Source organism: Pseudomonas sp. IT-P258, assembly GCF_949767825.1.
In the GTDB taxonomy this organism is placed as follows: Bacteria; Pseudomonadota; Gammaproteobacteria; order Pseudomonadales; family Pseudomonadaceae; genus Aquipseudomonas; species Aquipseudomonas monachiensis.
In genome coordinates this window covers 515522-573192 of record NZ_CATKPU010000043.1, presented here as the reverse complement: position 1 = coordinate 573192, position 57671 = coordinate 515522, and the positions used below count along the sequence as shown (strand labels likewise).

At 60.8% G+C, this 57671-nt stretch carries 51 protein-coding genes (1 of these 51 cut by a window edge); 33 read left to right on the top strand and 18 right to left on the bottom strand.

The window, feature by feature from the left end; genetic code table 11:
* Positions 1–493: 493 nt before the first annotated feature.
* Positions 494–1267, bottom strand: a complete 774-nt coding sequence (locus ACM6G4_RS18440; RefSeq protein WP_223541698.1) for a response regulator transcription factor — start codon at positions 1265–1267, stop codon at positions 494–496.
* 114 nt (positions 1268–1381) lie between these two features.
* Positions 1382–1852 (bottom strand): prepilin peptidase, encoded by a 471-nt coding sequence (locus ACM6G4_RS18435; RefSeq protein ID WP_056725252.1) that lies wholly within the window; start codon positions 1850–1852, stop codon positions 1382–1384.
* Positions 1853–1927: 75 nt separating this feature from the next.
* Between ACM6G4_RS18435 and ACM6G4_RS18430 the strand changes: the two genes are divergently transcribed.
* Together ACM6G4_RS18430 and ACM6G4_RS18425 are read left to right on the top strand one after the other, a co-directional pair.
* On the top strand, positions 1928–2368 hold the full coding sequence (locus ACM6G4_RS18430) for a TadE/TadG family type IV pilus assembly protein (RefSeq protein ID WP_056725254.1): 441 nt from the start codon (positions 1928–1930) through the stop codon (positions 2366–2368).
* Positions 2365–5106 (top strand): ATP-binding protein, encoded by a 2742-nt coding sequence (locus tag ACM6G4_RS18425; RefSeq protein WP_414914274.1) that lies wholly within the window; start codon positions 2365–2367, stop codon positions 5104–5106. The genes ACM6G4_RS18430 and ACM6G4_RS18425 overlap by 4 nt, the downstream gene beginning before the upstream one ends.
* On the opposite strand, the gene ACM6G4_RS18420 is transcribed toward ACM6G4_RS18425, so the two are convergent.
* The 5 genes from ACM6G4_RS18420 to ACM6G4_RS18400 all read right to left on the bottom strand — a co-directional run bounded on the left by ACM6G4_RS18420 (position 5103) and on the right by ACM6G4_RS18400 (position 9525).
* Entirely contained in the window at positions 5103–7085 is a 1983-nt protein-coding gene (locus tag ACM6G4_RS18420; RefSeq protein WP_414914273.1) for a pilus assembly protein TadG-related protein, read from the bottom strand. The genes ACM6G4_RS18425 and ACM6G4_RS18420 overlap by 4 nt on opposite strands.
* 147 nt (positions 7086–7232) lie before the next feature.
* Positions 7233–7796, bottom strand: a complete 564-nt coding sequence (locus tag ACM6G4_RS18415; protein ID WP_056725261.1) for a DUF4136 domain-containing protein — start codon at positions 7794–7796, stop codon at positions 7233–7235.
* 56 nt (positions 7797–7852) lie between these two features.
* Positions 7853–8461, bottom strand: coding sequence for a DUF4136 domain-containing protein (locus ACM6G4_RS18410; RefSeq protein ID WP_056725263.1), 609 nt, complete (start codon positions 8459–8461; stop codon positions 7853–7855).
* A 12-nt stretch (positions 8462–8473) separates the two neighbouring features.
* Positions 8474–9223, bottom strand: a complete 750-nt coding sequence (locus tag ACM6G4_RS18405; protein ID WP_056725266.1) for a methyltransferase domain-containing protein — start codon at positions 9221–9223, stop codon at positions 8474–8476.
* Complete coding sequence (locus ACM6G4_RS18400; protein WP_007971343.1) at positions 9223–9525, bottom strand: MazG-like family protein; 303 nt, start codon at positions 9523–9525, stop codon at positions 9223–9225. Before ACM6G4_RS18400 ends, ACM6G4_RS18405 begins: the two co-directional genes overlap by 1 nt.
* A 156-nt stretch (positions 9526–9681) precedes the next feature.
* Between ACM6G4_RS18400 and ACM6G4_RS18395 the strand changes: the two genes are divergently transcribed.
* On the top strand, positions 9682–9975 hold the full coding sequence (locus tag ACM6G4_RS18395) for a hypothetical protein (protein WP_056725270.1): 294 nt from the start codon (positions 9682–9684) through the stop codon (positions 9973–9975).
* Between the two features lie 97 nt (positions 9976–10072).
* Complete coding sequence (locus ACM6G4_RS18390) at positions 10073–11422, top strand: MATE family efflux transporter (RefSeq protein ID WP_414914272.1); 1350 nt, start codon at positions 10073–10075, stop codon at positions 11420–11422.
* Between the two features lie 32 nt (positions 11423–11454).
* On the opposite strand, the gene ACM6G4_RS18385 is transcribed toward ACM6G4_RS18390, so the two are convergent.
* The 6 genes from ACM6G4_RS18385 to ACM6G4_RS18360 form a co-directional block, all read right to left on the bottom strand.
* Positions 11455–12255, bottom strand: coding sequence for a DUF4123 domain-containing protein (locus ACM6G4_RS18385; RefSeq protein WP_414914271.1), 801 nt, complete (start codon positions 12253–12255; stop codon positions 11455–11457).
* Positions 12252–13571 carry a type VI secretion system Vgr family protein gene (locus ACM6G4_RS18380; protein WP_414914270.1) on the bottom strand — a complete coding sequence of 440 codons (1320 nt, stop codon included), beginning with the start codon at positions 13569–13571 and terminating at the stop codon, positions 12252–12254. Before ACM6G4_RS18380 ends, ACM6G4_RS18385 begins: the two co-directional genes overlap by 4 nt.
* Positions 13572–13803: 232 nt before the next feature.
* Positions 13804–15717: an arginine decarboxylase gene (gene speA / locus ACM6G4_RS18375; protein ID WP_056725278.1), complete on the bottom strand. Its 1914-nt coding sequence runs from the start codon at positions 15715–15717 to the stop codon at positions 13804–13806.
* A gap of 219 nt (positions 15718–15936) precedes the next feature.
* Positions 15937–16308, bottom strand: a complete 372-nt coding sequence (locus ACM6G4_RS18370; RefSeq protein ID WP_008053936.1) for a translation initiation factor Sui1 — start codon at positions 16306–16308, stop codon at positions 15937–15939.
* 280 nt (positions 16309–16588) lie between these two features.
* On the bottom strand, positions 16589–17146 hold the full coding sequence (locus ACM6G4_RS18365) for an NUDIX hydrolase (protein WP_056725280.1): 558 nt from the start codon (positions 17144–17146) through the stop codon (positions 16589–16591).
* Positions 17147–17149: 3 nt separating this feature from the next.
* Positions 17150–18217, bottom strand: coding sequence for a DUF2333 family protein (locus ACM6G4_RS18360; protein WP_046039967.1), 1068 nt, complete (start codon positions 18215–18217; stop codon positions 17150–17152).
* Between the two features lie 487 nt (positions 18218–18704).
* Between ACM6G4_RS18360 and gcbA the strand changes: the two genes are divergently transcribed.
* The 14 genes from gcbA (at position 18705) to ACM6G4_RS18290 (ending at position 37362) form a co-directional block, all read left to right on the top strand.
* Positions 18705–20375 (top strand): diguanylate cyclase GcbA, encoded by a 1671-nt coding sequence (gene gcbA, locus ACM6G4_RS18355; protein WP_414914269.1) that lies wholly within the window; start codon positions 18705–18707, stop codon positions 20373–20375.
* A 52-nt stretch (positions 20376–20427) separates the two neighbouring features.
* Positions 20428–22374 (top strand): methyl-accepting chemotaxis protein, encoded by a 1947-nt coding sequence (locus tag ACM6G4_RS18350; protein ID WP_414914268.1) that lies wholly within the window; start codon positions 20428–20430, stop codon positions 22372–22374.
* A 175-nt stretch (positions 22375–22549) separates the two neighbouring features.
* Positions 22550–24295 (top strand): protein-disulfide reductase DsbD, encoded by a 1746-nt coding sequence (locus tag ACM6G4_RS18345; RefSeq protein ID WP_414914267.1) that lies wholly within the window; start codon positions 22550–22552, stop codon positions 24293–24295.
* A gap of 132 nt (positions 24296–24427) precedes the next feature.
* Complete coding sequence (gene aroQ / locus ACM6G4_RS18340) at positions 24428–24880, top strand: type II 3-dehydroquinate dehydratase (protein ID WP_056725289.1); 453 nt, start codon at positions 24428–24430, stop codon at positions 24878–24880.
* A gap of 48 nt (positions 24881–24928) precedes the next feature.
* Complete coding sequence (gene accB / locus ACM6G4_RS18335) at positions 24929–25393, top strand: acetyl-CoA carboxylase biotin carboxyl carrier protein (RefSeq protein ID WP_150727805.1); 465 nt, start codon at positions 24929–24931, stop codon at positions 25391–25393.
* Between the two features lie 17 nt (positions 25394–25410).
* Positions 25411–26769, top strand: coding sequence for an acetyl-CoA carboxylase biotin carboxylase subunit (gene accC, locus ACM6G4_RS18330; protein ID WP_056725293.1), 1359 nt, complete (start codon positions 25411–25413; stop codon positions 26767–26769).
* Between the two features lie 230 nt (positions 26770–26999).
* Positions 27000–27878 (top strand): 50S ribosomal protein L11 methyltransferase, encoded by an 879-nt coding sequence (gene prmA / locus ACM6G4_RS18325; RefSeq protein WP_056725294.1) that lies wholly within the window; start codon positions 27000–27002, stop codon positions 27876–27878.
* 30 nt (positions 27879–27908) lie between these two features.
* Positions 27909–29153, top strand: a complete 1245-nt coding sequence (locus ACM6G4_RS18320) for a DUF3426 domain-containing protein (RefSeq protein WP_414914266.1) — start codon at positions 27909–27911, stop codon at positions 29151–29153.
* Positions 29154–29337: 184 nt separating this feature from the next.
* Positions 29338–30348, top strand: coding sequence for a tRNA dihydrouridine synthase DusB (gene dusB / locus ACM6G4_RS18315; protein ID WP_414914265.1), 1011 nt, complete (start codon positions 29338–29340; stop codon positions 30346–30348).
* On the top strand, positions 30345–30665 hold the full coding sequence (fis, locus tag ACM6G4_RS18310; RefSeq protein WP_015093301.1) for a DNA-binding transcriptional regulator Fis: 321 nt from the start codon (positions 30345–30347) through the stop codon (positions 30663–30665). The genes dusB and fis overlap by 4 nt, the downstream gene beginning before the upstream one ends.
* 82 nt (positions 30666–30747) lie before the next feature.
* Entirely contained in the window at positions 30748–32355 is a 1608-nt protein-coding gene (gene purH / locus ACM6G4_RS18305; protein ID WP_414914264.1) for a bifunctional phosphoribosylaminoimidazolecarboxamide formyltransferase/IMP cyclohydrolase, read from the top strand.
* A 171-nt stretch (positions 32356–32526) separates the two neighbouring features.
* Entirely contained in the window at positions 32527–33822 is a 1296-nt protein-coding gene (gene purD, locus ACM6G4_RS18300; protein ID WP_409078596.1) for a phosphoribosylamine--glycine ligase, read from the top strand.
* Between the two features lie 100 nt (positions 33823–33922).
* A complete protein-coding gene (locus tag ACM6G4_RS18295) occupies positions 33923–36700 on the top strand; it encodes a hybrid sensor histidine kinase/response regulator (protein ID WP_056725303.1) in 2778 nt (925 codons plus the stop codon).
* Positions 36701–36765: 65 nt separating this feature from the next.
* Entirely contained in the window at positions 36766–37362 is a 597-nt protein-coding gene (locus ACM6G4_RS18290; protein WP_111284385.1) for a MarC family protein, read from the top strand.
* A gap of 14 nt (positions 37363–37376) precedes the next feature.
* Here ACM6G4_RS18290 and ACM6G4_RS18285 read toward each other — a convergent pair whose 3' ends face one another.
* The 5 genes from ACM6G4_RS18285 to cobG all read right to left on the bottom strand — a co-directional run bounded on the left by ACM6G4_RS18285 (position 37377) and on the right by cobG (position 42782).
* Positions 37377–38192, bottom strand: coding sequence for a hypothetical protein (locus ACM6G4_RS18285; RefSeq protein WP_414914263.1), 816 nt, complete (start codon positions 38190–38192; stop codon positions 37377–37379).
* A 205-nt stretch (positions 38193–38397) separates the two neighbouring features.
* On the bottom strand, positions 38398–40110 hold the full coding sequence (cobJ, locus tag ACM6G4_RS18280; protein WP_414914262.1) for a precorrin-3B C(17)-methyltransferase: 1713 nt from the start codon (positions 40108–40110) through the stop codon (positions 38398–38400).
* Complete coding sequence (locus tag ACM6G4_RS18275) at positions 40110–40841, bottom strand: precorrin-2 C(20)-methyltransferase (RefSeq protein WP_409078592.1); 732 nt, start codon at positions 40839–40841, stop codon at positions 40110–40112. The genes cobJ and ACM6G4_RS18275 overlap by 1 nt, the downstream gene beginning before the upstream one ends.
* On the bottom strand, positions 40841–41467 hold the full coding sequence (locus ACM6G4_RS18270; protein ID WP_414914261.1) for a precorrin-8X methylmutase: 627 nt from the start codon (positions 41465–41467) through the stop codon (positions 40841–40843). Before ACM6G4_RS18270 ends, ACM6G4_RS18275 begins: the two co-directional genes overlap by 1 nt.
* A complete protein-coding gene (gene cobG, locus ACM6G4_RS18265) occupies positions 41460–42782 on the bottom strand; it encodes a precorrin-3B synthase (protein WP_414914260.1) in 1323 nt (440 codons plus the stop codon). Before cobG ends, ACM6G4_RS18270 begins: the two co-directional genes overlap by 8 nt.
* Before the next feature lie 275 nt (positions 42783–43057).
* Here cobG and ACM6G4_RS18260 point away from each other — a divergent pair, with 275 nt between their 5' ends.
* From ACM6G4_RS18260 to urtA, 15 genes are all read left to right on the top strand, one after another.
* The gene (locus ACM6G4_RS18260) at positions 43058–43711 is read left to right on the top strand and encodes a hypothetical protein (RefSeq protein ID WP_414914259.1); all 654 of its coding nucleotides are present in this window, start codon (positions 43058–43060) and stop codon (positions 43709–43711) included.
* 151 nt (positions 43712–43862) lie between these two features.
* Positions 43863–45074 carry a precorrin-6y C5,15-methyltransferase (decarboxylating) subunit CbiE gene (cbiE, locus tag ACM6G4_RS18255; RefSeq protein ID WP_414914258.1) on the top strand — a complete coding sequence of 404 codons (1212 nt, stop codon included), beginning with the start codon at positions 43863–43865 and terminating at the stop codon, positions 45072–45074.
* Entirely contained in the window at positions 45067–46164 is a 1098-nt protein-coding gene (locus tag ACM6G4_RS18250) for a cobalt-precorrin-5B (C(1))-methyltransferase (protein ID WP_414914257.1), read from the top strand. The genes cbiE and ACM6G4_RS18250 overlap by 8 nt, the downstream gene beginning before the upstream one ends.
* A complete protein-coding gene (locus ACM6G4_RS18245; protein WP_409078588.1) occupies positions 46161–46889 on the top strand; it encodes a cobalt-precorrin-6A reductase in 729 nt (242 codons plus the stop codon). The genes ACM6G4_RS18250 and ACM6G4_RS18245 overlap by 4 nt, the downstream gene beginning before the upstream one ends.
* Before the next feature lie 252 nt (positions 46890–47141).
* Complete coding sequence (locus tag ACM6G4_RS18240) at positions 47142–47540, top strand: DUF2946 domain-containing protein (protein WP_414914256.1); 399 nt, start codon at positions 47142–47144, stop codon at positions 47538–47540.
* Between the two features lie 47 nt (positions 47541–47587).
* Entirely contained in the window at positions 47588–48067 is a 480-nt protein-coding gene (locus ACM6G4_RS18235) for a copper chaperone PCu(A)C (RefSeq protein ID WP_056725322.1), read from the top strand.
* 21 nt (positions 48068–48088) lie between these two features.
* Positions 48089–48544, top strand: a complete 456-nt coding sequence (locus tag ACM6G4_RS18230; RefSeq protein WP_056725324.1) for a DUF2946 domain-containing protein — start codon at positions 48089–48091, stop codon at positions 48542–48544.
* 206 nt (positions 48545–48750) lie between these two features.
* Positions 48751–50868 carry a TonB-dependent copper receptor gene (locus tag ACM6G4_RS18225; RefSeq protein WP_414914255.1) on the top strand — a complete coding sequence of 706 codons (2118 nt, stop codon included), beginning with the start codon at positions 48751–48753 and terminating at the stop codon, positions 50866–50868.
* A 112-nt stretch (positions 50869–50980) separates the two neighbouring features.
* Positions 50981–52360 (top strand): PepSY-associated TM helix domain-containing protein, encoded by a 1380-nt coding sequence (locus ACM6G4_RS18220; RefSeq protein WP_056725328.1) that lies wholly within the window; start codon positions 50981–50983, stop codon positions 52358–52360.
* Positions 52361–52516: 156 nt separating this feature from the next.
* A complete protein-coding gene (locus tag ACM6G4_RS18215; protein ID WP_056725330.1) occupies positions 52517–53305 on the top strand; it encodes an ABC transporter ATP-binding protein in 789 nt (262 codons plus the stop codon).
* Positions 53302–54261, top strand: a complete 960-nt coding sequence (locus ACM6G4_RS18210) for an ABC transporter substrate-binding protein (RefSeq protein ID WP_414914254.1) — start codon at positions 53302–53304, stop codon at positions 54259–54261. Before ACM6G4_RS18215 ends, ACM6G4_RS18210 begins: the two co-directional genes overlap by 4 nt.
* On the top strand, positions 54258–55268 hold the full coding sequence (locus tag ACM6G4_RS18205; RefSeq protein ID WP_414914253.1) for a FecCD family ABC transporter permease: 1011 nt from the start codon (positions 54258–54260) through the stop codon (positions 55266–55268). Before ACM6G4_RS18210 ends, ACM6G4_RS18205 begins: the two co-directional genes overlap by 4 nt.
* Positions 55269–55465: 197 nt before the next feature.
* Positions 55466–55888 (top strand): hypothetical protein, encoded by a 423-nt coding sequence (locus tag ACM6G4_RS18200; protein ID WP_056725333.1) that lies wholly within the window; start codon positions 55466–55468, stop codon positions 55886–55888.
* Between the two features lie 145 nt (positions 55889–56033).
* Positions 56034–56333, top strand: coding sequence for a hypothetical protein (locus tag ACM6G4_RS18195; RefSeq protein WP_414914252.1), 300 nt, complete (start codon positions 56034–56036; stop codon positions 56331–56333).
* Between the two features lie 225 nt (positions 56334–56558).
* Positions 56559–57671: the 5' portion of an urea ABC transporter substrate-binding protein gene (gene urtA, locus ACM6G4_RS18190; RefSeq protein WP_007996683.1), read on the top strand. It continues 153 nt past the right edge of the window; the window shows 1113 of its 1266 coding nt (coding positions 1–1113); the start codon lies at positions 56559–56561; its stop codon lies off the right edge, out of view.

Here is a 57671-nt window from a genome sequence, read left to right as displayed (position 1 = left end):
AGATTTCCCAGGGGTTTGAGGAGAACTACACAGGAATGTGTTGGCTGAAAGGACGTCATCGCGGGCAAGCCCGCTCCCACAGAAAGGCAAAGACAGGTCGGCGTACACCGCGTCGCTCTTCACCACTCATCAGGCCGAGCGTTAGCTCGCCTGCAGCTCTTGATCTTGATCCACCCGCCCCCTCGGAAGGCTGAGTGGAGGTGTTTATCCGGGGATTGGCGCGCAGCGCCGTTCGACGCAGTCGAACTCATTGCATGTAGGTCGAAGCGAAGCCGACCGGAGGGCAATGCCCCCGGATGAATACCGCAGCGAAGGAACCCCGAGCCTTAGCGAGGGGCCGTACGTAAGGGGCGAGCGTTTTTTGCTTACTTTTTTAGGCGTTTGTAAAAAAGTGAGTCGCCGTAAGGGCGAAACCGCCAGCCGCCGTTACCAAAGAAACGGATATGTACACAACCCAAACCACCAGCATGGTCGGCCCAGAGGCCGCCAAGCCTCAGTGCGCCGTAACCCGCTGCCGCCCCACGGTCCCACTGGGCGACAAGGCCAACGCCAACTGCGTCCGATTATGCATATGCGTCAACCGCAACACCTGCGACACATACAACTTCACCGTGTTCTCGGTAATCCCCAACTCACAGGCAATCTGATAATTGGTCTGCCCCTTGCCCACCAACCGCGCCACGTCCAGTTGCCGCGGTGACAGCTGATTGAAAATCGCCGGAACCTCCACCGCATCACCATCAGCGACACCCGCGTCAGCCGCATGCGGCCCACGCCGAACCTTGTCCAGATCCTGGTACAGATCATCGATCGACTCGGACAGATACTGCAGCTTCTGATTCAAATGCCCCAACTGCAGGTTCTTGTGCCTCTCCTGCAAGGCCACTTCCTGCCGCTGCAAACCCTCGAACAACTCATCCAGATCGATCGGCTTCTGATAATAGTCGGCAACGCCAGCGCGCAGGGCCTTGATCACATCCTGCTTGTCGGCACACCCGGTGAGCATGATCGCCTCGAACGCCCGGTGCTTGCCCGATAGCCGCTGCAACTCCTGCATCAGTTCAATACCGTCCATGCCGGGCATGTGAAGGTCCAGTAGCACCAGGCCGATATCGAGGTCTTCGTTGAAACGCTCGATCGCCTGATAGCCCGATTCGCAGGGAACACAACGGTAACCTTTGCCCTCCAGAAATTCGCAAAGCTCTTCAACGATCAATGGCGCATCGTCGACCACAAGGACTTTTACTGCCGAAGTAAACTTGCTCACGAGTAACTCCCTGTCAGGTCAAAGGTTGACCCGTCCCTCAGCGACAGCCAGCGGCTGTACAACTTCTGTCTGAAAAGTAGACGTAGTTTGCGGCTATGTACACAAAAGGGTCGGCTAGCGGAACCAGGCAAATGTCAGAATCAGCCCCACCAGCACGAAGGGTGCAAATGGCTGCTTCCTTGACAGTTCAGGTGCCATGTAAAAAAGATGGGTTCTAAGCCCTTGACCCATATGAAGCCAGACTCTTGGCGCCAGCAGCAGCCAGAAAACGCTGGCCAATCCGGCGCCAATAAACGTGCCGAGCACGTGCATACCGTCCGTCGCAAGAGCCAGGGCGGCCATGAGTTTCACGTCGGCGCCACCCATTCGCTTCATGGCATAGCCCGGTAGCGTGAAGCCCAGGGCCAACAAAAAGGCCCAGCCACCCTGTTGTGCCTCGGCACCCAGCCAGGTCGTGCCGCTCCACAGCAACCATGCCAGGGCCAGGGCACCGCCGCCCAGGGTGAGGCCGTTGGCGATGTGCCGTTGCCGGGCATCCTGTGCGGCGCACAGCGCCAGCCAGATCAGTAGGACAAAGCTCTGCATTCGGTAAAAAACGTCCGTTTTGGCTGAATGATTCTATGCTGACATTACTCAGTGTTGGTCAGGGTAGACGCACTCATGAAAGCCAGCCTCCCCCACAAACAAAAAGGTGCCGCCGCAATTGAATTCGCCTTGGTGTTCATCATTTTTTTTGGCGTGTTCTACGGCATCATCAGCTACAGCCTGCCGCTGCTGTTGATGCAGTCATTCAACCAGTCGACCGCCGAAGCCGTACGCCGCAGCGTGGCGCTGGACCCGGCCACCCCGGGTTACAGTGCCGCGCTGATCGCCCGCGCCAAGACGGAGCTGACCACGCAAACGGCCTGGATTGCGCCGGCCCTGAACTTCAATGTCGCCACTGATGCCACCGTCACTTATGTGGGCGGCTTGCTGACAGTGCGCATCAGTTACCCCACCAATAAAATCAGCGCCGTCATCCCGTTCCTGAACCTGCCCGGTATCGGTCAGGTACCCAATCTGCCGGCGACCCTCACGGCCAGTGCGAGCCTGCAATTTTGAGTGCCGGGGACAAATTGTTCGGGCGCCTGCTCCACCGACACCCGCCGCCGCCACCGGAGCCGCCGGAGGCAATGCAGGTGCACAGCTTCGGATTGCAGATGCAGCTCAATGCCGAGGGGCGTGTCGTTCAATTGAGCGGTCCGCTGCGGCACTTGCTGGCCCAGCATCCCCCCAGCGCACAGGCACCGCACCTGCTCGACTTCCTGTTGCCCCACAGCAGCCTCGTCATCGAAGGCTCGCCAGCGGACTGGCAGGGACAAACCCTGGACCTGGACTTCTGCAGCCTCAACGGTCCGCCGCTACATTTGCGCGGCTGGGTGCAACCCTTGGCCGATGCCTGGCTGTTGCAGATGCTGGACATCGGTGACTTGCTGCTCGAACGCCGGCAATCGCGCAACCGCGAACAATGCCAGGTGCTGGCGCTGCAAATCGCCGGACAGTTGCGCCTGTGTAGCCTGACTCGCCTGCCCGAGATGCTGGCCGAACAACTGCAAAGCCTGGCCCAGCGCTTTCAGATCCCGTGCATTGCCCTGGCCTTGCTCGATGAGCAGGAACAGGGTTGGCAAATTTACCAGCACTACGCGGCCCTCGATGCAGCGCAACTTTGGCAAAACGGTCAACGCCTGGGCACGGGGCTGGACAGTCTGAGCGGCTCCGCACCGCAGCACCTGACCCCGCGCGAACACCCGCGCCTGCAGGGCACGTTCGGCAATACCGATGGCTTCGCCGTGCCTTATCACGATGCGCAAGGGGTGGTTGCCTGGTTGCTGTGCGGTTTCTTCACGGCGCAACAACGCGCCCCCGATGTCACGGAACGCGACTGGCTGCAAATCACCGCCGCGCTCGCCAGCCCCTTGCTCGGGCGCCTGCGCGAGCATCGGCATCATCTGCAACTGGAACGCCTGGAGTCGCTGCAAGCCTTGCTGGGAACAGGCTGGTGGGAAGTCTTCAGCGACAGCGACGAGGTTCAGTTGGCGCCTTCGCTGGTCACCACCCTGAACCTTGGAACATCGCGTTTATCCGTGCAGGACTGGCTCGAACAGGTGTATCCCGTCGACCGTGAAGAGCTGCGCATGCGCCTGAAAGACTTGCAGACGCAGGGCATTCCCCTGCTGCTGTGTGTGCGCCTGTATCGCCCCTACAATGCGCCCGAACCCATCTGGTATCGCCTGCAAGGCCAGGCCTTGGGCGCGGGGAAAAACCGTCGGCTGGTGGGTTTCATGCTCGACATCAGCGACATAAAGAACCAGGAGCAGATCGCCGCCGCCGCCCGCGCACGCCTGGACAATCTGATCGCCAGCTCTCCGGCGGTGATTTACGTACAGCGCTATGTCGAAGGTGTGTTGCAACCGGTGTTCTTCAGCGACAGCCTGTTGCCACTGCTCGGCTGGACCCTCGCCGACTGTGCGCCCGGGGCGTTGGTTGAACGGGTACATCCCGACGACCGCCAGCAGTATTTCGAGCGCACGCGGCTGTTGCTGCGTGAAGGCTCGGTGCGCGCCCGCTATCGGTTGCGCGACAGTCGCGGCGACTATCACTGGCTGCTGGACGAAGCGAAGTTGTTGCGCAACGACCTCGGCTTGCCGGTGGAAGCCGTGGGCCTGTGGCTGGACATCACCGAAGCGACCCTGGCCACTGAACAGGTCAGGCAGAGTGAAGAACGCTACCGGATTCTGGTGGAAGACTCGCCGGCGATGATCTGCCGCTACCAGCCGGATCTGACGCTGACCTTCGGCAACCGCCCGTTGGCCACCTACCTGGAATTGGCGCCCGAGCAATTGCCGGGGATGAATCTGGGCAACTGGATGTCCAGGGAACAGCGCGAGGCATTCACTCGACGGCTGGACCAGTTGAGCCCCGAGTTTCCGGTCAGTACCGCCGAGATCAACCTGCAACTGCCCGGCCGCGAACACGCCTGGTGGGTCTGGTCCGATCGCGGGGTGTTCGATGAACAGGGCCGGTTGCTCGAGGTCCAGGCCGTGGGGCGCGACAACACCGAGGTGCGGCGCTCGCAGCAGCAGCTCACACAAAGCGCGAAAATGGCCACCCTCGGTGAAATGGCCACTGGCCTGGCCCATGAGATCAACCAGCCGCTGAACGTCATGCGCATGGCCATCGTCAACGTACTCAAGCGCCTCAATAACGGTGATGTACAGGTCGATTACCTGATCGACAAGCTCACTCGCATCGACACCCAGGTGCAGCGCGCCGCGCGGGTGGTGGACCACATGCGGGTGTTCGGCCGCCGTTCGGAAATCGAGCAGCAGCCATTCAACCCGGCCAAGGCCATCGAAGGCACGCTGGCGCTGTTGTCCGAAGGAATGCGCGGCAAAGGCGTCGACCTGCGCATTAGCGAGACCGGTTTTGAAGTGCTGGTGCGCGGCTACGTCGATCAGCTTGAGCAGGTGCTGATCAACCTGATGGTCAACGCCCGTGATGCATTGCTCGGCAAGCGCGAGGCCAACCCCGATTTCAAACCGTGGATTTCGCTGTATACCGAACGGGATACGCACTCGGTACGCCTGTGGGTCGAGGACAACGGCGGCGGTATCGACCCGCGTTTGCTGGAGCGGATTTTCGAGCCGTTCTTCACCACCAAACCGGTGGGTGTCGGCACCGGTCTGGGGCTCTCGGTAAGCTACGGCATCGTCGAGCACATGGGCGGAAAACTGAGCGTGCAAAACACCAGCGAAGGTGCGCGTTTCTGCATCGAACTGCCGATTGTGACGCCGGACTAGATCACCAGCGCCGCTCGACCCGAATGACAACTGAGGTTGGCACCCACTTCGACTTTGTTCAGGTCGATCCCCAGGCTCGCCAGCAACGTATTGATCAGCGTATCCAGTAACGGGCTGAGTACCGTATTGATCGCATTGACCAACGCAGTCGTGACCTCACTCAAAATACTGCCCAAGCCTCCCACGATGCTGCCCGACGGCCCATACATGTTCACACCAAGGTTACTCACAGTGGTGTTCAGGCTGTTGACGATGTTGGTCGTGGTAAAGGCGTAGTAAAACGGTGGCTGATTGATCTCCGGCAGGTTGGCAGCCGCCGGTGCGGAATAGACGTGGGGGATGTTGGCATTTTGGGCAACCGCGGTGTTGACCATGAGATCGATGCTGCCGCCAACACCGGGCTGATGGTTGTAGCAGGTCAGGGACAGGATCAGCAGCCGCTTGCAGGTCTGCACGCCGATGTCGATGACCTTCAGGGGATTGACGTGGTTGCTGGGTGGAACAGTGGGTGAGCCAAACACATCGGCGGGATTGATCTGCCCGATCTTCAAACCGATCAGCGTGGTGGTGGTGCTGGTCGTCAGGCTTTTGTTCGTCGTACTCACACAACTGTAAGCCGTGACATAACTCCAGGCACCGGCCGCCTCCAGGGCCACGTCGATGCGTATCGGAGGTGGCAACAGCTTGATTTCCGGCGTGTCGCACGGCACGAGCACCGCGCAGGTCAATTCGTTGACAACGCCCACCAGGTCCCAATCAAACAATGAGTTCAGGATATTGGCCAGGGGTGAAGCGAGATCGATGACAGCGTTGACCAGAGGCGTGATGGCGTCCAGCACGGGCAGGTTGATCGACAACAACGTCTTGACCTGAGCCGTGCGTACATAGATGCGGTTGGGGCCCAAAGGGGCCAATGCCGCGTTTTTCGGATTGCCGATGGCCGACAGTTGCGGGGGCTCCATCACCTGCACCCGTGCCGTGATCTGCGCCAGGCCAGCGATGTTGATCGGCAAGGTCGCGACCGCGGCATTCTTCTTGTTGGCCAGTTGTACAAACCCTTCAATCAGATCGAAGGCTTTGAGGTTCACGGCGAGGGTCGAAATGTCGGTGCCGCTTTCAACATGCAACATGTTACCCAGCACAACGGACGTCGTACCCGCTGCCACCTTCAACGCTTGCAGGCTGACAATGGTTGCAGATGCTCCAAGTGTGCCGTTGGGGTCCAGTACGTTGATGGCGGTCTGGATCAACTGGCTGACATTGATCGTATTACCCAGTACCTGATCGTAGCCACCCGCAGTCAGGCCGAGATCGATTTTCAACCGGTTGAGGTAGCCGAGCAGGCTGATGTCGGTATTGACCAACCCGTTCCAGCCCGCCGCACTGATACTGACGTTGCCTCCCAGCAACCCTCCGAAAAGCAGACTGGTAATGGCGGCCTTGCTGGTATCAAAGGTCAGGACCGCACTGCGGATCGTCAATGAAGCCAGGGGAGGCGGCAACGCAGCGACCGCCGTAGCGCTCAGCGTCAGCGTTGAGCCCGCCGGTGCGCCGCCGGCCAACGCGCCGATGCCGCCGGCAATACTCTGTTGCACGACATGGCTGGCAATAACCCGGATAGCTTCGCTTTTGCTTGGGTCGGCAGCGAATACCCGAAGGTTGTTGGCATCCAGGGTCAGCGCACCACACGCCACAGCCAGTACGCGTCCAGTGGAGGGAATGGCGAAACCATTTCGTTGCGCGCTGGCCGTGGCATAGGTGTTAGCGGTTGAGCCGCCGGAACAGTCTCCCCCCCTGGTGGCAGCCTCAAGGGCGGCCATGTCTGCCACGCGCTGCAAACTGCGTTTTTCCAGATACAGCCTGCCGGTATCGACCACCAACAACATGAATGCCAACGCCAGAGTCAGGGTCAATGCAGCCATCAAGCCGATCGCCCCCCGTTGCCGGGCCGGGCCGCAAAACTGCAGGCGGGGAGACATGGCGCACTCCTTTGCCGGCGCACGGCCGGGCGCAACCTCCGTTGGTGAAAAGCAGTGTAGACAAGGGCGGCCGAGACTGCTGGCAACTTGCCATTTCAGGCAATAAAAAACCCCTGTGAGGCACAGGGGTTCAGGGGCTGACTGATTCTAGGATGCGTGCGGTGGGTAGTTGGCCAATATCCGCGTGACCGTTTCCCAGATGGCATCGCGACGATCGGTCGGGTTCGGCGTGCGGCTGAGTATCTGTTCGTCACTGCCACGCCACACCAGCTTGCCGTCCTTGCCATCGAGCAGGTCGATCTGGATGGTCGCCACTTTGTAGCTGACGTTGCGGGTTTCGTTATACATGGGGGCGCCGTAGTAGCCATACCACGGGTTACCCCAGCCGCCGCCGTAATTGGTGGTCACCTGTTGTTGCCGCTCTTCGACAATCAGGTAGGTCTGTACATTCAAATCGCCCTTGGCGCCTGCGGCGGCCGGGCGCAGACCGCGCTGATCCAGTTGATCGGCAACCGCCTGACGGACGCGCTGTTCGGTCAGGTCGCTCTTGATCCGTGGATCATCGGGACGGTATTGCAGGGCGGGTTCTTTCCAGGTCCAGCTGCGATAGGCAGCAAAGTCGCGGCTGGCGTCGAAGTCATGATTGACCTGGTTGGCGGCGCAGGCACTGAGTAGCGCGGCCACTGCCAGTAAAACAAAACGGCGGAACATGATGAGTCTCCGGTTGAAGGCATGATCCTGCGAAATGCTTCTTATTCGATAAGAAGCTAACTGGGAGGATACGCCGACATTGCCTTTTCCACAGCCTGCCGTATGGCATCGGCCCGCTCACTTTCGCTGCCCCGGTTGCCGGTTTCAGCGCTGGCGCTCCACACCGGCTGGCCGCTCCTGGCGTCATACATATCCACCTGAACCACTACGACTTGCTCCTGATAGGTACGAACGACCGGTACAGTGGCGTACCCGCCATATCCAGGGCCATAGCCGTTGTAGCCACCATAACCGCCGCCGTAATAGTCGTCCTGAACCTGGCGCAAGCGGGTTTCCATCCGCAGGTCGGCGCTGACAAACAGGTCGGCCGGTCGATTATCGTGCAGCGGGCGCAAGCCGCGTTGATCCAGCGCATTGCTGACCGCTTCGGCGATCTGCGCCGAATCGGCCCAGGCGGTGCCCGGTGGCAAATGCCCGTCGAGCCACGCCCAACTGCGGTAGCGCCCATAGTCACGGGGGGCTGCCGGGTAAGCGCTGCGGTCAAAGGTCTTGGCGGCCTGGGGCGGCGCCGGTGGCAATGGGTTGGACGTGGCGACATAGGGGTTGCTGCCCTGACAGGCCGCCAGCCCCAGGCAGAACACCAGCACACCTGAATGACTTTTCATTGCGTGCTCCGATCAGACAGGCCGACAGATCCAGTGCAAATATCGCCCAAGCCCGGCAAAGCCCGGATGACGACGGTGGGCCAGTTCCATTTCCAGCAGGTCCGCCAGCTCGGCGCGGGCCTGGAACTCCACTGGCATGTAATCGTGGAAAACCCGCACGCCACTCATGGTTTCGACCTTCCACAGACCTTCAAGTTGCGCCGCCAGCTCGCGCGGATCAAGGGGCTGTTGCGGGGTCAGGCTCTGCTTTTCGCCGGCCATGTCGTTCTTGCGCATCTTGCGGAAATGGCCCTTGAGCAAGTTGCGATAAATCAGCGCGTCGCGGTTGTAGAACGCCAGGGACAGCCAGCCGTCGGCCTTGGTCAGTTGATGCAGCACCGGCAGGATGGCGTGGGGTTCGGCCAGCCATTCCAGCACGGCGTGGCACAGCACCAGGTCGTAGGGTTCGGTGAGCTGCCCGAGCAGCTCCTGCCACGGCGCCTGAATGAACGTGGCGCTCTGCCCGGCTTCGGCAAAGCGCTGGCGGGCGCCTTCAAGCATCGGTTCGGCAGGCTCGGCGAGGGTCACCTGATGGCCGCGCTGGGCCAGCCACAACGACATGTGGCCAAGGCCGGCGCCGATGTCCAGCACGCGCAGCGGCCGGTCGGGCAGGATTTCGGTCAGGTCGGCCTGCAACACCGCGAGACGGATCGCGCCTTTGGCACCACCGTAGATTTTTTCGGCGAAACGGGTCGCCAGTTGATCGAAATGACGGTCGCTCATCAGCTGAACCTCCGTTCGCTGTCCGCCAGTTTGCTGCGCACTACGGCTTCCATGTCCAGGCCCAGCTCGCTGCACAACAGCAACAGATAAAGCACGATATCACCGACTTCCTGCCCGGCGTGGGCGAGTTTGTCCGCCGGTAACTGGCGTGACTGGTCTTCGGTCAGCCACTGGAAAATTTCCACCAGCTCGGACATTTCCACGCTCGCGGCCATGGCCAGGTTTTTCGGGCTGTGAAATTGCCGCCAGTCATTGCGGTCACGGATGGCGTGCAGGCGTTCGGTCAGTTCAACAAGGTTCATCGGGCTCTCCTGAAGGCGTATAGCTTCGGGGGGATCACAGGTGAAGGCAAGGGGCAGAAGGTGCACGCTCTGCGTGCAACCCTCTATGCTTGTGGGAACTCGGCAGCATGATCGACAGCCCAAGACTCAATTCTCTTTAATCAGGACGTTCACTCCATGCAGGTAGAAGGTTTTTCCGAATGGCTCGGCCAGGTACTCGGCTCGATCATCCGCTTCATCGTTGATGCCCTCAGCGGGCTGTTCAATCTGTTGAGCAACGCCAGCAGCAATTTTGTCGAAGGCCTGTCCCAGGCGCTGGGCATGGATACCTCGGTCATCAGCATCGTGACCTTGATCCTCGGGCTGATACTGCTGTGGTCGGCGATCCGCGCCTTTCTCAATGCATCGTTCATCATGGGGATCATCTGGTTGGTGCTGGGGCTTTGGTTGCTCAGCTGGATCATCCACTGACACCACTGGACACCTGTGGGAGCAAACCCGCTCCCACATTTGATCGCGGTTTGCTCTCGATGTGCCGCTACAATGCCCGCTCCTCCAAGGAGCCTGCATGTCCAACCTGACCGCCGACTGGCGCGACCGCCCTACCCATCGCCGGGTCTGGGCGCTCGCTGCGCCGATGATTCTTTCAAACATTTCCGTACCGCTGGTGGCATTGGTCGACAGCACCGTCATCGGTCACCTGCCTCATGCCCACCAACTCGGCGCCGTCGCGGTCGGGGCCAGTCTGTACACATTCCTCGCCTGGGCCATGGGCTTTCTGCGCATGGGCTCCACCGGGTTCGCCGCGCAGGCGGCCGGGCGCGGGGATGGCGCGGCCTTGCGGCAGATTCTCTTGCAGGGCCTGCTGCTCGCCATTGGCCTGGCCGTGGTCCTGGGGGCGGTGGGCGTGCCTTTGAGCGGGGTCGCGTTGCACTTCATGCAACCGTCGGCGGAGCTCGATCAACTGACCCGCGAGTTCTTCCACACCCGCCTGTTCGGCCTGCCGGCAGCGCTCGCCAGTTATGCACTGGTCGGCTGGTTTCTCGGCACCCAGAACGCCCGGGCGCCCCTGGCGATTCTGCTGAGCACCAACCTGGTCAACATTGCCCTGAACCTGTGGTTCGTCCTCGGCCTGGAATGGGGCGTGGTCGGTGCGGCCAGGGCCTCGGTGATTGCCGAATGGACCGGTGCACTGATTGGCTTGCTGATGACCCGCAAAGCCCTGCGCGCCTACCCCGGCCATATCGTCTGGGCAGCATTGGCGCTGTGGCAGAGTTGGCGGCCACTGCTGGCGGTCAACCGCGACATCTTCATCCGCAGCCTGGCGCTGCAATCGGTGTTCTTCCTGATCACGGTGCAAGGCGCACGACTGGGCGACGCCACGGTCGCGGCCAACGCTCTTTTGCTCAATGGTCTGCTGCTGACCGCCCACGCCCTCGATGGCCTGGCCCACGCCGTCGAAGCCCTGTGCGGACATGCGCTTGGCGCCCGTGACCGCGATGCCCTGCGCCGTTCATTGGTGGTGGCCGTTGGCTGGTCGTTGCTGGCAAGCCTGGGCTTTGCCGCGCTGTTTCTGTTCGCCGGGCATCTGTTCATCGAGATACAGACCGACATTCAAAGTGTGCGCGACACCGCCTTCATCTATCTGCCCTACCTCGCCGTACTGCCGCTGATTGCCGTCTGGAGTTACCTGCTCGACGGCCTGTTCATCGGCGCCACCCGCGCCCGGGAAATGCGCAACGGCATGCTGCTCACCGTGGCGCTGGTAGTGCCCTTCGGCTGGGCACTGCAAGGCGGAGGCAACCATGGCCTGTGGATAACCTTTCTGTTGTTCATGCTGTTGCGCAGCCTGACCCTCGGCGTGATCGCCTGGCGCCTGCGCCGAAACGATGGCTGGTTCGCCGGCGGCATTCACTGATCGGGCGCGGCCCCGGCAATCAATTTCGGCCCTCACGGCCAGGGTGGATCGTTCTGCCACAGCCGACGCAGGCTATCGAGTCGCTCCTGTTGAGTCCCGCCCGGCAGCGGCTGCACGGGCACGGCATCGGGATGCTGCAGGCGTAGCCATATCCAGCCATCAAGTACCGGGCGCTCGCTGAAAGCCAGCGCCAGCCCTTCCTGCACATAGGTCCACAGACGAAGGAAATCGACACCGGTGGATCGGCTCCAGCGCCAGGCATGCTGTTCGAGCAGGCAGGTTTGCAGTTTTTCCTGCTGCCCGGCGCTTAGACTTTCCTCGACGGCCAACGGGCTGACCGCCAACCCCGGGTTGGACAAGCGCTGCCAGCCCTGACATCCCATCGCGCGGTCGCCCCAACTACCGCCGAACCAGCGTAACTGGTGGATAGGCCCTAGCCAGCGACTCAGCTCAACGGCATCGCAGGCATCGAAAAAATAGCTGGCCGTGATTGGGTTGTAGTAATTCAAAAGGGCCCGGTGCAGACCAAGCGTGACCGTGAGCATGCGTCGCAAATGCGCCAGCAACAACGCAGTGCCGGCTTCACTGTGCATCAGCAATCCGGGCCAGCGTTGTCCGTCGACGAAGCATAAATCGGCCAGTGCCGGGCAGGTGTGCAGATCGACCAGGACCGGCCCCTGTTCATGCAGCGCATGCCACTCCGTACCTTCGAACAACCCGAAGCATCGGGCCTGGGCAAACATCTGCCGAAGTGTGACACCCGCCTGCGGCGTGCCCGGCACATCCAGCAACAGCCACTGCGGGGGCGCCTCGGGCGTGCATGTGGCGATCATGCTCCAGAGCTCTGGCCAAGCTGCGTCGCCAGACGACAGGTACACAAAGCCTGTGCGCAATGGTTGAAACTGCCGCCACCGGGTAGCAGGCACAACATCAGCAACGGCTCCCCCGAACGCAACCATTGCTCCACGCCCTCATGATGGGTGCAGCCCGGCTCGGGGGTGACAGCGTCCACAGCTTCAACCGTTGCCGGCGCATGCAGCACCCCGGTTATCTGCGGTTGATCGGGATCGCCCTCGAAAAAACTCACGACCAGCTCAGTTCCTTCCCGCAACGGCGATAACGTCGAGGCCTGCAACTGCCTGGCCAGGGGCAGCCAGCAATGACTGGGCGCCGCACCTTCGCCCTGATAAAGCCAGTCGAATTGCACCGGTACCGGCCTTGCCGGGTCGGGGCCGGGCTCATCGACCTCGACCACCCACGCCCGTTGCGGGCCATGCATCCTTGGTTGGACCGTCGAACAGGGCGGCTCGATGGGTGCCGGCCACTGCAGGGTACGGGCCTGATTGTAGTAGGGCGTCGTCGTATCCTGGCTGCCCCAATGCTCAACGTGGGTCAGCAACCAGAGCCGATTGCAATCGGCAGCCGGGTGACCGGACAACGGCATCAACCGACCGCTGCGCAAGGTCGTCAGGTCCGTCCGGCATTCGGCACTCTGCAGCGCTGTTCCACCGCGGCGCTGGCGTTCGAACTGCCGCACCGCCGGCCGTTCGCCTTCGCCGCGCAATACCGCAGGTTCGCCGGTTGGGAAATGCTGCCGGTCATCACCAAACACCACACAGTGCCCGCGAGCCCCGTGTTCGAAGTGGTAGTGAAGCCCTTCCCGGGCGCACAGTCGCTGGAGAAATTGCAGGTCTGACTCTCGATATTGCGTGCAAAAATCCCGGGGTGGGTATTCGCCGCTTAGTTCCAGGCGTCGATCCATGCCGGTAATGCCGTGCTCCTTGAGCACCTGGTCGAGGATTTGTGGCACTGAACGGGCGCTGAAGATTCGTTGGCTGAAACGCTGGGCCAGGCAAGCCAGTCTTGGCCCCAGGCGCACCTGACAGAGCCGGGGTGCCGAGGCGTGATCGCGCTGGACGATTTCATGCAATTGTCCATGCACGTGACTTTCGGCTGGCCCGAAATGCAGGGAGGCCGGGCGGTACAGCAAACTGGCAAGGTCAAGCTCCGGGTCATCGATCAGCAGATTCAGGTCGAACACGAACGGCTCGCTGATGGCTTCTCTGCCGGTAAAGGCCAGGACCTCTAAGGAGTCGGGCAGACCTGCTACATCCAGACGAAATGAAGGTTCGCTGACTGGATTGAACATCGGCGTTTCTCTACAGGAGGGGCGGCCGGGGATTCTCGCTGAGAGACATGGCCGAGTAGAGTGCCGAAATACAAATTAGGAAATAACCTACGCGAAAAGAAGACCAAATGCGCTGGGTTGTCGAAGATGCTGGAAATTTCGTCTGGAACAGAAGAATTGCCGCACCAGGTCATCTGAAATTTCCGCAGCGAACGGAAAATTTTCAGACAACCTGATGAGCGTGCCCCTTACCTCAGGAAGACAGGTAAGACGAACGGGTCAGCCCCAGACGCAAGGCATCGAGGAACTGCGTGCGCTCGGTGGCGCTGATGCGGGCACTGGCGCACTTGTCGCGGTAGTGGGTCATCAGTTCTTCCGGGGACAAGTGCACGTAACGCAGCATGTCTTCGATGGTGTCGTGGGTTTCGATACCGGCGTGGTACACGCTGCCGTCGGCGTTCTGGTAGATGTTCACCGAGTCGGTGTCACCGAACAGGTTGTGCATGTCGCCAAGAATTTCCTGGTAGGCACCGACCAGGAACACACCCAACAGGTAGTCCTCGCCTTCCTTCAGGGCATGCACCGGCAAACTGGTCTCGATGCTCTGCTCGTCGACGTACTGGTTGATCTTGCCGTCGGAGTCACAGGTCAGGTCTTGCAGCACCGCGCGACGCAACGGCTCTTCGTCGAGACGGTGCAGCGGGATGATCGGCAGGACCTGGTCGATGGCCCAGGTGTCCGGCAGGCTCTGGAACACCGAGAAGTTGCAGATGTACTTGTCGGCCAGCTTGTCGTTGAGTTCGTCCAGCACCTGGCGGTGCGAACGCTGACGCGCCTTCAACGAGTTGTGCAGGCGACGGCAAACAGCGAAGTAGCACTGCTCGGCCAGGGCTTTCTCGGCCAGGGTCAGCTTTCCGTCGGCGTACTGGGAGGCAACATCACTCATGTAGTGCGTGGCGCGCCAGTAGGTTTCGGTAACCATTTCGATGTCGGTGGGACCCAGCAGGTCCACCAGCCACTGCACGGTTTCCGGCAGCGCTTCCTTGTTCTCGATCTGCGGCACGTCGTCGTTGTGTTTCTCGACGTCGGTCACCTGGATCACCAGCATGGCGTGGTGCGCGGTCAGGGAACGGCCGCTTTCGGAGAAGATATTCGGGTGCGGCAGGCTCTGCGCATCGCAGAATTCCTTGAGCATCCCGACCACGACACCGGCGTAGTCGTCCATGTCGTAGTTGATCGAACTGGCGTTACGCGAGTGCGTACCGTCGTAGTCAACGCCCAGGCCACCGCCGACGTCGATGTGGTCCACCGGCAGGCCAAGGTTGCGCAACTCGCCGTAGTAACGGATCGCTTCCTTGAAGCCGTGCTGGTAGTCCGCCAGGTTGGCGATCTGCGAACCCATGTGGAAGTGCAGCAGGCGAATGCCCTGGTCCAGGCCGGCCGCACGGAAACGCTCGACCACCGACAGCAGTTGCGCCGCCGACAGACCGAACTTGGATTTCTCGCCGCCGGTGTCCGCCCACTTGCTCGAGGCCAGGGATGACAGGCGCACGCGCAGGCCGACTTGAGGCTTGACCTTGAGCGAGTTGGCTTCTTCGATCACCAGGCCGACTTCGGATTCTTTCTCGATCACGATGAACACGTTGTGGCCGAGCTTCTGGCCCATCAACGCCAGGCGAATGAATTCGCGGTCCTTGTAGCCGTTGCAGACAATGGTGCCGCCCTTCGGCGCCAATGCCAGCACTGCCAGCAGCTCAGGCTTGGATCCGGCTTCCAGGCCGATGGAAACGTTCTGGGTAGCGATGATGTTCTCGATCACCGCTTCCTGCTGGTTCACCTTGATTGGGTACAGCGCGGTGTATTTGCTCTGGTATTCCAGACGCTCGATGTTCGAATCGAACGCGCCGGTCAGCTGACGCACGCGGTCTTGCAGGATGTCCGGGAAACGGACCAGCAACGGCAAGGACAGGCCGCTTTTGCGCAGCTGGTCGACTTGTTCGTACAGGTCGATAGGCGAGCTGCTCGGACCGTTCGGACGAACTTCGACGCGACCGGCGTCATTGATCGCGAAATACCCGGCCCCCCAATGGCGAATCCCGTAAACACTGCGGCTGTCCGCAACTGTCCATTGGCTGCCATCGTCTTTGCGTGTGCGTCGTACGGACATCGAAGTCCCCTATAAAGAAGTCATAGTGCGTCGCCTGGGTTCAGGCCGGCGCAGTCTAAAGAATGAAAATGACGGTTCGTCAACGAGGCAATAGACCCCGCCGACCGCAGTGAGTTTAGATACCGGTCATGAACAGGCTCTGTGAAAACCATGTAGACGATGCCGGACCTGAATGTCATCAGGACCGGATCAAGCCGCAGGTGGTTTTCACAGAGGCTGCTAGCCGCCGGACTTCTTCGCCTTGAAACCGAGCTTGATCAGTTCTGCCAAGAGTAGCTCGACATGATCGCCCTGGATTTCGATGACACCGTCTTTCAGCGCCCCACCGGTACCGCAACGTTTCTTCAACGTCGTGGCCAGGTCCTTGAGCGCGTCTTCAGCCAACGGCACGCCGGTGATGGTGGTCACCGTCTTGCCGCCACGGCCCTTGCTTTCGCGACGCACGCGAGCGATGCCGTCGCCGGCCGGGATAACGGTCTGTTTGCAGATGCAGGCGTCCACCGGTTTACTGCATTCCGGGCAATGACGACCTGCGTCGGTGGAAAATACCAGGCCGCCCAAGGCGGCGAAGGATGCGGCTTTTTTGGCCACCGGCAATCCTCTTCGGAGGACAAAGACTGGTCGCAGCACTTGGGAAGGCTATCGACCGCGAAGCCCCACTCAGGCAGGGGCAGCGCTACTGAAACAGTACGACTCTTTGTAGGAGCTGACGAGTGCAACGAGGCTGCGATCTTTTGATTTCGACGCGAAAGCAAAGTCAAAAGATCGCAGCCTGCGGCAGCTCCTACAACGGGCAATGCCGGTTCAGCTTGAAAAGGTCGCGCAGTGTAACGGCAAAAACGCCGATTGCTAAGAGCCAATCGGCGCCAATTTATAGCTGTTTTGCGACGTCGATCCGGCGTGAGCGCAAATAGCGCTTCAACGCTGCCAGAGAGTCCGGGCAATAAGGCTTTTGCTCGATTTCCAGCATGACCTGATCGACGGGGATAAAGCGCGCTTCGAGCACCTCTTCGGGTTGCAGGATCAACGGTCCGTCCCATACCGCTGAAAACGCCGAACACCACAGGCGATTGCCGGTGTCCTCGAAGAAAAAGTGGTCATGGGCAGTCAGCTCCACGCCACTTACGCCCAGCTCTTCCTCCAGCTCCCTTGCCGCCGACTCGGCGTAGGTTTCACTGGCGAGCACCATGCCCCCCGCCGCCACGTCCCAGTAACCGGGATAGATCGCCTTGCTCAGGGTGCGTCGGTGTACGCACAGCTCGCCAGCGGAGTTGAACAACATAATGTAGGTGCCGCGCCCGATCAGCCCGCGCTCGCGCAAATCGGAACGGACCAGGGCGCCGAGCAGGTTGTCCTGTTCGTCGACCCAGGCGATCTGTTCGGCATCGGAGGCCGCACGGTGCGCGGCTTCCCTGGCGTTATCGACCATGACTCAGCCCTGATTGAGCAATTGGCGCAAATCGATCACCGCGGCGTTGGCCCGGGAAATGTAGTTGGCCATGACCAGCGAGTGGTTGGCCAATACGCCGAAGCCGCTGCCGTTGAGGATCATCGGGCTCCACACCGGCTCCTGCGACGCTTCCAGTTCACGAATGATCTGGCGCACGCTGACCGTGGCGTTCTTCTTGGCCAGCACATCGGCGAAGTCGACTTCGATGGCGCGCAACAAGTGCGACAAGGCCCAGGCCTGGCCGCGAGCTTCGTAGAACACGTTGTCGATCTGCAGCCATGGGGTTTCGACGATTTCCTCATCGACTTGCGGCGCCACACCCGGCGTCACCACCTCGGTTTTCAGCGCAGTGTTGAGCTTGACCCGGCCCACACTGGCCGACAGCCGTTGCGACAGCGAGCCCAGACGGGTACCGACGTCACCCAGCCAGTTGTTCAGGTTGTCGGCGCGGGCATAGAACAATGCGCTCTTCTGGTTTGGATCGGACAGGCGCGCCTGATAGCGGCTCAGGGAATTGATGCCTTCCTGGTACTCGGACTCACTGGATGGCAGCACCCAACTCTTGTTGTCGAAGTTGAAACGCGGCTCGGCCTTGGCCAGGTCAGCGTCTTCAGCGGACTGCGACTGCGAACGGGCGAAGTCTTTACGCAGTGCCCGGCTCAGGTCACGGACCTGCACCAGCACGCCATATTCCCAGCTCGGCATGTTGTCCATCCACAGGCCTGGCGGGAATCGGTCGTTGGAAATATAGCCGCCTGGCTTGGTCAGCAAGGTGCCGGCGACGGTCTTGAGGGTTTCCACCGTGGTGTAGCCGACGACCATCTGCTTGCCTTCTTTCTCGGCCGCCAGTTGCGCGGTTTGCTGGACCGGGAACAGCGCCGGCTCCTGGCTCCAGTACCAGCCCAGGACACTCGCCACCAACAGGTAGATGCCCAGCAGAGTGGCCAGCGCCCGGCTGAACAACAGACCACCCAGATAACTGCGGGTCTCCGACTTCGGTTCAGCGGCACGTTCAGGCGCACTGTCTGTGCGGTTCTTCCAGTCCAGCATGGCGATTTCCTTTCAAGCTCTTGAGTTCAACGGTTCGACCACAACCATACAACAACGTGCCTTGGCCCGGCACCCGCCATCGCACCGATGCGAAAAATTACCGGGCTTGCAGATCAAAGGAGTACCTGTGCAGCCGACGACGTCGCGACCATCGAAATCCCCCCCTAATGGTTTGGATTGCCACCCTAAGGGAATCCCCGACCCTCTGAAATCCAAAAAACCGGACCGATCAGCACCGGTAAAAAATCATCAATGGCCAGTTGTCAGCTGCTCGCCCATTTCCGCCCCGCACCCGCCAAGTGCCCTGATTCAAGCACTACGCCCCTTGCGAACCGCGACTTGAAAGACTCGAACAAGACCGATCAGTCACAAACTGAATGAAGTCACATTGCAGATTATTGACGTACAGCACTCATGCAATGGACAAGTGGTGCTAGCATAGAGCCACCACTCGACCTCAGTGTGCACCCTAACTAGTAGTCAGGATATGACCGAGCCAGAAGATCCCAGCCGCGAGCGCCTCAAGCACCACTTTGCCCAGAGGGTAATTCATCAGGCTCGTCAGATTCTTGAGATATGGCAGCGCCTGCAACGCAGTGAGTGGTCCACCGCCGACCTTTTGGAACTGAGCGAGGCCAATCTGCGCCTGCTGCGTTTCGCCGAGCGCTTCGAACAACCGGAACACACGCAACTGGCACGCCACATCGGTCAGTCCCTGGAGGCGGTCGACGCCAATCGCGGACGCCTGAGCAGCGGCCTGATCACCGATCTCAATCGCTTGATGCAGCGCCTGTCACGCACCGGCCTGCGCCATGGCGACCAACTCGATCAAACCTTCCTGCCGCCGCTGCGCAAGCCCATTTACGTGATGCTGCAGGATCACGATCGCGCCGAGCGCCTGGCCAAGCAACTGGAATTCTTCGGCCTCAGCGCCCAGTCCCTGGACAGCGTAGACGCGTTTCGCTCATCGATGGTCGAGCGCCTGCCGGCGGCGATTGTCATGGACGTGGACTTTAGTGGCACCGGCGTCGGCCTGAAACTGGCCGCCGAAGCCCAGGAAGGCCTCGATCATCAACTGCCGCTGCTGTTCTTCAGCCTGCACGAAACCGACACTCCGACCCGCCTGGCAGCCGTGCGCGCCGGCGGCCAGGAATTCCTCACCGGCACCCTCGAAGCGTCGAGCCTGCTGGAGAAGATCGAGGTCCTGACCTGCGTCGCCCAGTACGAGCCTTATAAAGTACTGATCATCGACGACTCCCGCGCCCAGGCCTTGCACACCGAGCGCTTGCTCAACAGCGCAGGGATCGTCACCCGCACCTTGATCGAGCCAATCCAGGCGATGGCCGAACTGGCGGATTTCCAGCCGGACCTGATCATCCTCGACATGTACATGCCGGCCTGCACCGGTACGGAACTGGCCAAGGTCATTCGCCATAACGACCGTTACGTCAGCGTGCCGATCATTTACCTGTCAGCCGAAGACGACCTGGACAAACAACTCGACGCCATGAGCGAAGGCGGCGATGACTTCCTGACCAAACCGATCAAGCCCCGGCACCTGATCACCACCGTGCGCAATCGTGCGGCCCGGGCACGCAACCTCAAGGCACGGATGGTCCGCGACAGCCTCACCGGGTTGTACAACCACACGCACATCCTGCAATTGCTCGAAGACTGCTCGTTCCGCGCCCGCCGCGAAAGCAAGCCGCTGAGCTTTGCCATGCTCGACATCGACCACTTCAAACGGGTCAACGACAGCCACGGCCACCCCATGGGCGACCGGGTGATCAAGAGCCTGGCGCTGTTTCTCAAGCAACGCCTGCGCAAAACCGACTTCATCGGCCGCTACGGTGGCGAAGAATTCGCCATCGTCATGCCGGACACCGATATCGAAGCGGCCTATAACGTGCTCGATGAAATCCGTCAGCGCTTTGCCGAGATTCACTACCCCGCGCAACCCGAGGATCTGTGGTGCACCTTCAGCGCCGGAGTGGTTGAGCTTTGCGAAAGCTCCGACAGCCTGATGATGGCCAGCCAGGCGGACGAAGCGCTGTACCGCGCCAAACACGGCGGACGCAATCGCGTCCAGGCGGCCCGGACATCAAAGCAAAGTGCCACTTTTTTATCGGAATCGACCGATACGGTCATAAGCCTGTAACAGAAACGCAATAACTTCAGGCGCTTACCATTTCTGCCGTTGGTAGTCCGTGATGCGCCTGAAGCTGCTGACCAATCTCAATACCCTCCTTCTGGTGGCCGTGTGCGTGGCCCTCGGCGCTACGCTGTGGTGGTCGCAGAAAGCCCTTGAGCGTCCGTATCTATTAATGGAGCGCTACCTGGGCCTGTCGCAGCAATTTCAGAATGACGTCGTCCGCAGTGTCGAGGATTACCTGGGCAGCGGCGACGCGTTGCGCCTGAGCACTGCCGCCCAAGGCATCGACAGCCTGCAAAAAGAACTCGGCGAATTGCCACCGGCCCTGGCCGAGGCGTTACGCCCAAGCCTTTGGACCCTTGAAGAATTCAGCAAGACCGACCTGCTGGCCGCCGGCAAGCTGGCAGGCGATCCGCAGGCCTTGCTGCTGCAGGCCGAGCGGGAACTGGGTGCCAGTCTCGATCAACTCAGCCAGTACGCCAGCGGCAATGCGGCTTACCTGACGCCGCTGCTCACCGCATCGCAACACCTGGGCAAATTGTCCCTGGCCCGTGACAAACTGGTCAGCAGCGGCCGCAGTGAACTGGCCGCCGATGTCGAACGCGAAGTGACCAACATCCGCACCCAGGCTGAAAAACTGGACGCCCTGCCTTTGCTCGGCGTAGCCACCAGAGGCGAGTCGAACACCGACGATTTCGCCTCGATGATGGGCCTTGAGAACACTGAAAAAACCGTTGCCGAAGATGCCGGCGTGGGCCTCAAGCGTGAGCTCAACAGCCTGCTCACCCGCTACCCGGCCGAGCTTTCGCGCACCCGCGATCAAATCCAGAAGCGCGCCGACCTCAGCGCGGCGACCCACCTGAAAATCGCCGACGTGCAACAGGCCATTGCCGGGCTGGAACCGGTAGTACGCGCCCAGCACGGGCAGATCCAGGGTGAAGTGCGGGTGATGCAAGGCGTGATGATCGGCTTGATTCTGTTGATCGCCCTGCTGATCGACACCCTGCAGCGCAAACTCGCCCGAACCCTGACCAACCTCGCCCCGGCCCTCTCGACCTGGGCCGAAGGCGACTTCAGCCGCGACATTCAACTGGGCAGCACCAACCGCGAATTGCATGACATTGAAGCCTCCCTCAACCGCTTGCGCGCCTATCTGGTGGACCTGGTGGGGACCATTCGCCGCAACGCCGAGCAGGTGGCCGACAGCAGCCGCACCCTGGCCGACCTGAGCAACGACCTGCACGACGGTGCCGAGCATCAGGCCGGTGACACGGCACTGATCCGCGACTCCCTCAGCGAACTGGAAGCGACCATTCAACAAGTCGCCGGCGATGCCAGCCAGGCCGCCGACGCCAGCCGCCACGCCGGCCTGGCCGTGGAGCACGGACAGAAAGTCATCGGCCTGAGCCTCACGGGTCTGCATGCGCTGGTGGATGAAGTGCAAGGCAATGCGCAAATGATTGAACACCTGGCTGAAGAGTCGGCCACCATCGGCGGCGTGCTGACGGTGATCCGCTCGATTGCCGACCAGACCAACCTGCTGGCCTTGAACGCCGCCATCGAGGCGGCCCGGGCCGGGGAAATGGGCCGAGGCTTTGCAGTGGTGGCCGAAGAGGTGCGCTCACTGGCGCAACGTACCGCCGGGGCCACGGCAGAAATCCAGACGCTGATCGCAGGACTGCAAACCGCCGCGCGGCAATCGGTGGAAGGCATGCGCGCCCAGGTCGCACACGCCGAAGCGACCGCCGGCCAGGCCCAGGCCGCGGATGGGGCACTGGATAAGATCGTGGGGGCGATCCAGACCATTTCCGCCACGGCGGTACGCATTGCTGATGTCACCGCCCAGCAAAGCGGCGCTGTCAGCGAAATCCGGGACCACAGTGAGCGGATTCACCAGCTGGGCGGGGATAACCTGCTGCGCATTGGCCAAGGGCGTGAGCAAGGGGAGAATTTGCTGGTGCTGGGTGGGCGATTGCATACGGCCGTTCAGGCCTTCCGCGTCTGATAAATCGCTTTCACTGTAGGAGCTGCCGAAGGCTCGGGCCGCGTTCGGACGATCTTTTGACTTTGCCTCTCAAGAGCAAGATCAAAAGATCGCAGCCTTCGGCAGCTCCTACGCAGTTCGATGTGACCATGCTCTCTCAGCTATCATCCCCCCAATTCCGATACGCGAGATCGTCATGCGCCGTTTGCTTTGCCTGCTGTTTTTAGTGTTCGCCCTGCCGGCCAGCGCCACTGGCTTGCTGGAGAACCGACCCAGCTCCAGCCTGGGCTCGATCAACAACAGCGCCGACTTCCTGCCGGTGCGCGAAGCTTTCCGGCTGAGCCTGGTAGAGAGCACGCCGCAATCGATAAAGCTGCGTTTCGTCGCCACCGAAGGTTATTACCTCTACCGCCACCGCTTTCAATTTCGCGCCGATCCGGCCGATGTCGCCCTCGGAGCGGCGAAACTGCCCGACGGTCAGAAAAAGCACGATGAATACTTCGGCGATGTCGAGGTCTATCACGGCATTCTCGACGTCGAGTTGCCGCGCACCGACCAACGCGCCTTCACCCTGGTCGTGACCTATCAGGGATGCGCCGACAAAGGCTTGTGCTATCCACCGGAAACCGAGCGCCTGAGTATCGACGGCAGCGGCGCTCCGGCGACGGTTTATCCATGGAGCTGGCGCGAACTGGCGCTGTTTTTCCTCGCGGGCCTGGGCCTGACGTTCACGCCATGCGTGCTGCCCATGCTGCCGATCCTGTCCGGCGTGGTACTGCGCGGTCAGGTCGGTGGCTGGCGCGGCTTCAATCTGTCGCTGGCCTATGTGCTGCCAATGGCCGCCTGCTTTGCCCTGCTCGGAGCCCTGATGGGCCTGTTCGGTGCCCAACTCAATCTGCAGGCGCGACTGCAGTCGGCCTGGGTGCTGGTGCCGTTCGCGATGTTTTTCGCTGTGTTTGCCCTGGCGATGTTCGGCGTGTTCGAACTCAAGTTGCCGCACGCCATCCGCAGTCGCCTGGACCGCATCGCCGGCCGCACCGAAGGCGGGTCATTGTGGGGCGCCGCAGTGTTGGGCGTGGTCTCCAGCTTGCTGGTCTCACCCTGTGTTTCGGCGCCATTGGCCGGCGCGCTGCTGTACATCAGCGCCAGTGGCGATGCGCTGGGCGGCGGCTTGAAACTGTTCATGCTCGGCCTCGGCATGGGCGCGCCGCTGTTGCTGGTGGCCACCGGTGGCGCAGCCTGGCTGCCGAAAAGCGGTCCGTGGCTGGTTTACGTGAAAAACGCGATTGGCGTGTTGTTGCTCGGGTTGGCCGTCGGCCTGCTCAGCCGCGTCTTGCCGGGTCAGGTCACCTTGTTGCTCATCGGTTTGCTGGCCGGCGGCGTCGGCCTGTTCATGGGAGCGCTGGAGTTCGTCTATAAACCACCGCGCAAACGCCTGGGCCAATTGCTCGGCATGTTCCTGCTGTTTTACGCACTGGCCTGCTGGTACGGCGCCTTCAGCGGCCAGACCGACCCGCTCAACCCGATCGGCCAGCCCCGTATCGTTGCCAACAACGGCCCCGCGCAAAACGCCAGCACCTGGCAAACCGTCAGCACGCCGGCCGATCTGGACCGAGCACTCGCCGACGCACGCGCATCCGGCACACCGCTGCTGCTCGACTGGTACGCCGACTGGTGCATAAGCTGCAAAGTCATCGAGCGTGAGGTGCTGGACGACCCTGTCGTCATCGAACGCCTCAAGGGCTACCGGCTTATTCGCTTCGACATCACCGCCAGCAACGCCGAGCAACGCGCCCTGCTCGACCGTTACCAGTTGTTCGGGCCACCGGCCCTGATGTTTTTTGGCAAGGACGGTGTCGAACGCGCCGATGTTCGGGTGATCGGCGAGATCAACGCCAGGGACTTCGCCGAACGTGTTGCCAGGGCGAATGACCAAATTTAATCAAGCAGTCATATATTTCGCGCAAACATCGGTCATCGTGCGGGCTATTGCAGAGAACTGGACAGTCACAAAGGCTTTGCGGCATAGTCGCCGGGTTCTGACAATTGCTCACAGATAACATAGGAACCGCCGATGGCGACGTTACTCGTTCTGCACGGACCCAACCTGAACCTGCTCGGCACTCGTGAACCGGGCACCTATGGCGCCACGACGCTGGCTCAGATCAACCAGGACCTGGAACGCCGTGCCCGCGAAGGCGGTCACCATTTGCTGCACCTGCAAAGCAACGCCGAGTACGAATTGATCGACCGCATCCACGCTGCCCGCAGCGAAGGCGTGGACTTCATTCTGATCAACCCAGCAGCTTTTACACATACAAGTGTCGCATTACGTGACGCGCTGCTGGCGGTGAGCATCCCATTCATCGAAGTGCATTTGTCTAACGTGCACAAACGCGAACCTTTCCGCCATCACTCTTACTTCTCCGACGTAGCGGTGGGAGTGATCTGCGGCCTTGGCGCCAGCGGTTATCGACTGGCCCTGGAGGCCGCCCTAGAGCAGCTTCAAATACAGGCAACAGCTTGAACAACAAGCGTTAAACGCCCCTGACCGACCCTTGGGAGTTGATGATTCATGGATATCCGTAAAGTTAAGAAACTGATCGAATTGCTGGAAGAGTCCGGCATCGACGAGCTCGAGATCAAGGAAGGCGAAGAGTCCGTACGCATCAGCCGTCATAGCAAGACCCCGGCTCAGCAGTACTACGCGCCAGCTCCAATGCACGCTCCGGCCCCCGCGCCTGTCGCTGCCGCCGCTCCGGCTGCCGCTGCCGCACCTGTTGCCGCCGCCGCGCCAGCACTGAACGGCACTGTTGCCCGTTCGCCGATGGTCGGTACTTTCTATCGCAAGTCTTCGCCAACCTCGCCGTCCTTCGTCGAAGTCGGCCAGACCGTGAAGAAAGGCGACACCCTCTGCATCGTTGAAGCCATGAAGATGATGAACCACATCGAAGCTGAAACCAGCGGTGTGATCGAATCCATCCTCGTCGAAGACGGCCAGCCGGTTGAGTACGACCAACCGCTGTTCACCATCGTTTGAACCGCGGAGAGCCTTTGATGACTGCGAAGTTGGAAAAAGTTCTGATCGCCAACCGCGGTGAGATCGCCCTGCGGATCCTGCGCGCCTGCAAAGAGATGGGCATCAAGACCGTCGCCGTTTACTCCAAGGCCGACAAGGAACTGATGCACCTGGGCCTGGCAGACGAATCCGTCTGCATCGGTCCGGCATCGGCCGCCCACTCCTACCTGCACATTCCGGCAATCATTGCCGCGGCCGAAGTGACTGGCGCTACCGCCATTCACCCGGGCTACGGCTTCCTTGCGGAAAACGCCGACTTCGCCGAGCAGGTCGAGAACTCCGGCTTCGCGTTCATTGGCCCGAAAGCCGAAACCATTCGCCTGATGGGCGACAAGGTATCGGCCAAGCACGCCATGATCGCTGCCGGCGTTCCGACTGTTCCGGGCTCTGACGGCCCGCTGCCGGAAGACGAAGAAACCGCTCTGCGCATTGGTCGCGAAGTCGGTTACCCGGTGATCATCAAGGCCGCTGGCGGCGGCGGTGGTCGCGGCATGCGCGTTGTGCATAAAGAAGAAGACCTGATCTCCTTCGCGAAACTGACCCGTACCGAAGCTGGCGCGGCGTTCGGCAACCCGATGGTCTATCTGGAAAAATTCCTGACCAACCCGCGTCACGTGGAAGTCCAGGTCCTTTCCGATGGCCAGGGCCAGGCTATCCATCTGGGCGACCGCGACTGCTCGCTGCAACGCCGTCACCAGAAGGTTCTCGAAGAAGCGCCAGCACCGGGCATCGACGAAAACGCACGTGAGGAAGTACTCGCACGCTGCGTCAAGGCTTGCATCGACATCGGCTACCGGGGCGCTGGCACTTTCGAGTTCCTGTACGAAAACGGTCGCTTCTACTTCATCGAGATGAACACTCGTGTCCAGGTAGAGCACCCGGTTTCGGAAATGGTCACCGGCATCGACATCGTCAAGGAGATGCTGAGCATCGCCGCCGGCAACAAGCTGTCGTTCACCCAGGATGACGTGGTCATCCGCGGTCACGCGCTGGAATGCCGGATCAACGCCGAAGACCCGAAAACCTTCATGCCGAGCCCGGGCACGGTCAAGCATTTCCACGCCCCAGGCGGCAACGGCGTTCGCGTCGACTCGCACCTGTACAGTGGTTATGCCGTTCCGCCGAACTACGACTCGTTGATCGGCAAGCTGATCACCTACGGGGCAACCCGTGACGAAGCCATGGCGCGCATGCGCAATGCGCTGGACGAGATCGTGGTCGACGGGATCAAGACCAACATCCCGCTGCACCGCGACCTGACCCGCGACGAAGGCTTCTGCAAAGGGGGCGTGAACATTCACTACCTCGAGCACAAGCTGGCTGGCGAGAAGCACTAAGCTTCGACCCCATCGACAAAGCCGCCTTCGGGCGGCTTTGTTGTTTAAGTTCAAAAGATCGCAGCCTTCGGCAGCTCCTACATTTGAAATGCGCTCCCCTGTAGGAGCTGCCGCAGGCTGCGATCTTTTTGCTTCACCCCTATAGTCGTCTTCTGCCCCGCGCTCGCGTAAACTTGCGTCCTTCTCGCAGCCCACCAGGCTGCAATCAATATTTTTCAAAGGTGCCCGCCATGCCTTGGCTGCAAGTACGTCTCGCCATCAGCCCAGAACAAGCCGAAACCTATGAAGACGCTTTCCTTGAAGTGGGCGCCGTGTCGGTGACCTTCATGGACGCCGAAGATCAGCCGATCTTCGAGCCGGAACTCAACACCACGCCGCTGTGGTCGCACACGCACCTGCTGGCCCTGTTCGAAGGTGGCACCGAGCCAGGCCCGGTATTGGCTCATCTGGAGTTGCTGACCGGCAGCCCGCTACCCGAGCACCACAGCGAAGTGATCGAAGACCAGGACTGGGAACGCAGCTGGATGGATGGTTTCCAGCCAATGCGTTTCGGCCAGCGCCTGTGGATCGTGCCGAGTTGGCATGCCGCACCAGAACCTGACGCCGTGAATTTGCTGCTGGACCCGGGCCTGGCGTTCGGCACCGGCACCCACCCGACCACCGCACTATGCCTGGAATGGCTCGACGGTCAGGACCTGAAAGACTGCAACGTGCTGGACTTCGGTTGCGGCTCGGGGATTCTGGCGATTGCCGCACTGTTGCTGGGCGCCAGGGAAGCCGTCGGCACCGATATCGACGTGCAGGCGCTGGAAGCCTCCCGCGACAACGCCGGGCGCAACAACATCGCCGACCACCTGTTCCCGCTGTATCTGCCGCAAGACCTGCCGCAGGTGCAGGCCGACGTGCTGGTGGCCAACATTCTCGCCGGTCCGCTGGTGTCCCTGGCGCCACAGCTGTCGGGCCTGGTCAAGTCGGGCGGTCGCCTGGCGCTGTCGGGCATCCTCGCCGAACAGGGCGATGAAGTCGCTGCCGCCTACACCAAGGACTTCGATCTGGACCCGATCGCCAATCGCGATGGCTGGGTGCGCATCACTGGCCGTCGGCGCTAGAATGAGCGTCTGCATAATCCGGATCGCCGCATGACCGACAGCTTCGTCACCCAGTGCCCGCATTGCCAAACCAGCTTCCGCGTCAGCCATGCCCAGTTGAGCGTGGCTCGCGGGGTGGTTCGTTGCGGCTCCTGCCTGCAGGTGTTCAATGCCGCCAGGCAATTGCTTGAGCAGGCGAGCAAGGAATCACCGGTCACGACGCCCGTGCAGCCTGAGGAGCCCCTTGAGCCATCACCACCGCGCGCCATCAGCCAAAAGCAATGGAGCGCGACCGAACTGGACCTGGACAGTCTCGACCTCGACGAAGAGCTCGCCCGGCTCGAGCAGCGGGAAATCCAGCCGACCACCGAACTCGGCCGCCATCGCGACGACTCGCTGAGTGCCCGTCGCGACAGCACCGGGCAGGATGACGAGGAGCCGTGGTCCGACAGCCTGTTCAGTGAGTCGGCGGCCGATCGTGCGCAACTCGACGAACCGCTCGACAGCCTTGAAACGCCAGAGCCGACGGTCGAACCGAGCAAAGCCTCGCGCACCGAACCTTCGCTGTCCCTGGAACCGGTTGATCTCGACGAAGAATCGCAGCCACCTCATTTGCGACTGCACGACCCTCTCGATGCACCGCTGAACCACGAACGCCTGTCGGCCGCCGACGAGAGGGAAATCGACGACAACCTGCCTTCGATCGAACCGCTGCGCAAGCGACGCGAACGCAGCGAACCGGGCGTGCGTGCCGAAGTGCTGCAAGACCTGACCGACGACCCGCTGCAACTGGACTGGCAAAAACGCCGCTCGCCCTGGGGCCGACGCCTGTTCTGGCTGCTGCTGGTGCTGATTGCCGCTGGCGCCCTCGCCGGCCAGTACGTTGCCTACCATTTCGACGAACTGGCGCGACAGGATCAATATCGCCCGTGGTTCCAGCAACTGTGCCCGCAAATCGGCTGCACCGTGCCTTCCAAAGTCGACATCGCGAAGATCAAGAGCAGCAACCTGGTGGTACGTAGCCATCCCGAGTTCAATGGCGCCCTGGTGGTCGATGCGATCATCTATAACCGCGCGCCCTTCTCCCAGCCCTTCCCGTTGCTGGAGCTGCGCTTCGCCGACCTCAATGGCCATCTTATCGCCAGTCGTCGCTTCAAGCCTGGCGAGTACCTCAATGGCGATCTCGAAGGCATGGCGGAAATGCCTCCGCAAACGCCGATCCACATCGCCCTGGACATTCTCGACCCAGGTGCCAAGGCCGTGAACTACAGTCTGAGCTTTCACTCTCCGGAGTGAAACGCTTCATTGCTCCCGGATTCACGCCGGCTTTCTGACTGCCCCAGGCGAACCAAACCACGGGTAATAACAGAATAACTGTTCAGAATTTGTTCAATTCAGCCTTTATCCAGTCATCGAGAGCGGGTATCATGCCAACCCTTTTTCGAACTCTCATGATCCGGCCCCACAACAGGGAAGTCCTATGTCGGCGGTACGCATCGGCCCATACACATTACATAACAGCTTGATTCTCGCCCCCATGGCGGGAGTCACCGACCAGCCCTTTCGTCAGCTGTGCAAGCGCTTGGGCGCGGGACTGGTCGTCTCGGAAATGGTCACCAGCGACATGAGTTTGTGGAACACCCGCAAGTCGCGCATGCGCATGATCCACGAAGGTGATCCCGAGCCTCGCTCGGTACAGATCGCCGGTGGGGACGCGCAGATGCTGGCGGACGCCGCCCGTGCCAACGTTGAAATGGGTGCGCAGATCATTGATATCAACATGGGCTGTCCGGCAAAAAAAGTCTGTAACAAGGCGGCCGGTTCCGCGCTGTTGAAGGATGAACCCCTGGTAACCGAGATCCTGCAGGCCGTCGTGGCTGCGGTCGATGTGCCGGTTACCCTGAAGATCCGGACCGGTTGGGACCGGGACAACAAGAACGGCCTGACGGTGGCAAAGATCGCCGAACAGGCAGGCATTACGGCGCTGGCAGTGCATGGCCGCACCCGTGCCGACCTGTACACAGGTGAAGCCGAGTACGACACCATTGCCGCGATCAAGCAGGCGGTGTCGATTCCGGTCTTCGCCAATGGCGATATCGATTCGCCGGAAAAAGCCCGGTACGTGCTCGACGCGACCGGTGCCGATGGCCTGTTGATTGGCCGGGCTGCCCAGGGGCGGCCATGGATTTTTCGCGAGATCGACCATTTCCTGCGCACCGGCGAGAAGCTCCCGGCGCTGGAACTGATCGAGGTGGAACGCATTCTGCTAGAGCATCTGGCTGCCCTGCACGCCTTCTATGGTGATGTCATGGGCGTGCGCATTGCTCGAAAGCATGTGGGCTGGTATCTCGCAACCCTGCCGGGCGCCAGGGAGTTTCGCGCCCACTTCAATCGTTTGGATGGTACGGATGCACAATGCGCCAACGTTCGGGGATTTTTCGCCGAGCGTTACAAGAGCCTGACAGGGGACGGAGAGTGGGTGGCCGCATGACGATGATGACCGAGACTTTAGTGAGTGGAACAACACCCGTGAGCGACAACGTGAATTTGAAACAGCACCTCAATACGCCAAGCGAAGAAGGCCAGACCCTTCGCGGGAGTGTCGAGAAGGCGCTGCACAATTATTTCGCCCACCTTGAGGGCGCTGCCGTCACGGATGTGTACAACCTGGTGCTCTCCGAAGTCGAGGCTCCCCTGCTCGAGTGCGTGATGAACTACGTCAAGGGCAACCAGACCAAGGCCAGCGAGATGCTCGGGCTTAACCGGGGCACGCTGCGCAAGAAACTCAAGCAGTACGATTTGTTGTAAGCATTCAATCAAACCAGAAAGGCGCCCGCGTAAAACCGGTCGCCTTTTTTGCTGACTTCCTTTGCTTTTGATGGAAATTGAGATGACCGACCAGACTACCCGCCTGCCGATCCGCCGCGCCTTGATCAGCGTTTCCGACAAGACCGGGATCCTCGAATTCGCCAGGGAGCTTGAAGCCCTGGGCGTCGAGATCCTCTCCACCGGCGGGACGTTCAAGCTGCTGCAGGACAACGGCGTTGCCGCAGTGGAAGTCGCGGACTACACAGGTTTTGCCGAAATGATGGACGGCCGGGTGAAGACCCTGCACCCGAAAATCCACGGCGGGATCCTCGGTCGTCGCGGCATCGACGACGCCATCATGAACGAGCATGGCATCAAGCCGATCGACCTGGTTGCGGTCAACCTGTACCCGTTCGAAGCCACCATCAACAAGCCAGGCTGCGACCTGCCGACCGCCATCGAGAACATCGACATCGGCGGCCCGACCATGGTCCGTTCGGCAGCAAAAAACCATAAAGACGTGGCCATCGTGGTCAATGCCGGCGACTACGCCAGCGTCCTGGAAAACCTCAAGGCCGGCGGCCTGACCTACGCTCAGCGTTTCGACCTGATGCTCAAGGCATTCGAGCACACCGCCGCCTACGACGGCATGATCGCCAACTACATGGGCACCGTGAACCAGGCGGCTGAAACCCTCTCGACCTCCGGTCGCAGCGAGTTCCCGCGCACCTTCAACAGCCAGTTCATCAAGGCCCAGGAAATGCGCTACGGCGAGAACCCGCACCAGAGCGCGGCGTTCTACGTTGAAGCCAAACCTGCCGAAGTGGGCATCGCCACCGCGACCCAACTGCAAGGCAAGGAACTGTCGTACAACAACGTGGCCGACACCGACGCTGCGCTGGAATGCGTGAAGAGCTTCGTCAAGCCGGCCTGCGTGATCGTCAAGCACGCCAACCCGTGCGGCGTGGCTGTCAGCCCTGATGCCGAAGGCGGCATCCGCAAGGCCTACGACCTGGCCTACGCTACCGACACCGAATCCGCGTTCGGCGGCATCATCGCCTTCAACCGCGAGCTCGACGCCGAGACCGCCAAGGCCATCGTCGAGCGTCAGTTCGTCGAAGTGATCATTGCCCCAAGCGTCAGCGAAGAGGCCCGCGCCATCGTCGCCGCCAAAGCCAACGTGCGCCTGCTGGCCTGCGGCGAGTGGTCGGCTGACCGCGCTGCTGCCTGGGACTACAAGCGCGTCAACGGTGGCCTGCTGGTACAGAGCCGCGACATCGGCATGATCGGCGCCGACGACCTGAAAGTCGTGACCAGGCGCGCCCCGACCGAGCAAGAGATCCACGACCTGATCTTCGCCTGGAAAGTCGCCAAGTACGTTAAGTCCAACGCCATCGTCTACGCCAAGAATCGCCAGACCATCGGTGTCGGCGCCGGTCAGATGAGCCGTGTGAACTCCGCGCGTATTGCTGCCATCAAGGCTGAGCACGCTGGCTTGCAGGTAGCCGGTTCGGTGATGGCTTCCGACGCTTTCTTCCCGTTCCGCGACGGTCTCGACAACGCGGCCAAGGTCGGCATCACTGCGGTGATCCAGCCAGGCGGCTCGATGCGTGATGCTGAGGTGATTGCCGCTGCCGACGAAGCCGGCATCGCCATGGTGTTCACCGGCATGCGCCACTTCCGTCACTAAGCACTCCGCTCCCCCTGTGTAGGAGCTCTGTAGGAGCTGTCGAGTGAAACGAGGCGGCGATCTTTTGATCTTGTTTTTAAGAGCAAGATCAAAAAATCGCAGCCTCCGGCAGCTCCTACAGCGTGTGTACAAAGGGGTTTGCAGCGACCCATAGAATTTGAGGTTTTTGAAATGAATGTTTTGATCATTGGCAGCGGTGGCCGTGAACACGCCCTGGCCTGGAAAGTGGCTCAGGATCCGCGCGTGCAGAAAGTTTTCGTGGCCCCGGGCAATGCCGGCACCGCCATCGAAGCCAAGTGCGAGAACGTCGCCATCGACGTGCTGGCCCTTGAGCAGCTTGCAGACTTCGCCGAGAAAAACGTTTCCCTGACCATCGTTGGCCCGGAAGTGCCACTGGTCGCCGGCGTCGTTGACCTGTTCCGCTCCCGCGGCCTGGATTGCTTCGGTCCGACCGCTGGCGCTGCGCAGCTGGAAGGTTCGAAAGCCTTCACCAAGGACTTCCTGGCGCGCCACAAGATCCCGACTGCCGACTACCAGAACTTCACCGAGATCGAGCCGGCCCTGGCTTACCTGCGTGAAAAAGGCGCTCCGATCGTGATCAAGGCCGATGGCCTGGCCGCCGGTAAAGGCGTGATCGTCGCCATGACCCTGGCCGAAGCCGAAGACGCCGTGCGCGACATGCTGGCCGGCAATGCCTTTGGCGATGCGGGTTCGCGCGTGGTCATCGAAGAGTTCCTGGACGGCGAAGAAGCCAGTTTCATCGTGATGGTCGACGGCAAGAACGTGCTGCCGATGGCCACCAGCCAGGACCACAAACGCGTCGGCGACGGCGACACCGGTCCAAACACTGGTGGCATGGGTGCTTACTCCCCGGCGCCGGTGGTTACCGCCGAAGTGCACAAGCGCGTCATGGACCTGGTGATCTGGCCGACCGTGCGCGGCATGGCCGAGGAGGGCAACGTCTACACTGGTTTCCTGTACGCCGGTCTGATGATCGACAAGGCTGGTAACCCAAAAGTCATCGAATTCAACTGCCGCTTCGGCGACCCTGAGACCCAACCGGTGATGCTGCGCCTGCAGTCGAGCCTGGTGCTGCTGGTCGAGGCCGCTCTGGCCCAGGCGCTGGACAAGGTCGAAGCACAATGGGATCCACGCCCGAGCGTCGGCATCGTGCTGGCCGCCGGCGGCTATCCTGGCGACTACGCCAAAGGCGCGGCCATCAATGGCCTGGACGCAGCGGCAGCACTGGAAGGCAAAGTCTTCCACGCCGGTACTGCGCTCAAGGACGGTCAAGTCGTAACGGCCGGTGGTCGGGTGCTTTGCGCCACGGCCATGGGTGCCAGCGTCGATGCTGCACAGCAGCAGGCCTACAAGCTGGCGGCTTCGATTGACTGGGAAGGCTGCTTCTATCGCAAGGACATTGGCTACCGCGCCATTGCCCGCGAGCGTGGCGAAAATCAGGAATAAGGTATGCACCGCGCCAGGCAATGAACACCGTTTATTGCCTGGCTATTCCAGCGCCGCGCATCGTTATATTCTGGCATCAACCTAACGAAGGGATTTCGCCGTGCGCTGGCTCAGGATTGCCATAAGCTTGACCGTCACTTTGCTGACCTTGCTCTGCATGCTTCCGGCCCAGGCCGCGCAAGGCAGTGGCTGGGCGGTATTGCTCGACGAACAGGGCGACCTGCAACTGAGCGACATCCGTTCCGCACGCTACACCAATCAATTCAGCCCTATCGAACTCGACCGCCTTACCGCAGCCGAACCCGATGGCGCGCTATGGTTGCGATTCAGGCTTGCACCGGGCAAACACGAACAGTTGCTGCGCGTGTTCGCGCCTGACCTGCGCCAGTTCAACATGTACGTTCTGGACGGCGACAAGCTGATCGATCAATCCAGCACGGGCAACGAACGCCCCCAATCCGAGCGACCATTGCCCAGCAGCGACTTCATGCTGGCCCTGCCGCAAAGCGACAACCCCCTAGACGTGTACCTGCGACTGGCCTCCGACCACCAGTTACGGCCCTATATCACCCTGCAATCGGCGATCCTCTCGGCCGCCAACCAGAACCAGACCCTGATCTATGGCCTGTTGTTCGGTTGCATCGCCATGCTGATCCTGCACAACCTCATCCGCTACACCTACACCCGCTCGCGCAGCGCCCTCTGGTTGGCGACGTGCGAAGGGTTATTGATGCTCAGCCTGCTGTTGTTGCTGAACCTGGCCGGTCCCTGGCTGCCGGACTGGCATGCACTGCAAACGCCGGGGGCTTACCTGGCATTGATAATGACTGCGCCCTGCGGCCTGATGCTTGCCTATCGTTTCTTCGCCCCGCTCGGGCCGCATCCGCTGAACCGGTTACTGCTTGGCGAGATCCTGCTCATCACCGCCTGCGGCCTGATGCTGCTGTTCGTCAATACCTTGCCACTGAACTTCATTACCTACGGCCTGGTAGCGCTGGCAGGCCTGAGCATGCTGTTCATCAGCGCCTATCACTGGCAAAAAGGTTATCGCCCGGCTCGCCTCTTCGTGGCAGCCATGGTGGTGTTCAACCTCGGGACACTGGTCATCCTGCCCGCCCTGTTGGGGTTGACCCTGGTCGAACCCCATGGCCTGATCACCATCTTGCTGGTGTTCATCTGCATCAGTGGCCTGTTGATGAGCATTGCGTTGAGCGAGCGCCAGCGCCGCATCACCGAAGACCGCTTCAGCATCAGTCGTGACCTGGCAGCCAGCAACGCCGAGATCAACGCCAAGGCCGAGTTCCTGGCGAAGATCAGCCATGAGATCCGCACTCCGATGAACGGCGTCCTCGGCATGACCGAGCTACTGCTGGGCACACCGCTATCGGTCAAGCAACGCGACTATGTGCAGACGATCCACAGCGCTGGCAACGAGCTGCTGACACTGATCAACGAAATTCTCGACATCTCCAAACTCGAGTCCGGACAGATCGAACTGGACGATGTGCAGTTCGACCTCAATGCACTGATCGAGGATTGCCTGAGCATCTTCCGCGCCAAGGCCGAGCAGCAAAACGTCGAGTTGATCAGCTTCATCCAGCCGCAAGTGCCCCGGGTGATCAGCGGTGACCCGACACGCTTGCGCCAGACGCTGTTGAGCCTGCTTGAAAACGCCCTGAAAAAAACCGATGAAGGCGAAATCCTGATCGTCGTTGCGCTCGACGAGCGCAACACCAAACCACGCCTGCGTATCGCCGTGCAGGACAGCGGCGAGCCCATGGACGCCGAAGAACGCGACGCCCTGATGCACGCCGAACTGCACAGTCGGCATTTTCTTTCGGCCACCCAGTTGGGCGGCAACCTGGGGCTGGTGATTGCCCGCCAGCTGATCCGCTTGATGCAGGGGGAATTCGGGATCAAGAGCGGCAACAACCAGGGCAGCACCCTGTGGCTGACCCTGCCGCTGGACCCGGATCGTCTCGAGCACCCGACCTCCGACCTCGACGGCCCGCTGCAGGGTGCGCGGGTATTGGTGGTGGACGACAATGACACCTGCCGCAAGGTGCTGGTGCAGCAGTGCAGCGCCTGGGGCCTGAACGTCAGCGCCGCGTCTTCCGGCAAGGAGGCGCTGGCCCTTCTGCGCACCAAGGCTCACTTGCGCGATTACTTCGATGTGGTCCTGCTGGACCAGAACATGCCCGGCATGACCGGCATGCAACTGGCGGCCAAGATCAAGGAAGACCCGAGCCTGAACCATGACATCCTGTTGATCATGCTCACCGGCATCAGCAATGCGCCGAGCAAAATCATCGCGCGCAACTCCGGGATCAAGCGCATCCTCGCCAAACCGGTGGCCGGCTACACCCTCAAGACCACCCTGGCCGACGAGCTGACCCAACGCAACAAAGGCCTGGTCGTCACGCAACCACTGCCAAACGGCCCGGCACTACCGGTCAAGGTCCCCAGCGACTTCCGCATCCTGGTGGCCGAAGACAACAGCATCTCGACCAAGGTGATCCGCGGCATGCTGAGCAAGCTCAACCTGCAACCGGATACCGCCTGCAACGGCGAAGAGGCCCTACAGGCAATGAAGGCCCAACGTTACGACCTGGTGCTGATGGACTGTGAAATGCCGATCCTCGACGGCTTCTCGGCCACCCAGCAATTGCGTGCCTGGGAAGTCGGCAATCAGCGGGTCCGTACCCCCGTGGTGGCATTGACTGCCCATATCCTGGCCGAACACAAAGAGCGTGCACGCCAGGCCGGCATGGACGGACATATGGCCAAGCCGGTGGAACTGTCGCAGCTGCGTGAATTGATCGAGCACTGGGTCGCCCAGCGTGACCAGCACAATCGCGCAACAACCCAAACGTCCTGAGCCGACAGACTGCGCAACCCCTGATAGACTCCCCCTCGACTTCCCTCGCCAGTGAGCCCGGCACCATGCTCCATGTGTTGTTCAGTGTTTACCTGAAGATGCTGGTGCTCTACAGCCCATTCTTCGTGTTGTCCTGCTTCATCAGCCTGACCCGTGGTTACTCGCGCAAGGAACAGCGTCGGCTGGCCTGGAAAGTAGCGGTCGCCACGCTGGTCTCCAGTGTGCTGCTGTATTTGTTCGGCCGGGTGATTTTCAGTGTTTTCGGCATTACCGTGGATGCCTTTCGTATCGGCGCAGGCAGCGTGCTGTTCATCTCGGCACTCGGGATGGCACAAGGCAAGTCGGCGGTACAGACCGACAACGTGCAACAGGATGTGACCATCGTCCCGCTGACCATTCCGCTGACCGTCGGCCCCGGTACCATCGGTGCCTTGCTGGTAATGGGCGTGAGCCAGCCGCACTGGGACGACAAGCTCACGGCCATTGTCAGTATTGCCCTGGCCAGTTTTACCGTGGGGGTGGTGCTTTATCTGTCCAGCCGCATCGAACGCATACTCGGCGACCAGGGCTTGCAGATTGTCAGCCGGTTGATGGGATTGTTTGTGTGTGCGCTGGCGGCACAGATTATCTTCACTGGGGTGAAGGGGTATCTGGTTCCCTGACGCTTCAACCGGTTTTAACGACGCCGGCTGAAACGCTTGACCAGCACCTCTTTGCGATGCTCGCCAAGGTACTCTTCCATGTCTGTCTTGATGACCGCATAGCGGGCAGGGTTAAACGTGACGAAGGCCTTCCCGTGAAAAATATCGAGACTCGAGACTTTCCAGTCGACAAACAGGATGCCGTCATTGCGGCCACCGCCCTTATGGTCGACTGCGGCCAATGCGACCAGGATGAGGCCATTCGGCATTTGCTCGCAGGGTATCGTCGATAACCGCACGCCTTCGGCTTTTTTCGACTCCAGGTTCAACAGCTGGATGGCCTCCGGCTCCGACTTCAACGCGGTCAGCGTGGAGTTCGTTACCGCACTGAGCACCGACGCACCTGGAACAGCGGCCTTCGCGGCTTCCACGGCAGCCTCGACAATATCGACCAGAACATTATCAATGGTAATATTCAGCGAACTCGACGCGTACTTGGAAAATCCTTTGTCAGGAACAAAACACCCGAGATCTTCCATGCATTTGGTAAAGGCGTGATACCAGGCTTTTGGATCGTTACCACCCGGCACTTCATAGTTCGCCTCTATTCTGGACATGGTGATTATATTTTCAATAATCGCCATGTTCTCAAGACTGATCTGATCGCCATAACCAATCAGACTATTGCCCAGTACCAACGCATCCAACTCCTTGTTCGGGCGGGATGCCTCGGCCAACACGTGCCTTTTAACACGGGCCTTGGCGACCACTGCAGGTTGGCGTTTTTGAATACACCCCCTGACAAAATCAGCACTATGCTCTGGACTAACAGAGCTTTGATAAATATCCATATACATCATTCCTTTGTTAGTTATTACTCCCTCACTGGGGAGTACGCCAAAACTAACGCAGCAAAATAAATCCCACAAGCGCAGTAAAATACATAGTATGTAGGAATAACCATGTTTTTCGATTAATAGAGATCAGTCACACCAATAAACGCCTTGATCATGAACAGCGACTCATGATCAAGGCGTTTATATAGTAAAAAGTAACTTACTGAGGAATTGGAGTAAGTTTATCGCCATAACTGCGAGGCGTATAAACCCAGGAGCGGCCGTCCGTGCGAGGGAATACCCGGGTGGTAGACGATCCCACCAGCACCATGGTGCGCATATCGACCTGCTCGGGAGTCAACTGACCGAGCGTTGTTACGCGCAAGGTCTGGCCTGGACGACCAATATCGCGTCCCAGCACCACCGGCGTTTCAGGCACACGATGCCGGGCGACAATATCCAACGCCAGGCCCAACTGCCACGGCCGCGAACGCGAAATCGGGTTGTAGAACGCCAGCGCCAGATCGGCTTGCGCGGCCAGGTCCAGGCGTTTTTCGATGATCGACCAAGGCTTGAGGTTGTCCGACAGCGACAACACGCAGAAGTCATGCCCCAACGGCGCACCGGCCTGCGCAGCCGTCGCCAGTGAGGCCGAGACTCCCGGCAGCATCTCCAGATCGACGTTGTGCCAACTGGCATCGGTAGATTCGTGAAGCGCTTCCAGCACCGCCGCTGCCATGGCGAAGACGCCCGGATCGCCCGACGACACCACCACCACCGAGCGCCCCTGGGCCGCCAGTTCGAAGGCGTGGCGGGCGCGTTGCATTTCTTCGCGGTTGTCCGTGCAATGCTGCACCTGATCGGCACGGAACGGACCGGCCATGCGCACGTAGGTTTCGTAACCCAGCACGTCGGTTGCGCGGGCCAGTTCGGCCTTCACCGCCGGCACCATCAGTTCGGCAGCGCCCGGCCCGAGGCCGATCACCGCCAGACGCCCACGCGGGCGGCCGATCTGTAACGGGTCCAGCGGCTGCTCTGCCACTGCGATGGCAACGGTGTCATCGCCAAGGATGGAAACGGGTTGGTCGATGGCCGTGCGCAGACATTCGCCAACCACGCTCTCTGCGCGGGTAAAGCGCAATGGCACACCGAGTTCCAGCGCTGATTCATGTAACGCCGGGTCGGCCATTTCGGTGTCGGCGGCCAGCAGGCAGGCCAGCGATTGCGTGGCGATTTTTTCTTGATGCAACGCCTCGCGAACCGTCGTCGCGACGTTGCTCACCCCAGCACTGACAGCCACCACCACGTTGCGCGGATAAATCAGCAATTCATTGGCAGCGGGCTCGCGCTCGGCATGACTGACATGCACCGCCAGTCGGGCCTGCACATCTTCAGGCAATTGCGCCTGCGGCAGCCACGGCGCCTCGCCTTCGATACGCACGGTTTCGCCGGCGAGCAAATCGGAAACGAAACGCTTGCCCAGTTCCAGGTCGCCAAGGGCATAACCACTGGGCGGGTTGAGCAGGCACGTGCCGAAACGCAACTCGCCGCTGGTGGTGATCGCCGCCGCGACTTCCAGCGTGGCGGCAATCTCCCGCGCCATCACGTTTACTCCGCCAAGACCACCCAACAGTGGAACCACGGCGCTGCCGTCTTCGGCCACTGCCAATACCGGTGGTTCGGCGCCTTTTTCCAGCAGCAAGGGCGCCAGCGTGCGGATCACGATCCCGGCCGCGCACAGGGCAATGATCGGTTCACCCTGTTGATAGAGCTCGCGCAGGGTCGCACCGAATTCGTGATAGACCCGATCCGCGCCTTCGACCCGTTCGGCCAGGCCGTGGATCAGGGCGTCGGGATACACCTGCTGAATGCTGCGTGCGGTAGCGAGGCTGCCATTGCCGAGAATGACAATTGCCGGAACTGGACGGGTCATCAGCCTTGCCACCTTTCGCCGGGAACGATGATCAACGAGAAATACGGCGAAGACATCGGCTCGACCTGATCCAGCGGCACGATCTTCTGATTGGCCATGGTCGCGCGCTCGACGTACAACGCGCGCTCGGCCAGACCGAGTTCTTCCAGCACCTGGCGAACCTTGGGAAAATTGCGCCCCAGCTTCATGATCACCGCGGCATCGGCATCGGCCAGGCGACGCTTGAGTTCATCGTGCGGCAATACACCGGACAACACCGACAGGCTCTGATTGCGATACACCAGCGGCGCACCGAGCACTGAGGCTCCGCCGAGCATCGAGCATACGCCGGGCACGACTTCGGCCTGATAGCGCTGGGCGAGCCGGTCGTGCAGGTACATGTAGGAGCCGTAGAAGAACGGATCGCCCTCGCAGATCACCGCCACGTCGCGGCCCGCATCGAGATGCGCGGCCAGTTCTGTGGCCGCGTCATCGTAGAAGTCGCTGATCACTTGCTCATAGGACAGCGGCGCCGGCAAGGCTTCGGTGGTCACCGGGTACACCAGTGGCAGCAGATTCTGTGCTTCCTGCAGATGCGCCTCGATGATGCCGAAGGCGTTGCCCTTCTTGCCCTTGGCCACGAAGTACGCCACTACCGGCGACTCGCGCAGCAAGCGCAGGGCCTTGACGGTAATCAGTTCCGGATCACCAGGGCCGACGCCGAGGCCGATCAAACGTCCAGGTTGCTGCATTATTCGATCTCCGTGGCGAGGGCATTGACAGCGGCGGCGGCCATGGCGCTTCCGCCCAGGCGACCTTGCATGATGACAAAAGGCACGCCACGGCTGTCGGCCGCCAGCGCAGCCTTGGATTCGGCGGCGCCAACGAAGCCTACTGGAAAACCTAGGATCAACGCCGGTTTCGGCGCGCCGGCGTCGAGCATTTCCAGCAGATAGAACAGCGCCGTCGGTGCGTTGCCAATCACTACCACGCTGCCTTCGAGATGCGGACGCCATAGCTCCAGTGCAGCGGCTGAGCGGGTATTGCCCAATTCACGGGCAAGCTCTGGAACGCTCTCATCGCGCAAGGTGCAGATCACCGCATTGTTCGCCGGCAACCGCGCGCGGGTAACGCCTTCGGAGACCATCCGCGCATCGCATAGAATCGGCGCGCCGGCCGCCAGCGCATCACGCCCGGCCTTGCCTGCCCCTTCGGAAAACTGCAAGCCGTCGATGGCATCGACCATGCCGCAGGCGTGAATCACACGGACCGCGAGTTTCTCCAGATCGGCCGGGATTCGGTCGAGGTTGGCCTCGGCGCGAATGATCGCGAAGGAGTTGCGATAGATCTCCTGACCGTCGCGGATGTAATCAAGCATCAAGGGGGCTCCGTGAGCGGGCGTCGAGCAAGGTCGCGACCGCTTCAATAGTAAGGTTGCGTGCGTGCAGCGCGCCGAAACCCGGCTGCGCTGCATCGCGAAAATAGAGATCGTAGTGGCCGGGGGCGACGGCCAGCAACGTGACAGGTGCGATATGTGCGGCGGCGCAGGAACGCGGGCAACCGCTCAGGTGTATGTTCAGTGCCGGTCCATGGCGGTGCAGCAGCGCCGCCAGTTGCAGGGCATCGCCCTTGGTCTCGGCCAGACCTTTAGCGCAACCGTTTGAGCCGGTGCAGGCGATCAGTCGGGACAATGGCTGATCGGCTTCGCACTGCAAGCCAAGAGACTGCAATTGCCGAATGACCTCGGCGGCATTTTCCGTGCGGACATTGGGCACCAGCAGACTTTGCCAGGGAGTGAAGCGCAAGCTTGAATCACCGAGCTCGCATGCCACTTGTGCCACACCGCGCAGCATCGTCGGGTCGAGCCGCCCCAATGGCGGGACGGCCCCTACGTAGACGACACCGGACTCGGCCTGGGGATGTGCGCCAATGTGCAAATCACTGCCACGCGAAATCCGCTGCCAATCGACAACCGTCTGCATCGATACACGCTCGTCCAGCTGAAGCATAAAGTGCTCGAGCGAATACTCGGTCAGCAAATGACGCATCCGCGTCTGCTCGGGGCGTGCCAATTCGAGGAACAACTCAAGCACCGCGACGACCAGGTCATGGCCATCGTCGAGCGCAACCGATCCTGCCGGTGAGTCAGTCGGGCATCCGGCCAGACCAAACGCCAGGCGTCGCTCACCGTTTTGCTCAAAGGCCGCGAGCCACAGGTCGTGGGGATGTTCAAGCATCGCCAAGGCCTCGCCGCCATCGAGTTGCACGGCGAACTTGGCACTGAGATCGTGAAAGCGTTCGTGCTCTTGCACCGTGGCCAAAATCCGCTCGGCCAACGCACGGGTATCGAACAGCATCAACCGATCGAACCCGGCAGCGGGGCTGAGCATCAGATTGCGCACATCGTCGCCCGCCGCATTGCTCGGCCCCAATCCTGCGGCTAGCAGGCAGTCGATCACGGCTGCCTGTTCGCTGCCGATTCCACGGATCTGCAAGTTGGCGCGGTTGGTCGCTTCGATCACGCCACCGGCATATCGCTCGGCTGCATCGGCCACCGCGACGGCCTGCTGTGCACGGATGGAACCACTGTTGAGTTTGATTCGGCAAATACCGCCGTCCAACGCCTGGACGATACGCAGCAATCCGGGACAGGCCGAAGGGCGTAAGGGCTTGGATTGCTGACGAGAATTCACTGGATGACCGGAACGAGACGAAGGGCAGCATTATGCCTGCTTTGCATGGCAGGATGAAAAGTCCGGGCAGCTGGACGACGAAAAGCGCTTGGACCCGGCGGCGGATTTTTCGTCTGACGCGGGAGGCGAACTTGCTCGTGCCTGACACAGAACACTAACAACAAGAATCAACTTCACAACCCACTCTTATTTCAACCGCCTATCGACTCCTGTACTTTTTAACTTTCAAGTAACGACAACAAATATGCGTTACAGCCAAATATCAGGAGCAACATATGGCCACAAACAAAACAGCCGGAATGCTAACTGGAAACAGCCTTACTTCACATATAGGTGAATTCTCACTACAAGATTACGAAAACCTGAGCCAGTGCACGCAGATAGCCACAAAGTCCGCGGACATGCTTTGCAGCCGCTTTGCTGATCCTTCAAAGTGGCTAAATGAATATGTAAATACGTTGGACTTCATAGGTTGGTCTGTCTTTGAAGACGCGATTTTCACCCGCACTCGCAGCGTCATTTCCCACAGCATTGCGGACTTCCTGGTCCAAAGTGCTCAAGGCATGAAGGACTCCCGACAAGGGAATGCCATGATTGACACGCTCGACGCGCTGAAGCCCGACAAACCGGCAATGTTTTCACTGGATGAAGAAAGCCTTATGGGAGAAAGCTTTCAGGTAATACCTGCACGGTACAATTCGAGGGGGGTTCTCGAGATAGCTGTCTTTAATCTTGAATTGGTAACGCACACAAGAGAAAGCAGTTTCCTGTTCTGGGACTGGGAAGACCAGGATGCACAAATCATCCAGCGACGGGCTAGCCTTAAACTGGACAAACACAAACTCGACAGTAAAAGATCGCTGATTGAAAAAAAGCTTCATGAGATCACCATGAAGAGATTCGACCTGCGAAAACGATCATCCGTTTGAGTATCCTGACACTTGAAACTGCCATCAATGTAAAAAGCGCGCTTTCACCCAATGACAACAGGCGAATGCCGCACCGCGGTATGATGCGCAACCGCCCGCCCGTCACAGACCGGCACCGCGAGTTGGCTTCGATTGAGAGATGAGGAACAGCATGACCCCCTGGCTGACAGTAGTAGGCATCGGAGAGGACGGCTTCAAGGGGCTTGGAAAAAATGCCCGGCATGCCCTGCTGAACGCTTCGCGAATCATAGGCGGTCAACGGCAGCTGGATCTGCTGCCAGCCTGCATCCGTGGGGAACGGCAATTGTGGCCAAGCCCTTTTACCCTTGAAGCGGTTTTGACCAGGCGTGGCGAGCCCGTCTGCGTGCTGGCCAGTGGTGACCCGATGTTCTTCGGCGTCGGCGCCAGCCTCGCCCGGCAACTTCCCTCGGCCGAAATGCTAACGCTTCCCGCGCCGTCCTCCTGCTCGCTGGCTGCGGCGCGAATGGGTTGGCCCTTGCAGGAAGTGGTCACGTTGTCGGTGGTTGCCCGCCCCGTCGCCGCACTCAACGCGCAACTGTTCAGCGGCGTGCGCTTGCTGGTGTTGAGTAACGACGGCGGCAGCCCCACCGCCATCGCCGCACTGCTGCGTGAACGTGGTTTCGGTCCGAGCCGGATAACCGTGCTCGAACATTTGGGCGGTGAAGCCGAGCGGCGTGTCGACGGTATCGCCAATGACTGGAGCGATCCTTTGATCGCCGACCTGAACCTGATCGCCATCGAGTGCATCGCCGAGCCGAACACACTGCGCCTGTCGCGACTGGCCGGCCTGCCGGACTCTGCCTTCAAACACGACGGCCAACTGACCAAGCGCGATGTACGCGCCATCACCCTCGCGCGCCTGGCGCCCATCCCCGGCGAATTGTTGTGGGATGTTGGCGCCGGCAGTGGCTCGATCGGCATCGAATGGATGCGCGCCCACCCCGCTTGCCGCGCACTGGCCATCGAGGCCGATGAAGGCCGACAAGGGTTGATCGAACACAACCGCGATGCCCTCGGTGTTCCCGGCCTGCAACTGGTTCGCGGCAATGCGCCACAGGCCTTGGCCGGCCTGGAGCGACCGGATGCGATTTTCATTGGGGGCGGCGTCACCCGAGAAGGCGTGCTTGATACCTGCTGGGCCGAACTCAAACCCGGAGGCCGGTTGATTGCCAACGCTGTCACCCTGCAAAGTGAAATGACCCTGATGGCCTGGCGCGAGCAACACGGCGGGGAGTTGACCCGCATTCATATCGCGCAAGCACAACCTCTGGGTGACTTCGACACTTGGCGCCAGGCCTTGCCGATTACCTTGCTGGATGTGACGAAACCCTTCGATGCGTGACGAAACAGCCGAACAACCCGCCCCCCTGCGCAGTGGCCTGACCACCGGCAGCTGCGCCACGGCCACCAGCCTCGCCGCCGCGCGCCTGCTGCTGGCTGGCACAGAGGCCGATGCGGTGGAAATCGTATTGCCCAAAGGCAAGCAGGTTCAGATGCGCCTGGAGTTCTGCCGCCTCACCGAGGACGGCGCCGAAGCGGGAACTCTCAAGGATGCTGGTGACGATCCGGACGTGACCCACGGTGCCCTGCTCTACTCCCAGGTGCGCCTGAGCGCCGAACCGGGGACACGCTTCAAGGCCGGTCGCGGCGTCGGCACCGTGACCCGGCCCGGGCTGGTGCTGGGTGTCGGCGAGCCCGCGATCAACCCGGTGCCACGAAAAATGATCAGCGAACACCTGGTCCGACTGGCCGACGAACTCGGCTATAGCGGTGGTTTCGAGGTCACGGTCAATGTCGAGAACGGCGAAGCACTGGCACTGAAAACCATGAACCCGCGCCTTGGCATTCTTGGCGGCCTGTCGATCCTCGGCACCAGCGGCATCGTCCGGCCGTTTTCCTGCGCGGCCTACATCGCCTCGATCCATCAGGGCATCGACGTGGCGAAAACCAACGGTTACCTGCATATTGCCGCCTGCACCGGCAATGCAAGCGAAGACACCATGCGCCGGGTCTACAACCTTCCGGAAATCGCTTTGATCGAAATGGGCGACTTCGTCGGTGCCGTGCTCAAGCACCTGCGCAAAGTACCGGTGGATAAACTCAGCCTGTGCGGTGGTTTCGGCAAGATCAGCAAACTGGCGGCCGGGCACATGGATCTGCACAGCCGTCATTCGAGCATCGACCTGCCGCAACTGGCGTTATGGGCAGCACAGGTCGGCGCCGATGCGGCGTTGCAGCAAAACATCCGCGAGGCCAATACCAGCCAGCAGGCGCTGGCCATGGCCGCCGCAGCCGGGGTCGCCCTGGGTGATGCAGTCTGTCAGCACGCCCTGGACTTTGCCCGTAGCGTCGTGCCGGCGCAGGTTCAGGTGGAAGTCTTCGCCATCGATCGCCAGGGCGGGATCGTTGGCCATGCCGGAGCATTTCAATGAAACGCATCCTGTTGCTCGGCGGCGTGACCGAAGCCATGGCGATTGCCCGCACGCTGGGACCGCAGCATATCTACAGCCTGGCCGGTGTCGGTCGGGTGCCGACCGATCTGCAATGCCAGGTGCGCGTCGGCGGCTACGGCGGTGCCGAAGGCCTGGCGCAATTCATTCGCGATGAAGGCATCGATCTGCTGCTCGACGCCACTCACCCCTACGCCGCCAGTATCAGCCAGAACGCCGCGACCGCCGCGCGCTTGAGCGGCATTCCCTGCTGGGCGCTGCGCCGTCCGGCCTGGCAAGCCCAGGCGAGTGATGACTGGCGGGAAGTCAGCGATTGGGCCGGACTGATCGATGCCCTGAAGCCCTTCCGTCGACCGCTGTTCACCCTCGGTCGCGAGCCCCTGCAACACCTGAACGAAATTCCTGCGGAGCAATTCTGGACCCTGCGCGCACTGGACGTGTACCCGGGCAACGAGCGCTGCGAAGTGATCGGCGCACGTGGGCCCTTCCTGATCGACGATGAACGTGAGTTATTCGAACGGCGAAACATCGACGTGCTGATCAGCAAGAACAGCGGCAGCACGGCGACCGAGCCGAAGCTGGAAGTGGCGCGTGAGCGTGGGGTACCGGTGATTGTCTTGAAGCGGCCGGTGTTGCCGGGAGTTGATCGGGAGTTTGAGGGTGTGACAGAAATCCTGACGACCCTGTCGCTCTTCGACGGCTCCTGATCCCCCGTCCGCCGGGACTTTTCCTACGACACCTTCGGAGTACACGGATTATCTACTCCAGGTCTCCACCCTATAGTCCGGCGGATTCTGAACAAAGCTCCAGCACTACTGACGCTTTGAAATTCACGACTATTATGAAGGCTACGAAAGGATGGCTCTGCGACACCAAACCGCACGTCGCCTTTTTACTTATCGGCCCTGATCAGGCTAAATAGCCCGCGCCTGATCGCCCACCCAAACGGATTTTGTCCCATGTCCCGACAACGGCTCGCAATTGCCTGGATAGCCTGCTTCGCAGTGCTGTTCAACATGCTCGCCATGCCGATGTCCGGAGCGATGGCAAAAACGGCTAATTCACCTGCCGAGCAGTTGTTGTGGGGCAGTTTCTGCAGCTCCAGCGGCGCCAGGATGGTGGCGATTTCCATCGGTGACCTTGAACAGAAAGCCCCGCAAAACGACGATCATTCCAACATGCAGCATTGCTGGTGTTGCTCCGGTTCTGCGCCATTGGTGGCGTTGCCGGGGCATTCGCCGCAGCTGTATTTCGCGCACTTCGAATCCAACCGAAGCCTGCCCGCCACCGCCCTCGACAGCCCGTCACCGCGCCAGCAATGGCCGAGTCTCAACCCCCGCGCGTCCCCTCTGGTGTGATTTTTTCTCGCAATTGACTGCGTTTTAAATCGTTCCGGAGAACTGCCATGTTGAACAAACTCATCGTTCTGGCTGCGTTACTGCTGCCTGCCTGTTTTGCCAATGCACACGAATACAAGGTCGGCGAACTGGAAATCGCGCATCCGTGGTCCCAGGAGTTGCCACCCAATGCGCCCACCGTTGCGGCGTATTTCGTGATCGACAATCAAGGCCAGACCGCCGACCGCCTGCTCAGCGTCGACACCCCCATTGCGGGCGAAGCGCAACTGCATGAGCACGTGATGCAAGGCGACATGATGAAAATGCAGCACGTACCGAGCGTGGAAGTGCCCGCCGGTGGCGAGGTCACCTTCGCACCAATGGCCTATCACGTGATGTTGCTGAACCTCAAGGACCGCAGCCTGCTCACTGACGGCAAGCGCTTCCCCATGACGCTGCACTTCGAAAAGTCCGGTGACGTGACAGTCGAAGTCGCGGTGCAGAAACAGGCGCCGGACGCCATGCAAGAACACAAGCACGCGCAATAACCACCCGCGCTGAATACGCCCATGCGCCCGCTTAGCGCCAGGTCATCCAGGTCACGCAATCAGGCATTGAGCCTGACACGCGGCAGCTGGATCAGCCTGTTCGCCATGTTGATGATCTTTATCGGTCCACTGATTTCCCAGTCGATGCCGATGGATTCGCGCGCCATGTCGATGACCATGCCTGCGGGTATGAGCATGGACATGCCGATGGACATGTCGGCAATGGAGCATGCCGACCATGCCACGCAAGCCAACGCCGAGCATTGCCCGCCAGCCCCCGGGCACCATGTGCTGTGGGAAAAGTGCGGCTATTGCAGCCTGCTGTTCAATTGCCCGGCACTGACCGGTGGCGTGTCTTTCGCCAACTTCGTCATCCCGCCCGTCAACACCTTCACTACACCCTCTGTGCGCCTGGGCCATGCCCGGCAAACCTTCTTCCCCGGCGCCCGCACCCGCGCCCCGCCCATCGTCGCGTAAACACTCACTTCTGATTTCACACGGCCCGCAAGACAGCCAACGCAACCTGTGGGAGCGGGCTTGCTCGCGAAGAGGGAGTGTCAGTCAACGTTGATGTTGTCTGGCGCACCGCTTTCGTCGGAACGCCGCCCGGAGCAAGCCCGCTCCCACAGGGACAGCTTCAGGCTGCCGGCCGTGTCGTTTACGACTGTTCGATGGAAATTGTCATGTCCAGGTTTTCCGCTGTCCCGTGCTTGAGCCCTGCCCAAGCCTCTTATGCCCTGAACGAATCCGGCGTTCGTTTCAGGCACGCCACCGCCATCCTGTGCGGTGCTTTGCTGGCGCCTTCTGCGCTGGCCAATGATCACGCCGGTCATAGTGAAGAGTTGAGCCCGACGGTGATTACCGCCGTGGCGCCCAGCTCGCCCTTGACCATCGTCACCAACCCCAAGGACCCGCGCCAACCGGTGCCGGCCAGCGACGGCGCCGATTACCTGAAGACCATCCCCGGCTTTGCCATGGTGCGCAATGGCGGCACCAATGGTGACCCGGTGCTGCGCGGCATGTTCGGCTCGCGGCTGAACATCCTCACCAACGGCAGCATGATGCTCGGCGCCTGCCCGGGCCGGATGGACGCTCCGACTTCCTACATCTCGCCGGAAACCTACGACAGACTCACCGTGATCAAAGGCCCGCAAACCGTGCTGTGGGGGCCGGGTTCTTCGGCCGGGACCATCCTGTTCGATCGCGAGCCGGAGCACTTCGGCGAACTCGGCACGCGGGTCAACGCCAGCGTGTTGGCCGGCTCCTACGGTCGCTTCGACAAACTGGTGGACGCCGCAGCCGGAGGTCAGTCGGGTTATGTGCGGGTCATCGGCAACACCGCGCACTCCGACGACTACCAGGACGGCAACAACGACACCGTGGCGTCGCGCTATGACAAATGGAACGGCGACGTGGCCATCGGCTGGACGCCGAATACCGACACTTTGCTGGAACTGACCGCCGGCCGTGGCGATGGTGAAGCCCGCTACGCCGGGCGCGGCATGGACGGCTCGCAGTTCCTGCGCGAGAGCCTCGGATTGCGCTTCGAGCAGTCCAACATCGGCGAGGTTCTGGACAAGGTCGAGGCGCAGATCTACTACAACTACGCCGACCACGTGATGGACAACTACACCCTGCGCACGCCGTCCGGTACCGGAATGATGTCCGGGCCCATGGCCTCCAACGTCGACCGCCGCACCCTCGGCGCACGGGTCAAGGGCACCTGGCGCTGGGCCGATGTACAACTGATCAGCGGCATCGACGCGCAGACCAACGAGCATCGCCAGCGCGGCGCCATGGGTGTCGACACCTACAAGGACCTGCCGTACACCAAGGATGCCGACTTCCATAACTACGGCGTGTTCGGCGAACTGACCTGGTACGCCGCCGACCGTGACCGCCTGATCAGCGGCGCACGCCTGGACCGTGCCTCGGCCAAGGATTTTCGGCAGACCATCGGCTCGGGCATGATGACCCGCCCGAATCCGACCGCCGACGACACCCGCGCCGATACCCTGCCCAGCGGTTTCATCCGCTACGAGCATGACCTGGCCGACAGCCCGACCACCTTGTATGCCGGCCTCGGTCACACCCAGCGATTCCCGGATTACTGGGAGCTGTTTTCACCCAAGTCCGGCCCCGCCGGTTCGGTCAATGCCTTCGATTCGATCAAGCCGGAAAAAACCACCCAGCTCGATTTCGGCCTGCAATACAAGACCGAAGACCTCGAAGCCTGGGCATCGGCTTATGTCGGGCAGGTGCGCGATTACATCCTGTTCAACTACACCCCGACGATGATGGGTACGACCTCGCAAGCCGAAAACATCGACGCGCGAATCATGGGCGGTGAACTGGGCGCCGCCTACAACCTCACCGACAACTGGAAAGCCGACGCGACCCTGGCCTACGCCTGGGGCAAGAACAGCAGCGATGGCAGTGCATTGCCACAAATGCCGCCGCTGGATGCCCGTTTCGGCCTGACCTACAGCGAAGACAACTGGAGCGCCGGCGCACTGTGGAGAGTGGTTGCCGCGCAAAACCGCATCGACCAGAACAAGGGCAACGTGGTCGGCAAGGACTTCGGCAAAACGCCGGGCTTCGGCGTGTTCTCCCTCAACGGTGCCTATCGGATCAACAGCAACTGGAAGGTCAGCAGCGGCGTCGACAACCTGTTCGGCAAGGCTTACGCCGAGCACTTGAATCTGGCCGGCAACGCCGGTTTCGGCTATCCGGCCAATGACCCGCAAGCCATCAAGGAGCCGGGGCGAACGCTCTGGACCAAGGTGGATATGAGTTTCTAAAAGCTTCGCGAGCAAGCTCGCTCCTACAGGGGAACGAGCCTGCTCGCGATCGGTTGCACAGCAACCGCAAAACAAACAACTAAAAAAGATCCAGCCAAGCGGAGCACACGTGATGAAACAGCCCAAAGTGAATTTCTACAACCTGGCCTGGCGCTGGCATTTCTATGCCGGATTATTCGTTGCGCCATTCATGGTGATGCTGGCCCTGACCGGCACCGTCTACCTGTTCAAACCGCAGCTCGACTCGCTGATGTACAGCAGCCTGCTCAAGGTTCCGGCCGGTCATCACACCGTCTCGGCCGACGACCTGCTGACACGGGTGAAAATGGCTTATCCACAAGGCCAGGTCACCCAATACCTGCCGCCGGTCAACGCCGAGCGCAGCGCGCAGTTTGTCGTACTCAACGATGACAAGGAGCTGAACGTTTTCGTCGATCCGTACCACGGTGACATCCTCGGCGAACAAGACGCCAAGAAGAACCTGCAAGCCATTGCCCGGTCGATTCACGGTGAGCTGATGATCGGCACCGTTGGCGACCGACTGATCGAACTGGCCGCCGGTTGGGGCGTGGTGCTGGTGGTGTCCGGCATTTTCCTGTGGTGGCCGCGCGGTCAGGCGGCAGGCATTTTGTGGCCGCGCCTGAACAGTCGTGGTCGCATATTGTGGCGTGACCTGCACGCGGTCACCGGATTCTGGGGCGCGTCCCTGCTGCTGGTGATGTTGCTCAGCGGCATGACCTGGACCGGCTTCTGGGGCAAGCAGTACGCCGAAGTGTGGAACGTGTTCCCGGCAGCCATGTGGGATGACGTGCCGAAGTCCGACGTCGAGGCGCGCAGCCTCAACACCGCCACCCGCCAGACCGTGCCGTGGGCCATGGAAAACACGCCGATGCCGATGTCCGGCGACCATGCCGGGCACATGGCCCACGACAGCGCAGCGGCCGGTCCGGCATCGCCGACCATCCGCCTGCAGGACGTACAAAACATTGCCAGCGAGCGCAAGGTCGAACCGGGCTACAGCATCACCCTGCCGACCACTGCAACCGGCGTGTTCACCATCGCCGTATTCGCCGACGACCCGCGCAATGACGCCACGCTGCACATCGATCAGTACACCGGCAAGGTCCTGGCCGATGTACGTTTCGAGCAATACGGCAGCGTCGCCCGCGCCACGGAAATCGGCGTGATGTTGCACGAAGGCAAGATGTTCGGCGTGTTCAACCAGATCGTCGTGTTGCTGATCTGTTTGATGATTTTGCTCAGCGCGGTCAGCGGCGTGGTGATCTGGTGGAAGCGCCGCCCGCAAGGAAAACTCGGCGTGCCGCCGCTACGCCACGACCTGCCGAAATGGAAAACCGCGATGGTGATCATGTTCGCCCTGGCGGTAGCCTTCCCGATGGTGGGCGCTTCGCTGGTGGTGGTATGGGTGTTCGATCGCGTGCTGCTGTCACGTTTCACCCGGCAGACTGAGAGCGCCTCATCTTCATCATGAAACAGGCGAGATGCGCGGGGCGAAAGGCACTGTAAACTCCCCGCGCATCACCTCAGCCCCATCGCGAGCAAGCTCGCTCCCACAGGATTTGCGCAATACCTGTGGGAGCGGGCTTGCCCGCGAAGGGGCCATCAGCATCACCTCAAGAGCCACTGCATGACCTCGCTGAACCTCACAAACCTCACCTGGTCCCCTCTGGGTCACGGCCATTGCCACCATCAATTCCAGCTGCGTGATGCCTCGCTACACGTGGCCGCCGGTGAGTTCGTCGGGCTGATCGGCCCCAACGGCAGTGGCAAGACCAGCCTGTTGCGGTGTGCCTGGCGCTTCAGTAAACCGGAAAGCGGCGAAGTCAGGCTCGATCACCAGAACGTCTGGAAACAATCCTCACGCTGGTGCGCGCAACGCATCGCCGTAGTGCTGCAGGAGTTCCCTGATGCGTTCGGCCTCACCGTCGAGGAAGTGGTCGCCATGGGCCGCACGCCGCACAAAAGCTTGTTTGATGGCGATACCCTTGAAGACCGCGACCTGATCAATCAGGCCCTGGAGTCCGTCGGCCTCAATGGCTTCGAAGACCACGGGTTCGCCACCCTCTCCGGAGGTGAAAAGCAGCGGGTCATCCTCGCCCGCGCCCTGGCCCAGCAACCACAACTGCTGATCCTTGACGAGCCGACCAACCACCTCGATCCGCGTTATCAGCTTGAGCTGCTGCAGTTGGTCAAACGCCTGAATATCGGCACCCTGGCGAGCATCCACGACCTCAATCTGGCGGCGGCTTTTTGTGATCGGCTGTACGTGATCAACCATGGTCGTATCGTCGCCAGCGGCACACCGAAAGACGTCCTGACGGTTGCGTTGCTGCGCAATGTGTTCGGCGTCCAAGCGCTGATCGATGAACATCCACTGCACGGCTACCCACGAATCACCTGGATAACCCAACCATGACTTTGCGTTCCCTGCTGCGCTCCTGCCTCCCACTCGTGATGCTGCTGGGCAGCGCCCAGGCATTGGCCGAAGCCACCCGTTACCCGCTGACAATCAAAAGCTGCAACCGCGAGGTGACCTTCAAGCAGGCACCGCAACACGCCCTGAGCCACGACATCAACATGACCCAGATGATGCTCGCCCTCGGCCTCAAGTCGCAGATGGCCGGTTACAGCGGCATCAGTGGCTGGAAGGCCGTGACGCCCGAGATGCAGGGCATTCTCGAAGGCCTGCCGGAACTGGCGGCCAAGTACCCGTCAGTGGAAACCCTGCTCAATGCCAACGTCGATTTCTTCTTCGCCGGCTGGGACTACGGCATGCGCATCGGCGGCGACCTCACGCCACAAACCCTGCAACCGCTGGGCATCAATGTGTATGAGCTGAGCGAATCCTGTGCCTTCGTGATGAAGCGCCCGCCGGCCAGCCTCGAAGACACCTACAACGACCTGCGCAACCTCGGCAGAATCTTCGACGTGCAGGACCGCGCCAATGCCCTGATCGCGAACATGCAGGCGCAAGTCGCGAATATTCGCAAAGACCTGCCCGCGCAAACACCGCGGGTGTTCCTGTACGACAGCGGCGAAGACCGGGCCATGACCTCGGGGCGACTGGGCATGCCACAAGCGCTGATCGATGCCGCTGGCGGGCGCAATATCCTGGAGGATGTCGAAGCGAGCTGGACCCGGGTCAATTGGGAAACCGTGGTCGAACGCAACCCGCAGGTGATCGTGATCGTCGACTACAGCGAAGTCACTGCCGAGCAGAAGATTCAATTCCTGCTGGGCAACAAGGCCCTGCAATCGGTGGACGCGATCAAGCACCGGCGCTTCATCGTCATCCCTTACGTGCAGGCCACGCCCGGGATCGATAACGTACTGGCGGTCGCCACCCTGGCCAAGGGTTTCCACGGCGAATGATTAACCGTCGCTACGCCCTGTTGCTGATTGCCCTCGGCACCCTGTTGCTGGTGTCGTGCGTGGTGTCCCTGGGTTTCGGCCCGGCGCGGGTGCCGCTGGATGTGGTGTGGCGCATCCTGTTGCACAAGCTGCTCGGTGTCGGTGTGCCGGACTGGAACCCCGGACAGGAACATATCGTCTGGCTGATTCGTGTGCCGCGCATGCTGCTCGGCGCGCTGGTGGGCGCCGGCCTGGCGCTGATCGGCGCGGTGCTGCAAGCGGTCACACGCAACCCTTTGGCCGACCCGCACCTGCTCGGCGTCACGTCCGGCGCGACCTTGGGCGCAGTCATCGTGGTGTTGCATGTGGGCGAAATCGTTGGCCTGCTGACCTTGCCGATCGCGGCATTCATCGGTGCATTACTGAGCATGCTGGTGGTGCTGATGATCGCCAGTCGTCATGGTCGCCTCGACAGTGACCGCTTGCTGCTGTGTGGCGTGGCGGTATCGTTCGTGATGATGGCGATTGCCAATCTGCTGTTGTTCTTGGGCGACCATCGAGCCAGTTCGGCGGTGATGTTCTGGATGCTCGGCGGGCTCGGGTTGGCTCGCTGGGAGCTGCTGGCGGTACCGACCGCCAGTGTGTTGCTTGGGTTGATGTTATTGCTGGGCATGGCGCGACCACTGAATGCGCTGATGGCCGGCGAGCAAACGGCGGTGACCCTGGGCCTGAATGCGCGCACCGTGCGCCTGCGAGTGTTTCTGATTGCGTCATTGATGACCGGGGTGCTGGTGTCGATCAGCGGCTCGATCGGTTTTGTCGGGCTGATGGTGCCGCACATTGCGCGGCGCCTGGTCGGGGCTGAACACCGAAGATTGCTGCCGGTGTGCGTGTTGCTCGGCAGCGTGTTTCTGGTTTGGGTCGACGTTGCCGCCCGGACACTGATCGCCCCCGAAGACTTGCCTATCGGTATTGCCACCGCAGCAATTGGCGGGTTGTTCTTCATCGGCCTGATGCGACGTCGTTAACGTCATGGTTAATTAAAAAATTTCAGAACTGCATTTACGCTTGGAAAAAACTCGTATTGAGTTAACACTTAACAAGTACACCATCATGTTCATACTCCGCACTCGCGAGCTCCCCCATAAAACGCTCGCGCACTTCAATGACGATTATTCCTACAACTTAATCGCCACAATTCTTACAAGAGCGGAAAGAGGTAAACATGTTCAAGAAGTTCATCGCATCCATTGCACTTGTTTCAGCGCCCGCATGGGCAGTGCAGCCACCCTTTACTGGCGTTGACTACAGCGGTCGGTATCAATGCACCGGAATGGACAGTCATATCGGTGCGTTTGAAGGTGTTGTCGAGATGAAGCTCAATGCCGAACAAAGTACCGGCGAACACGGTGCCTACGGTTTTACGCTGACGTTGCTCGACAACTCCCGATATGAAGGATTTGCTGCCGCCAACTTGAGTTCCCTGGCGATTTACTTTGCCCATACGGATCCGTCGCTCAAGGATTACGGCGTCGGGATTGCGAAACTCGCTACAACCCCTGACGGAAAAGCTTCATTCACCAAGTACTACTACGGTCCGGAGTACGAGGGTGGCGGGCATGGCTTTGAAACTTGCATTAAAAGCTGACGGTCCCCGTTTACGACGCTGATACGCCATCGTTGAGTCCTGTGGGAGCGGGCCACTCGCGATGGCGTCTGTTTTTTATCGATTTGATGCGCCGTCGATGATCTGCCCTTAGACTGCGAGTCCGCATAATCTCAGGATGAGTTCCATGTTGAAATCGTTTGTTCTCTCGTTGTTGGCTTTCGGCACCGGCACCGTGCTGGCTGACACCACGGTCGATGTTTCGAAAATTTACGGCAAGATTCAGTTCGTCAATTCTTACCCTGACTACAAGGTGAAAATTGACGACAGCTGGCCTGATCTGAAAGTCCAGAAGGTCACTCAGTGGCCCGACTCCGTCGGTAAATGGGAGATTGTCGACCAGTACCCCGACTACAAGATCCAGATCGTTGACTCCTACCCTGACTTCACCATCAAGTATGTGGATTCCTGGCCCGGCGTGAACTGACCACCATTGTCCCGCAACTGCCGCCATGCGGCAGCACCACAATGACGCACCTCCTCGCACCACGGCCCCGACCTCGTTCCTTCATGGTGCGCCCTCAAACCGCGCAACCGCTCTAAAACGACATTCCCCTGCCTTTTGCCGACCGGGCACAGCCCTTGCAAAACACACCTTCAGTAGTCCGCATCTGCCAACCAAGAAAACTCATAAGTTCATGGAGATCGCACAATGAAGCGTCGCAGTTTGATCAAGGCTTTCACACTCTCGGCATCCATTGCCGCGATGGGCATGACCTGGACTGTCCAGGCGGCCGAGACCATCAAGGTCGGTATTCTGCATTCGTTGTCCGGAACCATGGCGATCTCCGAAACGTCGCTCAAAGACATGGCGCTGATGACCATCGACGAGATCAACGCCAAGGGCGGCGTGAACGGCAAGATGCTCGAGCCGGTGGTGGTCGACCCTGCATCGAACTGGCCGCTGTTCGCCGAGAAGGGTCGTCAGTTGCTGACCCAGGACAAGGTCGCCGTGGTGTTTGGTTGCTGGACTTCCGTGTCGCGCAAATCGGTACTGCCGGTGTTCGAAGAACTCAACGGCTTGTTGTTCTACCCGGTGCAATACGAAGGCGAAGAAATGTCGCCGAACGTCTTCTACACCGGCGCAGCGCCGAACCAGCAGGCGATCCCCGCCGTTGAATACCTGATGAGCGAAGAAGGCGGCAGCGCCAAGCGCTACTTCCTGCTCGGCACCGACTACGTCTACCCGCGCACCACCAACAAGATCCTGCGTTCGTTCCTGCACTCCAAAGGCGTGGCCGACAAGGACATCGAAGAGGTCTACACCCCGTTCGGTCACAGCGACTACCAGACCATCGTCGCCAACATCAAGAAGTTCTCGGCGGGCGGCAAGACGGCGGTTATCTCCACCGTCAACGGTGACTCCAACGTGCCGTTCTATAAAGAGCTGGCCAACCAGGGCCTGAAGGCCACCGACGTTCCGGTCGTGGCGTTCTCGGTTGGCGAAGAAGAACTGCGCGGCATCGACACCAAGCCACTGGTGGGCAACCTGGCGGCGTGGAACTACTTCGAATCGGTCGAGAACCCGGTGAACAAGAAGTTCGTCGATGACTGGAAAGCCTATGCGAAGAAACACAACCTGCCGGGCGCCGACAAGGCGGTGACCAACGACCCGATGGAAGCCACCTACGTCGGCATCCACATGTGGGCGCAAGCGGCGGAAAAAGCCAAGTCCACCGACGTCGACAAAGTCCGCGAAGCCCTGGCCGGCCAGACCTTTGCCGCGCCGTCCGGCTACACCCTGACCATGGACAAGACCAATCAC

Bases quoted from the DNA above. Each gene is read 5' to 3' on its own strand.
- ACM6G4_RS18435 (WP_056725252.1), bottom strand. From the start codon at position 1,852: ATGCAGAGCTTTGTCCTACTGATCTGGCTGGCGCTGTGCGCCGCACAG.
- ACM6G4_RS18430 (WP_056725254.1), top strand. From the start codon at position 1,928: ATGAAAGCCAGCCTCCCCCACAAACAAAAAGGTGCCGCCGCAATTGAA.
- ACM6G4_RS18420 (WP_414914273.1), bottom strand. From the start codon at position 7,085: ATGTCTCCCCGCCTGCAGTTTTGCGGCCCGGCCCGGCAACGGGGGGCG.
- ACM6G4_RS18415 (WP_056725261.1), bottom strand. From the start codon at position 7,796: ATGTTCCGCCGTTTTGTTTTACTGGCAGTGGCCGCGCTACTCAGTGCC.
- ACM6G4_RS18410 (WP_056725263.1), bottom strand. From the start codon at position 8,461: ATGAAAAGTCATTCAGGTGTGCTGGTGTTCTGCCTGGGGCTGGCGGCC.
- ACM6G4_RS18405 (WP_056725266.1), bottom strand. From the start codon at position 9,223: ATGAGCGACCGTCATTTCGATCAACTGGCGACCCGTTTCGCCGAAAAA.
- ACM6G4_RS18400 (WP_007971343.1), bottom strand. From the start codon at position 9,525: ATGAACCTTGTTGAACTGACCGAACGCCTGCACGCCATCCGTGACCGC.
- ACM6G4_RS18395 (WP_056725270.1), top strand. From the start codon at position 9,682: ATGCAGGTAGAAGGTTTTTCCGAATGGCTCGGCCAGGTACTCGGCTCG.
- ACM6G4_RS18390 (WP_414914272.1), top strand. From the start codon at position 10,073: ATGTCCAACCTGACCGCCGACTGGCGCGACCGCCCTACCCATCGCCGG.
- ACM6G4_RS18385 (WP_414914271.1), bottom strand. From the start codon at position 12,255: ATGATCGCCACATGCACGCCCGAGGCGCCCCCGCAGTGGCTGTTGCTG.
- ACM6G4_RS18380 (WP_414914270.1), bottom strand. From the start codon at position 13,571: ATGTTCAATCCAGTCAGCGAACCTTCATTTCGTCTGGATGTAGCAGGT.
- speA (WP_056725278.1), bottom strand. From the start codon at position 15,717: ATGTCCGTACGACGCACACGCAAAGACGATGGCAGCCAATGGACAGTT.
- ACM6G4_RS18365 (WP_056725280.1), bottom strand. From the start codon at position 17,146: ATGGTCGATAACGCCAGGGAAGCCGCGCACCGTGCGGCCTCCGATGCC.
- ACM6G4_RS18360 (WP_046039967.1), bottom strand. From the start codon at position 18,217: ATGCTGGACTGGAAGAACCGCACAGACAGTGCGCCTGAACGTGCCGCT.
- gcbA (WP_414914269.1), top strand. From the start codon at position 18,705: ATGACCGAGCCAGAAGATCCCAGCCGCGAGCGCCTCAAGCACCACTTT.
- ACM6G4_RS18350 (WP_414914268.1), top strand. From the start codon at position 20,428: ATGCGCCTGAAGCTGCTGACCAATCTCAATACCCTCCTTCTGGTGGCC.
- ACM6G4_RS18345 (WP_414914267.1), top strand. From the start codon at position 22,550: ATGCGCCGTTTGCTTTGCCTGCTGTTTTTAGTGTTCGCCCTGCCGGCC.
- aroQ (WP_056725289.1), top strand. From the start codon at position 24,428: ATGGCGACGTTACTCGTTCTGCACGGACCCAACCTGAACCTGCTCGGC.
- accB (WP_150727805.1), top strand. From the start codon at position 24,929: ATGGATATCCGTAAAGTTAAGAAACTGATCGAATTGCTGGAAGAGTCC.
- accC (WP_056725293.1), top strand. From the start codon at position 25,411: ATGACTGCGAAGTTGGAAAAAGTTCTGATCGCCAACCGCGGTGAGATC.
- prmA (WP_056725294.1), top strand. From the start codon at position 27,000: ATGCCTTGGCTGCAAGTACGTCTCGCCATCAGCCCAGAACAAGCCGAA.
- ACM6G4_RS18320 (WP_414914266.1), top strand. From the start codon at position 27,909: ATGACCGACAGCTTCGTCACCCAGTGCCCGCATTGCCAAACCAGCTTC.
- dusB (WP_414914265.1), top strand. From the start codon at position 29,338: ATGTCGGCGGTACGCATCGGCCCATACACATTACATAACAGCTTGATT.
- fis (WP_015093301.1), top strand. From the start codon at position 30,345: ATGACGATGATGACCGAGACTTTAGTGAGTGGAACAACACCCGTGAGC.
- purH (WP_414914264.1), top strand. From the start codon at position 30,748: ATGACCGACCAGACTACCCGCCTGCCGATCCGCCGCGCCTTGATCAGC.
- purD (WP_409078596.1), top strand. From the start codon at position 32,527: ATGAATGTTTTGATCATTGGCAGCGGTGGCCGTGAACACGCCCTGGCC.
- ACM6G4_RS18290 (WP_111284385.1), top strand. From the start codon at position 36,766: ATGCTCCATGTGTTGTTCAGTGTTTACCTGAAGATGCTGGTGCTCTAC.
- ACM6G4_RS18285 (WP_414914263.1), bottom strand. From the start codon at position 38,192: ATGGATATTTATCAAAGCTCTGTTAGTCCAGAGCATAGTGCTGATTTT.
- cobJ (WP_414914262.1), bottom strand. From the start codon at position 40,110: ATGACCCGTCCAGTTCCGGCAATTGTCATTCTCGGCAATGGCAGCCTC.
- ACM6G4_RS18275 (WP_409078592.1), bottom strand. From the start codon at position 40,841: ATGCAGCAACCTGGACGTTTGATCGGCCTCGGCGTCGGCCCTGGTGAT.
- ACM6G4_RS18270 (WP_414914261.1), bottom strand. From the start codon at position 41,467: ATGCTTGATTACATCCGCGACGGTCAGGAGATCTATCGCAACTCCTTC.
- ACM6G4_RS18260 (WP_414914259.1), top strand. From the start codon at position 43,058: ATGGCCACAAACAAAACAGCCGGAATGCTAACTGGAAACAGCCTTACT.
- cbiE (WP_414914258.1), top strand. From the start codon at position 43,863: ATGACCCCCTGGCTGACAGTAGTAGGCATCGGAGAGGACGGCTTCAAG.
- ACM6G4_RS18250 (WP_414914257.1), top strand. From the start codon at position 45,067: ATGCGTGACGAAACAGCCGAACAACCCGCCCCCCTGCGCAGTGGCCTG.
- ACM6G4_RS18245 (WP_409078588.1), top strand. From the start codon at position 46,161: ATGAAACGCATCCTGTTGCTCGGCGGCGTGACCGAAGCCATGGCGATT.
- ACM6G4_RS18240 (WP_414914256.1), top strand. From the start codon at position 47,142: ATGTCCCGACAACGGCTCGCAATTGCCTGGATAGCCTGCTTCGCAGTG.
- ACM6G4_RS18235 (WP_056725322.1), top strand. From the start codon at position 47,588: ATGTTGAACAAACTCATCGTTCTGGCTGCGTTACTGCTGCCTGCCTGT.
- ACM6G4_RS18230 (WP_056725324.1), top strand. From the start codon at position 48,089: ATGCGCCCGCTTAGCGCCAGGTCATCCAGGTCACGCAATCAGGCATTG.
- ACM6G4_RS18225 (WP_414914255.1), top strand. From the start codon at position 48,751: ATGTCCAGGTTTTCCGCTGTCCCGTGCTTGAGCCCTGCCCAAGCCTCT.
- ACM6G4_RS18220 (WP_056725328.1), top strand. From the start codon at position 50,981: ATGAAACAGCCCAAAGTGAATTTCTACAACCTGGCCTGGCGCTGGCAT.
- ACM6G4_RS18215 (WP_056725330.1), top strand. From the start codon at position 52,517: ATGACCTCGCTGAACCTCACAAACCTCACCTGGTCCCCTCTGGGTCAC.
- ACM6G4_RS18210 (WP_414914254.1), top strand. From the start codon at position 53,302: ATGACTTTGCGTTCCCTGCTGCGCTCCTGCCTCCCACTCGTGATGCTG.
- ACM6G4_RS18205 (WP_414914253.1), top strand. From the start codon at position 54,258: ATGATTAACCGTCGCTACGCCCTGTTGCTGATTGCCCTCGGCACCCTG.
- ACM6G4_RS18200 (WP_056725333.1), top strand. From the start codon at position 55,466: ATGTTCAAGAAGTTCATCGCATCCATTGCACTTGTTTCAGCGCCCGCA.
- ACM6G4_RS18195 (WP_414914252.1), top strand. From the start codon at position 56,034: ATGTTGAAATCGTTTGTTCTCTCGTTGTTGGCTTTCGGCACCGGCACC.